71 protein-coding genes (2 of these 71 only partly in view) are annotated in these 55,105 nt (G+C 45.3%); 11 read left to right on the top strand and 60 right to left on the bottom strand.

Going from position 1 to position 55,105, the window contains the following annotated elements:
- Positions 1-59, top strand: partial view of a large conductance mechanosensitive channel protein MscL gene (gene mscL / locus CL55_RS00655; protein WP_046329428.1) — the 3' end only. Its footprint begins 364 nt before the window's first position; the window shows 59 of its 423 coding nt (coding positions 365-423); the start codon falls outside the window, past its left edge; its stop codon occupies positions 57-59.
- 70 nt (positions 60-129) lie between these two features.
- Here the strand turns inward: mscL and CL55_RS00650 are convergent, their stop codons facing one another.
- The 3 genes from CL55_RS00650 to CL55_RS00640 all read right to left on the bottom strand — a co-directional run bounded on the left by CL55_RS00650 (position 130) and on the right by CL55_RS00640 (position 5,196).
- On the bottom strand, positions 130-2,208 hold the full coding sequence (locus tag CL55_RS00650) for an O-linked N-acetylglucosamine transferase family protein (RefSeq protein WP_052728687.1): 2,079 nt from the start codon (positions 2,206-2,208) through the stop codon (positions 130-132).
- Positions 2,205-3,905 (bottom strand): tetratricopeptide repeat protein, encoded by a 1,701-nt coding sequence (locus CL55_RS00645; RefSeq protein WP_046329427.1) that lies wholly within the window; start codon positions 3,903-3,905, stop codon positions 2,205-2,207. Before CL55_RS00645 ends, CL55_RS00650 begins: the two co-directional genes overlap by 4 nt.
- A gap of 109 nt (positions 3,906-4,014) precedes the next feature.
- The gene (locus CL55_RS00640) at positions 4,015-5,196 is read right to left on the bottom strand and encodes a porin (protein WP_046329426.1); all 1,182 of its coding nucleotides are present in this window, start codon (positions 5,194-5,196) and stop codon (positions 4,015-4,017) included.
- 208 nt (positions 5,197-5,404) lie between these two features.
- Between CL55_RS00640 and CL55_RS00635 the strand changes: the two genes are divergently transcribed.
- Entirely contained in the window at positions 5,405-6,877 is a 1,473-nt protein-coding gene (locus tag CL55_RS00635) for a tetratricopeptide repeat protein (protein WP_046329425.1), read from the top strand.
- Here CL55_RS00635 and tatC read toward each other — a convergent pair.
- The 10 genes from tatC to hisB all read right to left on the bottom strand — a co-directional run bounded on the left by tatC (position 6,862) and on the right by hisB (position 12,580).
- Positions 6,862-7,659, bottom strand: a complete 798-nt coding sequence (gene tatC / locus CL55_RS00630; protein WP_046329424.1) for a twin-arginine translocase subunit TatC — start codon at positions 7,657-7,659, stop codon at positions 6,862-6,864. The genes CL55_RS00635 and tatC overlap by 16 nt on opposite strands.
- Positions 7,660-7,699: 40 nt before the next feature.
- The gene (tatB, locus tag CL55_RS00625; RefSeq protein WP_046329423.1) at positions 7,700-8,176 is read right to left on the bottom strand and encodes a Sec-independent protein translocase protein TatB; all 477 of its coding nucleotides are present in this window, start codon (positions 8,174-8,176) and stop codon (positions 7,700-7,702) included.
- Positions 8,177-8,204: 28 nt separating this feature from the next.
- Positions 8,205-8,447 carry a Sec-independent protein translocase subunit TatA gene (gene tatA / locus CL55_RS00620; protein WP_046329422.1) on the bottom strand — a complete coding sequence of 81 codons (243 nt, stop codon included), beginning with the start codon at positions 8,445-8,447 and terminating at the stop codon, positions 8,205-8,207.
- A gap of 16 nt (positions 8,448-8,463) precedes the next feature.
- Complete coding sequence (locus CL55_RS00615) at positions 8,464-8,820, bottom strand: histidine triad nucleotide-binding protein (RefSeq protein ID WP_046329421.1); 357 nt, start codon at positions 8,818-8,820, stop codon at positions 8,464-8,466.
- 3 nt (positions 8,821-8,823) lie between these two features.
- Positions 8,824-9,225 (bottom strand): phosphoribosyl-ATP diphosphatase, encoded by a 402-nt coding sequence (locus tag CL55_RS00610; RefSeq protein ID WP_046329420.1) that lies wholly within the window; start codon positions 9,223-9,225, stop codon positions 8,824-8,826.
- A 44-nt stretch (positions 9,226-9,269) separates the two neighbouring features.
- On the bottom strand, positions 9,270-9,680 hold the full coding sequence (hisI, locus tag CL55_RS00605; RefSeq protein WP_082091943.1) for a phosphoribosyl-AMP cyclohydrolase: 411 nt from the start codon (positions 9,678-9,680) through the stop codon (positions 9,270-9,272).
- Positions 9,681-9,715: 35 nt separating this feature from the next.
- Complete coding sequence (gene hisF / locus CL55_RS00600; protein ID WP_046329419.1) at positions 9,716-10,474, bottom strand: imidazole glycerol phosphate synthase subunit HisF; 759 nt, start codon at positions 10,472-10,474, stop codon at positions 9,716-9,718.
- Positions 10,475-10,485: 11 nt separating this feature from the next.
- Positions 10,486-11,247, bottom strand: a complete 762-nt coding sequence (gene hisA / locus CL55_RS00595; protein ID WP_046329418.1) for a 1-(5-phosphoribosyl)-5-[(5-phosphoribosylamino)methylideneamino]imidazole-4-carboxamide isomerase — start codon at positions 11,245-11,247, stop codon at positions 10,486-10,488.
- Positions 11,248-11,267: 20 nt separating this feature from the next.
- Complete coding sequence (gene hisH, locus CL55_RS00590) at positions 11,268-11,930, bottom strand: imidazole glycerol phosphate synthase subunit HisH (protein WP_046329417.1); 663 nt, start codon at positions 11,928-11,930, stop codon at positions 11,268-11,270.
- 62 nt (positions 11,931-11,992) lie between these two features.
- Positions 11,993-12,580, bottom strand: coding sequence for an imidazoleglycerol-phosphate dehydratase HisB (hisB, locus tag CL55_RS00585; RefSeq protein ID WP_046329416.1), 588 nt, complete (start codon positions 12,578-12,580; stop codon positions 11,993-11,995).
- A gap of 126 nt (positions 12,581-12,706) precedes the next feature.
- Between hisB and hisC the strand changes: the two genes are divergently transcribed.
- Positions 12,707-13,780 (top strand): histidinol-phosphate transaminase, encoded by a 1,074-nt coding sequence (gene hisC, locus CL55_RS00580; RefSeq protein WP_046329415.1) that lies wholly within the window; start codon positions 12,707-12,709, stop codon positions 13,778-13,780.
- A 2-nt stretch (positions 13,781-13,782) separates the two neighbouring features.
- Here hisC and hisD read toward each other — a convergent pair whose 3' ends face one another.
- The 16 genes from hisD to CL55_RS00500 all read right to left on the bottom strand — a co-directional run bounded on the left by hisD (position 13,783) and on the right by CL55_RS00500 (position 32,360).
- Positions 13,783-15,105: a histidinol dehydrogenase gene (gene hisD / locus CL55_RS00575; RefSeq protein WP_046329414.1), complete on the bottom strand. Its 1,323-nt coding sequence runs from the start codon at positions 15,103-15,105 to the stop codon at positions 13,783-13,785.
- Between the two features lie 13 nt (positions 15,106-15,118).
- Positions 15,119-15,745: an ATP phosphoribosyltransferase gene (gene hisG, locus CL55_RS00570; RefSeq protein ID WP_046329413.1), complete on the bottom strand. Its 627-nt coding sequence runs from the start codon at positions 15,743-15,745 to the stop codon at positions 15,119-15,121.
- 20 nt (positions 15,746-15,765) lie between these two features.
- The gene (murA, locus tag CL55_RS00565; RefSeq protein WP_046329412.1) at positions 15,766-17,040 is read right to left on the bottom strand and encodes a UDP-N-acetylglucosamine 1-carboxyvinyltransferase; all 1,275 of its coding nucleotides are present in this window, start codon (positions 17,038-17,040) and stop codon (positions 15,766-15,768) included.
- Between the two features lie 33 nt (positions 17,041-17,073).
- The gene (locus tag CL55_RS00560; RefSeq protein ID WP_046329411.1) at positions 17,074-17,322 is read right to left on the bottom strand and encodes a BolA family protein; all 249 of its coding nucleotides are present in this window, start codon (positions 17,320-17,322) and stop codon (positions 17,074-17,076) included.
- 66 nt (positions 17,323-17,388) lie between these two features.
- A complete protein-coding gene (locus CL55_RS00555) occupies positions 17,389-18,177 on the bottom strand; it encodes an ABC transporter permease (RefSeq protein WP_046329410.1) in 789 nt (262 codons plus the stop codon).
- Positions 18,174-18,926: an ABC transporter ATP-binding protein gene (locus tag CL55_RS00550; RefSeq protein ID WP_046329409.1), complete on the bottom strand. Its 753-nt coding sequence runs from the start codon at positions 18,924-18,926 to the stop codon at positions 18,174-18,176. Before CL55_RS00550 ends, CL55_RS00555 begins: the two co-directional genes overlap by 4 nt.
- A 1-nt stretch (position 18,927) precedes the next feature.
- Positions 18,928-19,188 carry an STAS domain-containing protein gene (locus CL55_RS00545; protein ID WP_046329408.1) on the bottom strand — a complete coding sequence of 87 codons (261 nt, stop codon included), beginning with the start codon at positions 19,186-19,188 and terminating at the stop codon, positions 18,928-18,930.
- A gap of 34 nt (positions 19,189-19,222) precedes the next feature.
- A complete protein-coding gene (locus CL55_RS00540) occupies positions 19,223-19,870 on the bottom strand; it encodes an MlaC/ttg2D family ABC transporter substrate-binding protein (protein WP_046329407.1) in 648 nt (215 codons plus the stop codon).
- A 73-nt stretch (positions 19,871-19,943) separates the two neighbouring features.
- Positions 19,944-20,690: an MlaA family lipoprotein gene (locus CL55_RS00535; protein WP_046329406.1), complete on the bottom strand. Its 747-nt coding sequence runs from the start codon at positions 20,688-20,690 to the stop codon at positions 19,944-19,946.
- Positions 20,690-21,172 (bottom strand): outer membrane lipid asymmetry maintenance protein MlaD, encoded by a 483-nt coding sequence (mlaD, locus tag CL55_RS00530; RefSeq protein ID WP_046329405.1) that lies wholly within the window; start codon positions 21,170-21,172, stop codon positions 20,690-20,692. Before mlaD ends, CL55_RS00535 begins: the two co-directional genes overlap by 1 nt.
- 21 nt (positions 21,173-21,193) lie before the next feature.
- Positions 21,194-21,985 (bottom strand): lipid asymmetry maintenance ABC transporter permease subunit MlaE, encoded by a 792-nt coding sequence (mlaE, locus tag CL55_RS00525; RefSeq protein ID WP_046329404.1) that lies wholly within the window; start codon positions 21,983-21,985, stop codon positions 21,194-21,196.
- A 2-nt stretch (positions 21,986-21,987) separates the two neighbouring features.
- Positions 21,988-22,854, bottom strand: coding sequence for an ABC transporter ATP-binding protein (locus tag CL55_RS00520; protein ID WP_237150510.1), 867 nt, complete (start codon positions 22,852-22,854; stop codon positions 21,988-21,990).
- Between the two features lie 10 nt (positions 22,855-22,864).
- Positions 22,865-24,328, bottom strand: a complete 1,464-nt coding sequence (locus tag CL55_RS00515; RefSeq protein ID WP_046329403.1) for a glutamate synthase subunit beta — start codon at positions 24,326-24,328, stop codon at positions 22,865-22,867.
- 38 nt (positions 24,329-24,366) lie between these two features.
- Entirely contained in the window at positions 24,367-29,112 is a 4,746-nt protein-coding gene (locus tag CL55_RS00510; RefSeq protein ID WP_046329402.1) for a glutamate synthase-related protein, read from the bottom strand.
- A gap of 194 nt (positions 29,113-29,306) precedes the next feature.
- On the bottom strand, positions 29,307-30,011 hold the full coding sequence (locus CL55_RS00505; RefSeq protein WP_046329401.1) for a transposase: 705 nt from the start codon (positions 30,009-30,011) through the stop codon (positions 29,307-29,309).
- A gap of 12 nt (positions 30,012-30,023) precedes the next feature.
- A complete protein-coding gene (locus tag CL55_RS00500; RefSeq protein WP_046329400.1) occupies positions 30,024-32,360 on the bottom strand; it encodes a penicillin-binding protein 1A in 2,337 nt (778 codons plus the stop codon).
- Between the two features lie 138 nt (positions 32,361-32,498).
- Between CL55_RS00500 and CL55_RS00495 the strand changes: the two genes are divergently transcribed.
- The 4 genes from CL55_RS00495 to aroB all read left to right on the top strand — a co-directional run bounded on the left by CL55_RS00495 (position 32,499) and on the right by aroB (position 35,925).
- The gene (locus CL55_RS00495; protein ID WP_046329399.1) at positions 32,499-33,179 is read left to right on the top strand and encodes a hypothetical protein; all 681 of its coding nucleotides are present in this window, start codon (positions 32,499-32,501) and stop codon (positions 33,177-33,179) included.
- Between the two features lie 182 nt (positions 33,180-33,361).
- A complete protein-coding gene (locus CL55_RS00490) occupies positions 33,362-34,297 on the top strand; it encodes a secretin and TonB N-terminal domain-containing protein (protein WP_237150509.1) in 936 nt (311 codons plus the stop codon).
- A gap of 12 nt (positions 34,298-34,309) precedes the next feature.
- Positions 34,310-34,834: a shikimate kinase gene (locus tag CL55_RS00485; protein WP_082091855.1), complete on the top strand. Its 525-nt coding sequence runs from the start codon at positions 34,310-34,312 to the stop codon at positions 34,832-34,834.
- Between the two features lie 8 nt (positions 34,835-34,842).
- Positions 34,843-35,925 (top strand): 3-dehydroquinate synthase, encoded by a 1,083-nt coding sequence (aroB, locus tag CL55_RS00480; RefSeq protein WP_046329398.1) that lies wholly within the window; start codon positions 34,843-34,845, stop codon positions 35,923-35,925.
- A gap of 13 nt (positions 35,926-35,938) precedes the next feature.
- Here the strand turns inward: aroB and cyaY are convergent, their stop codons facing one another.
- Positions 35,939-36,367: an iron donor protein CyaY gene (gene cyaY, locus CL55_RS00475; RefSeq protein WP_237150508.1), complete on the bottom strand. Its 429-nt coding sequence runs from the start codon at positions 36,365-36,367 to the stop codon at positions 35,939-35,941.
- A gap of 2 nt (positions 36,368-36,369) precedes the next feature.
- Between cyaY and lptM the strand changes: the two genes are divergently transcribed.
- Positions 36,370-36,561, top strand: a complete 192-nt coding sequence (lptM, locus tag CL55_RS10885; protein ID WP_046329397.1) for an LPS translocon maturation chaperone LptM — start codon at positions 36,370-36,372, stop codon at positions 36,559-36,561.
- Positions 36,558-37,856, top strand: a complete 1,299-nt coding sequence (gene lysA, locus CL55_RS00465; RefSeq protein WP_046329396.1) for a diaminopimelate decarboxylase — start codon at positions 36,558-36,560, stop codon at positions 37,854-37,856. Before lptM ends, lysA begins: the two co-directional genes overlap by 4 nt.
- Positions 37,857-37,937: 81 nt before the next feature.
- On the opposite strand, the gene CL55_RS00460 is transcribed toward lysA, so the two are convergent.
- Positions 37,938-38,663, bottom strand: coding sequence for a c-type cytochrome (locus CL55_RS00460; protein WP_046329395.1), 726 nt, complete (start codon positions 38,661-38,663; stop codon positions 37,938-37,940).
- Between the two features lie 114 nt (positions 38,664-38,777).
- Here CL55_RS00460 and yihA point away from each other — a divergent pair, with 114 nt between their 5' ends.
- A complete protein-coding gene (gene yihA, locus CL55_RS00455) occupies positions 38,778-39,443 on the top strand; it encodes a ribosome biogenesis GTP-binding protein YihA/YsxC (RefSeq protein ID WP_046329394.1) in 666 nt (221 codons plus the stop codon).
- Positions 39,444-39,450: 7 nt separating this feature from the next.
- Positions 39,451-40,446, top strand: coding sequence for a porphobilinogen synthase (gene hemB / locus CL55_RS00450; protein WP_046331023.1), 996 nt, complete (start codon positions 39,451-39,453; stop codon positions 40,444-40,446).
- A gap of 51 nt (positions 40,447-40,497) precedes the next feature.
- On the opposite strand, the gene dsbD is transcribed toward hemB, so the two are convergent.
- The 29 genes from dsbD to rplD all read right to left on the bottom strand — a co-directional run.
- Positions 40,498-42,171: a protein-disulfide reductase DsbD gene (gene dsbD / locus CL55_RS00445; protein WP_046329393.1), complete on the bottom strand. Its 1,674-nt coding sequence runs from the start codon at positions 42,169-42,171 to the stop codon at positions 40,498-40,500.
- A 4-nt stretch (positions 42,172-42,175) separates the two neighbouring features.
- Entirely contained in the window at positions 42,176-42,508 is a 333-nt protein-coding gene (cutA, locus tag CL55_RS00440; protein ID WP_046329392.1) for a divalent-cation tolerance protein CutA, read from the bottom strand.
- A gap of 68 nt (positions 42,509-42,576) precedes the next feature.
- Complete coding sequence (gene rplQ, locus CL55_RS00435; RefSeq protein ID WP_015420256.1) at positions 42,577-42,969, bottom strand: 50S ribosomal protein L17; 393 nt, start codon at positions 42,967-42,969, stop codon at positions 42,577-42,579.
- A gap of 16 nt (positions 42,970-42,985) precedes the next feature.
- Positions 42,986-43,966, bottom strand: coding sequence for a DNA-directed RNA polymerase subunit alpha (locus CL55_RS00430; RefSeq protein ID WP_046329391.1), 981 nt, complete (start codon positions 43,964-43,966; stop codon positions 42,986-42,988).
- Between the two features lie 23 nt (positions 43,967-43,989).
- Positions 43,990-44,613, bottom strand: coding sequence for a 30S ribosomal protein S4 (rpsD, locus tag CL55_RS00425; RefSeq protein WP_046329390.1), 624 nt, complete (start codon positions 44,611-44,613; stop codon positions 43,990-43,992).
- Between the two features lie 116 nt (positions 44,614-44,729).
- Entirely contained in the window at positions 44,730-45,137 is a 408-nt protein-coding gene (gene rpsK / locus CL55_RS00420; RefSeq protein WP_011901923.1) for a 30S ribosomal protein S11, read from the bottom strand.
- Between the two features lie 18 nt (positions 45,138-45,155).
- Complete coding sequence (rpsM, locus tag CL55_RS00415) at positions 45,156-45,521, bottom strand: 30S ribosomal protein S13 (RefSeq protein ID WP_015420253.1); 366 nt, start codon at positions 45,519-45,521, stop codon at positions 45,156-45,158.
- Between the two features lie 24 nt (positions 45,522-45,545).
- Positions 45,546-45,662 (bottom strand): 50S ribosomal protein L36, encoded by a 117-nt coding sequence (rpmJ, locus tag CL55_RS00410; protein ID WP_012357167.1) that lies wholly within the window; start codon positions 45,660-45,662, stop codon positions 45,546-45,548.
- Positions 45,663-45,697: 35 nt separating this feature from the next.
- A complete protein-coding gene (infA, locus tag CL55_RS00405; protein WP_015420252.1) occupies positions 45,698-45,916 on the bottom strand; it encodes a translation initiation factor IF-1 in 219 nt (72 codons plus the stop codon).
- A 4-nt stretch (positions 45,917-45,920) separates the two neighbouring features.
- The gene (secY, locus tag CL55_RS00400) at positions 45,921-47,258 is read right to left on the bottom strand and encodes a preprotein translocase subunit SecY (RefSeq protein WP_046329389.1); all 1,338 of its coding nucleotides are present in this window, start codon (positions 47,256-47,258) and stop codon (positions 45,921-45,923) included.
- A 15-nt stretch (positions 47,259-47,273) separates the two neighbouring features.
- Positions 47,274-47,714, bottom strand: a complete 441-nt coding sequence (rplO, locus tag CL55_RS00395) for a 50S ribosomal protein L15 (RefSeq protein WP_046329388.1) — start codon at positions 47,712-47,714, stop codon at positions 47,274-47,276.
- A gap of 27 nt (positions 47,715-47,741) precedes the next feature.
- Complete coding sequence (gene rpmD, locus CL55_RS00390; RefSeq protein ID WP_046329387.1) at positions 47,742-47,930, bottom strand: 50S ribosomal protein L30; 189 nt, start codon at positions 47,928-47,930, stop codon at positions 47,742-47,744.
- A gap of 24 nt (positions 47,931-47,954) precedes the next feature.
- Complete coding sequence (gene rpsE, locus CL55_RS00385) at positions 47,955-48,473, bottom strand: 30S ribosomal protein S5 (protein ID WP_015420248.1); 519 nt, start codon at positions 48,471-48,473, stop codon at positions 47,955-47,957.
- Positions 48,474-48,492: 19 nt separating this feature from the next.
- Positions 48,493-48,846: a 50S ribosomal protein L18 gene (gene rplR / locus CL55_RS00380; protein WP_046329386.1), complete on the bottom strand. Its 354-nt coding sequence runs from the start codon at positions 48,844-48,846 to the stop codon at positions 48,493-48,495.
- Positions 48,847-48,859: 13 nt separating this feature from the next.
- A complete protein-coding gene (gene rplF / locus CL55_RS00375) occupies positions 48,860-49,393 on the bottom strand; it encodes a 50S ribosomal protein L6 (protein WP_046329385.1) in 534 nt (177 codons plus the stop codon).
- A 10-nt stretch (positions 49,394-49,403) separates the two neighbouring features.
- The gene (gene rpsH / locus CL55_RS00370; protein WP_015420245.1) at positions 49,404-49,799 is read right to left on the bottom strand and encodes a 30S ribosomal protein S8; all 396 of its coding nucleotides are present in this window, start codon (positions 49,797-49,799) and stop codon (positions 49,404-49,406) included.
- A gap of 24 nt (positions 49,800-49,823) precedes the next feature.
- Positions 49,824-50,129: a 30S ribosomal protein S14 gene (rpsN, locus tag CL55_RS00365; protein ID WP_046329384.1), complete on the bottom strand. Its 306-nt coding sequence runs from the start codon at positions 50,127-50,129 to the stop codon at positions 49,824-49,826.
- Positions 50,130-50,138: 9 nt separating this feature from the next.
- Positions 50,139-50,681, bottom strand: a complete 543-nt coding sequence (gene rplE, locus CL55_RS00360; protein ID WP_046329383.1) for a 50S ribosomal protein L5 — start codon at positions 50,679-50,681, stop codon at positions 50,139-50,141.
- Between the two features lie 16 nt (positions 50,682-50,697).
- Positions 50,698-51,006, bottom strand: coding sequence for a 50S ribosomal protein L24 (rplX, locus tag CL55_RS00355; protein WP_046329382.1), 309 nt, complete (start codon positions 51,004-51,006; stop codon positions 50,698-50,700).
- Between the two features lie 9 nt (positions 51,007-51,015).
- Positions 51,016-51,384 carry a 50S ribosomal protein L14 gene (gene rplN, locus CL55_RS00350; RefSeq protein WP_015420241.1) on the bottom strand — a complete coding sequence of 123 codons (369 nt, stop codon included), beginning with the start codon at positions 51,382-51,384 and terminating at the stop codon, positions 51,016-51,018.
- A gap of 186 nt (positions 51,385-51,570) precedes the next feature.
- A complete protein-coding gene (gene rpsQ / locus CL55_RS00345; RefSeq protein ID WP_046329381.1) occupies positions 51,571-51,840 on the bottom strand; it encodes a 30S ribosomal protein S17 in 270 nt (89 codons plus the stop codon).
- A 12-nt stretch (positions 51,841-51,852) separates the two neighbouring features.
- Positions 51,853-52,047, bottom strand: coding sequence for a 50S ribosomal protein L29 (gene rpmC, locus CL55_RS00340; protein WP_015420239.1), 195 nt, complete (start codon positions 52,045-52,047; stop codon positions 51,853-51,855).
- A gap of 14 nt (positions 52,048-52,061) precedes the next feature.
- Positions 52,062-52,475, bottom strand: a complete 414-nt coding sequence (gene rplP, locus CL55_RS00335) for a 50S ribosomal protein L16 (RefSeq protein WP_015420238.1) — start codon at positions 52,473-52,475, stop codon at positions 52,062-52,064.
- A 2-nt stretch (positions 52,476-52,477) separates the two neighbouring features.
- The gene (gene rpsC / locus CL55_RS00330) at positions 52,478-53,299 is read right to left on the bottom strand and encodes a 30S ribosomal protein S3 (RefSeq protein WP_046329380.1); all 822 of its coding nucleotides are present in this window, start codon (positions 53,297-53,299) and stop codon (positions 52,478-52,480) included.
- A gap of 8 nt (positions 53,300-53,307) precedes the next feature.
- Positions 53,308-53,640, bottom strand: a complete 333-nt coding sequence (rplV, locus tag CL55_RS00325; protein ID WP_205621309.1) for a 50S ribosomal protein L22 — start codon at positions 53,638-53,640, stop codon at positions 53,308-53,310.
- A 7-nt stretch (positions 53,641-53,647) separates the two neighbouring features.
- Entirely contained in the window at positions 53,648-53,926 is a 279-nt protein-coding gene (gene rpsS / locus CL55_RS00320; protein ID WP_046329379.1) for a 30S ribosomal protein S19, read from the bottom strand.
- A gap of 19 nt (positions 53,927-53,945) precedes the next feature.
- The gene (gene rplB, locus CL55_RS00315; RefSeq protein ID WP_015420235.1) at positions 53,946-54,776 is read right to left on the bottom strand and encodes a 50S ribosomal protein L2; all 831 of its coding nucleotides are present in this window, start codon (positions 54,774-54,776) and stop codon (positions 53,946-53,948) included.
- A gap of 2 nt (positions 54,777-54,778) precedes the next feature.
- Entirely contained in the window at positions 54,779-55,093 is a 315-nt protein-coding gene (gene rplW, locus CL55_RS00310) for a 50S ribosomal protein L23 (RefSeq protein ID WP_046329378.1), read from the bottom strand.
- Positions 55,090-55,105, bottom strand: the 3' end of a protein-coding gene (gene rplD, locus CL55_RS00305) for a 50S ribosomal protein L4 (RefSeq protein WP_046329377.1). It continues 605 nt past the right edge of the window; the window shows 16 of its 621 coding nt (coding positions 606-621); the start codon falls outside the window, past its right edge; the stop codon is at positions 55,090-55,092. Before rplD ends, rplW begins: the two co-directional genes overlap by 4 nt.

The raw sequence follows: 55,105 nt of genomic DNA, 5'->3' as shown, positions 1-55,105 counted from the left end.
CATCAGAACCAGAAAACACAGTTCTTTTGCGGGAAATTCGCGATAGCCTCAAAAAATAATTGCCCCCACTCCTTTAGAGTAATGAGTAGAGGGTATTTGGACGCAGTATTGGGCTAAGCAATAGCATCTTCACTGAACCTTGAAATGTTCTGGTGGAAGATTGGCAACACACCGAGAATGCATAAATCTAAATGCACTCTCCAGTTTTTTGGTAAATTGCCCGGTATCAAATAGTGTGCAAGTAAATTTCTTGCTTTCTATTTTTTTTCTAATAGAGCGCAAGTCTAGTGGATTATTTGCAAAAGAAATTGCCATATCTCTGTACTCTTCTTGAGAATCGGCAATCAGCTCCCTGACCCCAAGCCCCGACAATAAGCTCGAGGTGACCCGACCAGGGAATGTGTTGCCAACATAAGTCAAAATTGGCAAGCCTGACCAAAGTGCATCACTTGCAGTCGTATGAGCGTTATATGGGAAAGTATCCAAGAAGAGATCAGCATGCTGATGGCGTGCTAAATGTTCTTCAGGCACACGTCTATCCGCAAAAAATATTCTATCCTTAGCTACTCCATGATGCTCCGCATGAGCCAAAAGATTCTTAGCTGCCAAATCGTTATCTTTTAGCAGCCATAACACTGTATTACTTGTATTGCTCAGTATATTCATCCAGATCTTAAATATCTGAGGTGTAATTTTATAATTGTTGTTAAAGCAGCAATACACAAATGCATTCTGTGGCAAACCAAAATCAGCGCGTGTAAAAATTTTTTGAGAAATCACCCTCTTGTCATCGTTAGCCTGGTAACAATTAGGTAAGCTTACAATTTTTTCATAATAGTATTGATAACTATCAGGCGGTATCACCCTGTCATCAGCGATTAGATAATCTATATATTTAGAGCCTAGAGTCCCCGGAAATCCTAAGTAATTGACCTGAATGGGGGCTGGTCTATAGGCAAAGATAGCCTGACGAGATTCTCCAAAATATCCGTTCAAATTAACTAAAATATCTATCTTTAAATTAGCGATCTTCTGAGCAACCTCCTGATCTGGCAACCCTCTGATGTCAATCATATGGTCAAAGGCGACCTCTATCCTTTTTCTCAAGAACGAGCCATCATCTAGTCCATTATCAAATGCATAAATTTCAAATTCATCCTTATTCTGTGACTCATAAACACCGGCCATCAATATCGAGGTAGCTTGATTTCTAAATTCACCGCAAACGTATCCTATTTTGATCTTATTATTTTGCCCAAGAATAGCCATTGAATCTTTTTGTTCAAAATAAAAATCGGCAAATAATTTTGCACAGGCCTTTAACTCTTCCTCAGACTCAGAGATTGCTTGGAACCCAAATGGTTCTGCAACATTTTTCCCCTGAGAAATTCCAAGCTGAATTTTTCCAATTAGCTCCTCATAACCAGACCAGTCACAAGCCAGCATTTTTTGATGCAAAATTTTTCCCAAAATAAATGGCATGTCAGGAAAAATCTTCTCCGCCTTTTCATAGCTTTCTAAAGCTAAATCGTGACGTTTTAATAGGTTAAAAATATCGCCTCTGTGCATCCAAACATCAAGTAGATCTGGATTGTGCTCAATGGCCCTATTAAGCGCTCGCAAAGCATCCTCATATTCGCCTAACTTAGCTAATGCAGCTCCATATCCACTCCATGCATAGGCAGATGATTGATCTATCGTTGACGCATTGAAGTAATACTGCTTAGCTTCCTCGACCCTCTGAAGAGTCATTGCCAAGTCGCCAAGATTCAAATAAATATCAAGGGAATGATTTTTATATGCAAGCGTTTTTTTATAGGCTATAAAAGCAGAACTTGCATCCCCCAAAGAAGCATAGGCTGCACCTAAATCATGAAGTGCTTCGAAATACTCTCCAGCGATTTGAATGGATTTCTGGAGACAAGTAATTGCTTTGTCATAGCAATGCTTTTCTAAATAAAATGAGGCCAAAAAGTACAAGCCCTGGGCGGATATTCCAACTGCATCAACAGCCTGCTTTAATAAAGTAAAGGCAGTCTCGTCATCACCTAAGTTAGCAGCGCAATATGCCATACCCTCTATTGCCCTAGCTTCATCTGGCATCTTCTGCGCAGCTTCGGAATATATATTTCTTGCAGCCCCATACTGGCCTGCCGCAAAATACTGATCTGCAAGTACAAATAAGGCCGCAATCTCAAGGCTACTCATAATTTTTCTTCGGCATCATATTTTGGATATGCTTCAAGAAAACTTCGTATTTCTGACTTTAGTTGCTCTAAAACAGGCATCCATTTTTGATCAACAGATTGTCTTAGTATTCGCATGCTTGAGTACCAAGCCGATTGCTCCTTATCTGGAGACCATCTCCAATCTTGGACATAAGAAAGCAGCAGCCACGTCCTCATTCCCAAGGCAGAACTGAGGTGAATCGTACTGGTATCGACCCCAATCACCAAATCAAGACAGTTTACTAATGCGGCAGTATCCTGAAAATCACTAATGTCAATTGAATAGTCTAAATACATTGGATTAGAAGCCAAGAGCATTCTCTCATCCTGGGTGGGTTCCTTTTGAAGACTCAGATATTGGTAGCCCTCGGGTAGAACAGACATTAGCTCTCTCAATGCAATGCTTCTATTCTTATCATTTGCGTGCGTTGCACTGCCCCGCCAAACAATCCCAATTCTTGGTATATCTGAACTACCCAGACGAGCCATCCACTTTGAAACCAATTCCTTACTTGCACTCAAATATTTATCTGGAAATGGAGGGCGACCTTGATCTTGCTGGAGCGCCAAGGGTAAAGACATCATTGGGCAATGGTAATCATGCGCGGGCATTACTTCACCTTTTTTAATCACATTGATTCCAAGATTCATACTTTCAATTGTTGAAATCAATGACTGCTCCACCTCAACAAAAATAGACTCTACTTTCCCTCTTAAAATTTGCAAGTACCTACAGAACTGAATTGTGTCTCCAAGCCCTTGCTCGCTATAGATTAAGATTGATTTGCCATCCAAAGACTCAGCACCCAGCCATAGCGGGCTCTTAAATGATCTTGGTGGACTTGTAAACTTTTCATAAGCCCACCGCCACTCATACTCTTTCCAGCCCTCTTGATATCTTTCCAAGGAAACCAATGTTAAGGCTTTATTAAAATGGGCGCCCGCGCAATTTTTATTTATTAAGATTGCCTGATCAAATGAAGATAGCGCCTCTTCAAATTTCTTCATTATGTGAAATGCTACGCCACGATTAACCAGCGCGTCGCTCAGAGATGAGTCGACCGCTAGTGCAGCATCGTAGTTACTAATGGCCTCTTCATAATGAGTTAAATCTACATTGACATCACCAAGATTAATGAGGGCTGATGTCATTTTTGGATCAATGCTTACTGCATCGTAATAGCATTTGACCGCCTCCTCAGCCATGCCTAAGTCATCATAAACTTTACCTAGGTTGTAAACCACTTCAGCAGATCCGGGATCTAATCGATATGCATTCTCAAAAGCTTCTCTTGCCTTTTGTAATGCCCCGGTTAAAGCGTAGGCAATTCCAAGATCATGCAAGCCCCCAATAAATGATCCATTGCGTGTTAAGGCGGCCTCTAAATAATTAATGGCACTTTCAAATTGACCAGCATAAAGATATTGACGACCCAATTCATGTAGCGCTGATGGCAATGCTCCCTCGAGCCCACAAGCTATCTTTAATTGTTCAAATGCTTTATTGCTTTCTCCACTTGCGCCGAGGAAATAAGCATATAACTCATTTGCTCTCGGATTTTTCGGATCTAATTTAAGGATTCGATCTAACAAGCGCCCTGCATCCTCCAACCTACCAGCTTCAAGCGCCCTCTCAATCATGAAGATTTCATTATTCAGTTTTTGCGTTGGAGTCATTAGACCAATTATATAAATATCTTTTTCATAAAAGAAAAACCCACCGTGTTTCCACGATGGGTCTTAACTTCTACCACCCAATTATCAACTAGCCTAAGCTAGCATCCAATTAGAAAGTGTGACGAACACCAACAGCATATTGGTTAGCGCCTTCTGAAGCAATAGTTGCAGAAGAAGACTGTTGGCTTGAGCCATAAATTGCATACAAATTAGTACGCTTGCTCAACCAATAGTTGCTACCCAACTGGTATGCAGTGAAGTTTGCACTTGCTGGGCTGGCAACTGGAGCAACGGTACCAATAGCTGTATTAGAACTAAAGCGGCCCTGACCAACAGAAGCCCATGCCTCGATTGTTGGAGTTACAAAGCTACGAACACCGATCTGCTGTGCAGTACGTGAAGCTGTCAAATCGTTTGTAGTTGTAATTTTACGATTAACGTAACCAGCATATGCCTTCAAAATACCGAAGTCATAGGTAGCTCCACCGTAGAACTGGTTATCGTTGGAGTTTAATGCAGTTGTGAATCCACCGTTTGTAGTTCTGTTCTGGAATGACTGGTAGTTAGCAGTAACTAAGAGTTTATTCCATGTGTAATCAGCAGCTAAACCCCAACCGTTACTGTTAACTGAACCACCGCCAGTGGTTGTTGCAACTGCGTTTGAAGCATTAGTTGAAGAATTTGACTGGCTTAAGTTGTACAAAGCTTTTGCAGAAAATCCAGCAAACTTGTCTGATTTAACTACCAATGCGTTAGCAGCACGAGTAGTATAAGCGCCAGTAGTCAAATCTGTACCGTTAACAGCAACTGGATAGATTGCGCTACCAACTACGTTGTTTTGCTGACCAGGATCAGTTGCGCCAATTGCTTCGTGAATTGGAGTGTATTGATTACCAACAGAGAACTGACCTAAGCCATTCTTTTTCAAACCAACAAAAGCTTGACGGCTTTGGAGACCTGAGATTGTGCTACCTGAACCACTTGTTGTGGCTCTGAAGCTAGTTTCTTGTGACAAGCTGTTGCCTGTTCCAAATAAGTTGAACTCAGCTGTGAAGAAAGCTGAAGTACCGCCACCCAAATCTTCAGTACCTCTGAAACCTAAACGGCTTGACTGCTCAGCAGAGTTACCAATTTGGTTTGTATTTGTTTTGATGTTAGCGCCAGACACGTTACGTGTGTTGGTACCGATGTAACCCATGTCCAAAATACCGTAAACGGTTACGCTGGACTGAGCTTGAGCTGCACCAGCAAATGCTGTTACGGCTGCAACTGCGAATAGCGATTTTTTCATTCTTTAAATCTCCATAAATTGAAAGTAATGCCCAAATAAATCTGGGACTCATGAATTTTGCTTGTTTTTACTTCCAAGACTGGGGGTAAGGGTATTTAGGAGTTATTTTTGCTTGTCAAAAGGTAGTTTTTTTGCTTTCTTCGTTGTATCAGGGCAACAAGGGCTTTGATTAGTTACTTTTTAGACTTTAGGATGCCAAAATTGTCATATGGCAAGCCGTGAATTCTTAAAAATCCTTCAATCTGCTCGATTGGGTGATGTATCTGCACAACAAAAATTAGCCTCTGCTTATTTAACTGGGGCATTGAAAACTCCAATTCAGCCTGCTAATGCTTTGATTTGGTTAGAGAAATCTTATTTATCTATTCAAAATCAAATAGATAGCAAATTTACCCCGGGCATTACTAACTCTCCAGCATTAAAGGAATACACCCCAGAGATGCAGAGTGTTTTGAAGCAAATTTCAGCAGTTCCCTTGGAACTCACCTTTAATTCGCCGGCCTTTTCTTTTGGCTGGGAAACCTTCTGGATGCTAGCCAAGACAAATATTGATGTCAGCCATGCCGCGCAATGGCAACTCGCTGAACTACTGCTTGATCCTAATAAAAAAGATCTTCATGAGGCGCTTTCTGAGTGGCTCATTAAACGGAATGCAAGTCTTGACTTCCCCACCCTACAAAAAACTGCAAAAGAATTTCTAGTCCACTTAGTAGAATCAGAAACCCCCTTCACCAATTCGGCTAAAGAACTTCTGATAAAGCTCCAACCTAAAGATGAAGCACTCTCCTCTCTGTGGAGCGCTTGGCTCTCAGAAAAGAATGAAAGTGTACTTATGCAGGCGGCAGAACTCGGCCTGACAATTGCCAAGCTCACCTTAGGTTTACGTCTTGCACAATTGAATGAGGTCGACTCTGATGTAAGAGATTTGGATGGGCCGAGCGGCAAATCGAATGCATCCCTTAAGAAAGCTGCTTACTGGTTAGGGCTTGCCGCAAAAGATGGGGATCGTGATGCCTGGTTTGCTTTGGGTGAAATCTATCGTCGTCCGCAATTCTCTGGATATAACGCCAGTGAAAGTGATCGGTGTTTTGATCGCGCAGCTGATTTGGGTCATCCTGTGGCTCAATTCAGAAGAGGTGCGAACCTTTGGCGCAAGCGTGAAAAAGTAGAAGAGAAGATTCGCGGACTTCAGGCTTCCTATTGGATTTGGCAAGCTCACCAGCAAGGTGTACCTGAAGCAAAAGAATTACTAAGCAAAGTTCTGGAGAATGTTTCTAGTCCCAAGAACAATGATTGGCATCACTTAGCATTGCATGCAGAAAAAGCCTTGAACCACCATGCAGAGCATCAATTGGATGAGGAGTGGATCTTGCTTTGTCACCGACTCATTGTGGCCAATCAATTTAACTTGAGCAAGGCAGAGTTATTGCTATGTGAAGTTGGTCAACTCCAACATGAGCACTGTGTTGTTGTCGATATTCGCCATGAGTTACCAAAAATACTACCTAGATTAATTCAGATTGATACCACTCAGCAGCGCCGCTCATTGCTTGCAGCAGGAAAAGTTTTTGCGAGCAGCAATACAGACTTGGAGGGGAATCTAAGACAAAGGCGTTATCGATTTGATCGGGTAACCGAATGGCTTACTAGCACCTTCGGACAAGATCAAGTCGTGGCTTGAGTATCTGGCTTTGAACTTGCGTCAACAGCATCGTCTGTCGGCTTTGGAACGTAAAAACGCGCAATCAATAGTCCTAACTCATAAAGCAGAGTCATAGGAATTGCTAATAGCAATTGTGATAGAACATCGGGTGGCGTAACCACGGCAGAGATCACAAATGCACCAACGATCACATAAGGACGAATCTCTCTGAGCTTTTCTAGGGGAACCATGCCCATGCGCACTAAAACTACAACCACAACGGGTACTTCAAAAGTAAGCCCAAAGGCTAGGAATGTGTTCATCGCAAAACTGAGGTACTTATCAATATCAGTCGACATTTCAGCGCCAAGTGGTGCGTTATAACTTGCCATAAACTCAAACACTGTAGGAAATACCAAGAGGTAGGCAAAAGCCATACCAAATATAAACAGGCTATAGCTACTCACCACCAAAGGCACAATCAGCTTTCGCTCATGTTGATATAAGCCAGGAGCAATAAATGCCCAAAGCTGATACATCACTACCGGCAACGCAATCAAGAAGGCTACCAACATCGTGACCTTCATCGGCACAAAGAATGATCCCGTGACATCCGTCACAATCATTTTTCCGCCTGAGGGCAATGAGTCCAATAGCGGCTGTGAAAATAAATGAAAAATATCCGGCGCCCAATACACCAAGCAGACGAATACCGCAATGATGGCTAGTGCAGACTTAATAATACGATCACGTAACTCAAATAAATGAGACAAAAAGGATTCTTGTAAACCGGAATCTTCTGTTGAATTTTTGTCAGTCATGCGCGGATATTTATATTCTTGTACTTTTATTATTTACTGCTTACTTATTGGCACTATGGTGAAAACGCTTCATACGAGCGGCACCAGATTGAACTCTTGTGCGCATTCCAGTGGAATGCTTAAACCAAACCGGTCTGGCTGCACGTCTCACACCCCAACTCTTTCGCCCCTGACGGATTGACTTGCTAAGCACTTCTTTTTCATCAAGAGGTGCTCTAGTGAAATTATTTTCAAAGATGTCGGCCTGATCACTTAGATTGGCACCCGCCTCTTGAACGGTAGATTGAAGTGAGCTCTCAACATCTTTGAAAGCAGAGACGCTTTCTTCACGGAGTTTCTTGAACTCCTCGACATCCATTTGTCGGCTAACCTCAGATTTGACATCCGCCATATAGCGTTGAGCACGTCCAAACAAATTACCCGCCATGCGGGCGATCTTAGGAAGACGCTCTGGGCCAACCACTATCAATGCAACTACTGCAATGAGTGCAAGCTTTGAAACTCCGAGATCAATCATTACAGCTGCGCATTATTTCTATCAACAATTATTTATTGATGTCTTTTGCCTGAACATCCACAGTTTTCTCTGGTGATGCGGCAGCGGTCTGAATTTGTTCCTTGGCTTTATCTTGCGACTCTTCAGCTCCCTCAGGCGTTTTCATGCCGTCTTTGAAACCTTTAACAGCGCCACCTAAGTCTGTACCGATATTTCGCAATTTTTTGGTACCAAATACCAACATCACGATTACCAGAACAATCAACCAATGCCAAATGCTAAATGAACCCATTTTTAATCTCCTCGGACTATTTTTTCCAGGGGCGCGGACCGCCCATCACATGCAAATGCAAGTGATAGACTTCTTGCCCACCATCTGCACCATTGTTCACCACTACTCTAAAGCCACCATCTTTTCCGGGACGGCAACCCTGCTCTTTGGCGAGACGCGGTGCTAATTCCATCATTCTACCTAGCAATGGCGCATCTGCCAGTTCTGCAGACTCCAACATTGGTATATGTTTTTTGGGAATTATTAAAAAATGGATGGGTGCGGCTGGGTTGATATCCTTAAAAGCATAGATTTCCCCATCTTCATAGAGCTTCTGAGATGGGATTAATCCTTGAGAAATCTTACAAAACAGGCAATTAGGGTCATGCGCCATCAATTACTCCTTATTAGCCGCTTTTCTGGCGGCTTTTTCTTCAATACCTGAAGTGCCCAAACGACGATTGAGCTCAGCCACAACATCCTCAGGACGCAAGCCGAACTGGGAGAGTGCAATTAAGCAATGGAACCAAAGGTCAGCCATCTCACCCACCAAGAGCTTTTGCTGTTCAGGGGCTAGATTGGAATTACGCGCATCCTTAGCCGCCATCACGGCTTCAGTGGCCTCTTCACCAATTTTTTTCAAAATCCCATCATCACCCTTCGAAAAGAGCAAAGCGGTATAAGAAGTCTTGGGATCTGCATCTCCAGCCTTGAATTCATCACGTCGCTGATCCACCACATCGGCCAAATGAGCCAAAGCGGAATCTAAATTAGAAGGGTTTTGTGCTGGACTAGTCATAAAGTGATTTTATGTCTTTTATTGCCGGAGAGACGCTGGGAGTATTATTTGTGACCTGTAGACTCATCCACCCAGGCAGACTTACCAGAATCCCAGCGCAGAAAGAAGCAGCTATGCTCGCCAGTATGGCAAGCAATACCGTCTTTTTGCTCAACCATGAGCAAAATGGTGTCGCCATCGCAATCGAGACGGATTTCTTTTACCTTTTGGGTGTGACCAGATTCTTCACCCTTGTGCCATAGCTTTTGCCTTGAGCGGGTCCAATATACTGCCTCGCCCAAGCGTAGTGTTGCTAATAGCGCATCTCGATTCATCCAGGCCATCATCAAGATATCTTTACTACCCACTTCCTGAGCGATTACTGGGACTAGGCCTTGCTCATTCCAAGTGACGGAATCAAGCCATGCTCCAGCCTCTAAAGACTGAATTGGAATGAAGGTATTTTTCATGGTCATCTTCGTCTGGTTTTCTCGGTTGATCTGTCTGCGCATTAAATGCGGACAGGAATCCCTTGGCTTGCCATATATTCTTTCGCTTGGCCGACAGTGTATTCACCGTAATGGAAAATACTGGCTGCAAGAACTGCATCAGCATGACCCTTGGTAATACCATCAACCAAGTGCTGCAAATTACCCACACCACCAGAAGCAATCACTGGAACAGTTACTGCATCGCTAACTGCTGCAGTTAACTCCAGATCAAAGCCATCTTTACTGCCGTCACGGTTCATGCTGGTGAGCAAAATTTCTCCAGCACCACGTTTAGCGACTTCAGAAGCCCATGCAACTACATCCATTCCGGTAGCGGTTCTACCGCCATGCGTAAAGACTTCCCAATTACCTGCTTCAGTTTTTTTAGCATCGATGGCAACCACGATGCACTGCGAACCATAATATGCCGCCGCATCAGAAACTAAATCTGGATTGGCTACTGCAGAAGAGTTCATACTGACCTTGTCAGCGCCCGCATTAAGTAAACGACGCACATCCGCTACTGCGCGCACGCCACCGCCCACAGTCAAAGGAATAAATACTTGGGAGGCAACATCTTCAATGATGTGCAATATCAGATCACGGCCATCAGAGGTAGCAGTAATGTCTAAAAAGGTAAGTTCATCAGCACCTTGAGTGTTGTAGCGCTTAGCAATCTCCACCGGATCACCCGCATCGCGCAGGCCCACGAAGTTCACACCCTTCACAACGCGCCCTGCCGTGACATCAAGACAGGGAATAATTCTTTTAGTTAGCACTGGTCGGCACTTTAGATAATTTTCTTGGCATACTTGAGCGTTAACTCATCAGCATATTTTTGCGCCGCGGTTAAGTCCAAATCACCAGCGTAAATTGAGCGTCCAGCAATCACACCCATAACGCCTTCAACTTCAGCTTCACACAAAGCTTCAATATCTTGGTTATTTGATAGGCCACCGCTAGCAATTACCGGAATCCGAATAGCTTGAGCCAATTTAATCGTGGCATCCATATTGATACCCTTCATCATGCCATCACGACCAATGTCGGTATAGATGATGGCTTCAACACCATAATCTTCAAATTTCTTAGCAAGGTCAATTACTTCATGACCCGTAATCTTGCTCCAGCCATCTGTAGCTACTTTGCCATCACGCGCATCTAAGCCCACCATAATGTGACCTGGGAAAGCGGTGCAAGCATCTTGCACAAAGCCGGGACTCTTCACGGCCGCAGTGCCAATAATCACCGTACTAATACCGTCATCCAATAAACGTTCAATAGTCTCTAAATCACGAATGCCGCCACCCAGTTGAACCGGAATCTCATCACCCACTGCTTTCAGAATGGATTTAATGGCCGATTCGTTTTTAAGTTTTCCGGCAAACGCACCATTCAAATCCACCAGATGTAAACGACGCGCTCCCTTGCTAATCCAATGCGCAGCCATTGCGCCAGGATCTTCAGAAAAAACAGTGGCTTTATCCATGTCACCTTGTTCAAGTCGAACACAATGGCCATCTTTTAAGTCAATCGCAGGAATAAGCAGCATAGCGGTAGATTAGATAAATATTAAGGTTGCCAAGAAACAAAATTTTTGTAGAGCTTTAATCCGTATTCTGCACTTTTTTCTGGATGAAATTGTGTTGCAAAAATATTATCCTTTGCAACAGCAGAAGTAAACCAATCGCCATATTCGGTTGAGCCGACAGTATCTTCCTTACGCTGCGGCACAACATAGTAACTATGCACAAAATAAAAGCTGGTTAAGTCCGGAATGCCAGTCCAAAGCGGATGCTGGCTATCCTGACGAACCTGATTCCAGCCCATATGGGGAACCTTATAGGCGGAACCATCTGGTTGTACTTTTCCAGTCAACTCAAAACGCCGCACTTCGCCCGGAATCAATCCCAAGCAAGGAGTCCAAGCTGAACTGGAATTCACTCTTACTTCAGCGCTTTGATCAAACAGCATCTGCTCACCCACGCAAACACCTAATAAAGGCTTATTTTTTGCGGCTTCAAATAATGCTTCTAATAAACCCGACTCTTCTAGGTGCTTCATGCAATCAGGCATAGCACCCTGCCCTGGAAGCACTACCCGCTCAGCGGTGAGGATTTCTTCGGGGGTGAGCGCAATCAGAACATTGGCATCTGGCGCCACATGATGAAAGGCCTGATAGACGGAACGTAGGTTACCCATTCCGTAGTCAACGATCGCAATGGTTTGCGCCACTTGTTAGCCTATGATTTGTGGTTTTTTGACAGTCTTCTACTCAACACTAGAAATTTTCTAGATTAGAGACTGCCCTTAGTGGAAGGAACAACACCGGATGCGCGTGGATCAATCTCTAAAGCCATACGCAATGCACGACCAAAGGCCTTGAACACAGTTTCAATTTGGTGGTGGGCATTAATGCCACGTAAGTTATCGATATGCAGAGTCACTCCGGCGTGGTTTACAAAACCACGGAAGAACTCGATGCTGAGATCCACGTCAAAGTCACCCACACGTGCACGGGTAAATGGCACGTTGAACTCCAACCCTGGACGACCAGAAAAGTCGATGACTACGCGAGAAAGGGTTTCATCTAAAGGAACGTAGGAGTGGCCGTAGCGGGTAATACCCGCCTTATCGCCAACTGCCTTAGCAAAGGCTTGGCCCAAGGTAATACCCACATCCTCAACAGTATGGTGATCATCAATATGGGTATCGCCATTTGCCACTACTTTGAGGTCAATCATGCCGTGACGGGCAATTTGATCCAACATATGGTCTAGGAAGGGTACGCCAGAGGCTAGCTCGGCTTTACCTGTGCCATCTAAATTGATAGCAATTTGAATTTTGGTTTCCGAAGTGTTTCGGGTAACGTCGGCTTGCCGCATGCTTCAGTGCGCCGCGAGGCGAAGTGTTGATTGAAGCCTCATAATATCATTCCTAATACAGATATAAATGCTGATTTTGATCGCTAGCGTTTATTCACTTTTGCTGATTTTTGACTAGAGTCCCTCATGAGCCGCTTTTGGAGCCCCGTTGTTCAGACCCTCACCCCCTACACCCCTGGGGAGCAGCCGCAAATGCAGCGACTGGTGAAGCTCAATACGAATGAGAGCCCTTATGGCCCATCCCCGCTGGCCCTAGCCGCTATAAATCAGCAAAACACAGATGATTTGAGGCTCTATCCGGACCCGGAAGGAGCAGCCCTTAAAAAAGCTATTGCTGATTTGCACGGTCTAGACCCAAAACAGGTGTTTTTAGGAAATGGTTCCGACGAGGTATTGGCCCACGTATTTTTAGGCCTTCTCAAGCAATCCAAACCCGTTCAGTTTCCAGATATCACCTATAGCTTCTACCCAGTCTATTGCAAGTTATTTGGCATTGACTATCAAACAGTGCTCCTAGATTCTAATTTTGAGATCCAAACCCAAAACCTCAAAACCCCCAATGGCGGAATTATTTTTCCCAATCCCAATGCCCCAACTGGTCGAGCTATCCCGCGTTCAGATATCGAAGCCCTGCTCAGGAGAAATACAGACTCCGTAGTGGTGATCGATGAGGCCTATGTGGATTACGGCACTGAGTCTTGCATTCCACTTCTACGCGGAAGTGCTTACCCAGAAAACCTCTTAGTCGTACACACTTTATCTAAGTCTCGCGCCCTGGCAGGACTTCGCGTTGGGTTTGCAGTGGGGCATCCAGCTCTCATTGAAGGTCTTGAGCGTGTAAAAAATAGTTTTAACTCTTACCCACTAGGCCGCTTGGCTCAAGCGGGAGCAATTGCTGCAATACAAGATCAAGCCCATTTGGAAGAGACGAGTAAAAAAGTGATTCAGACTCGCGAGCGCTTAGTTTCTGAATTAGCTTCACTGGGCTTTGATACTTTGCCATCAACAGCCAACTTTATTTTTACGCGTCATCCTAAACATGCTGGCGCAAAGTTATATCAGGCCTTACGCGATCGCGGAATTATTGTGCGTCACTTCAAGTCGCAACGGATAGAAGAATTTCTGCGCATCACCATCGGTACCGATGAGCAAACGAATGAGTTGATTACTGCTTTGAAAGAAATTCTGGCTAACGCCTAAGTTTATTTTTTAAGTCGCATCTCAGCAGCACGTGCATGAGCTGTTAAGCCCTCACCATGAGCGAGCGTACTAGCTATAGCCCCTAGCGTTTGAGCTCCAGCTTCACTAACCTCAATCATGCTCGAGCGCTTAATGAAGTCATAAACACCTAATGGGGATGAGAAACGCGCTGTGCGTGCTGTTGGTAAAACGTGATTTGGGCCTGCGCAATAATCACCTAAAGATTCACTGGTGTAGTTACCCATAAAGATGGCGCCAGCATGGCGAATTAACTCAGCCCACTTGCGCGGCTCAGTAGCGCAAATCTCTAAATGCTCAGCGGCAATGGCATTGGCAATCTCACAGGCCTCACCCATATTCTTTACCTGAATCAATAAGGCGCGATTGGTAAGTGATGTCTCAATCACTTTCTTTCTAGGCATCTCCGGCAATAACTTGTTAATGCTTGTTTGCACCTGTTCAATGAATTTCTCATCTGGACAAAGCAAAATAGATTGCGCCAACTCATCGTGCTCAGCTTGCGAAAACAAATCCATCGCAATCCAATCGGGGTTACTAGAGCCATCGCAGAGCACTAAAATTTCTGACGGGCCAGCAATCATATCGATACCAACGGCACCAAATACTCTGCGCTTAGCAGCTGCGACATACGCATTACCAGGGCCAACAATTTTGTCCACCGGAGGAATAGTCTGTGTGCCATACGCTATGGCACCAACAGCTTGTGCGCCACCAATCGTAAACACGCGATCAACGCCGGATAAATAAGCTGCAGCCAAGACTAAAGAATTGCGAGCGCCATCGGGAGTAGGTACCACCATGATGACATCTCTAACACCTGCAACCTTTGCAGGGATCGCATTCATCAGAACAGAAGATGGATATGCTGCTTTACCACCAGGCACATAAATTCCAACGCGATCTAAAGCGGTAACTTTTTGACCTAAGCGTGTACCGTCTGCCTCTTCGTATTCCCAAGAGTGACAACCCGCCTCAATCTTTTGCTTCTCGTGATACGCACGTACCCTCTGCGCAGCAACATCGAGAGCATTTTTTTGTTCAACAGCCAAACCTTCGTAAGCTTTTTTTAGTTCTTCTTGAGAGATCTCTAACTCATTAACACTGGATACATTTAAGCGATCAAACTGCTTTGTGAAATCTAATACCGCAGCATCACCCTTCGCTTTTACTTGTGCCAAGATTTTGACTACCGCAGCATCAATTGCCTCATCATCCGCCATCGGTAAAGAAAGGCTAGAGAGTAGAGTTTCTTTAAACCCGGCATCTTTACTATTAAGGCGTTTTACTTTGACGTCTGCTGACATATGAATTTTTTCTTTACTTCAGCAACTCAAAGAATGGCTGGAGCTGTGTACGCTTACGCTTATAAGAGGCTTGATTAACCACTAAGCGTGCGCTGATATCAGCTATGGGCTCAACCTCAACTAAGCCATTAGCGCGCAAGGTATTGCCAGTGGATACTAAATCCACAATCGCATCCGCCAGGCCAACCAATGGAGCTAGCTCCATCGAGCCATACAAATGAATCGTATCGATGTGCACACCTTTGTTAGCAAAGTGTTCGCGTGCGCAATTAACGTACTTTGTTGCGACTTTTAAACGAGAACCCTGCTTTACCGCAGTAGCGTAATCAAAGCCTTCTTTGACAGCAACTGACATGCGGCATTTTGCGATGTTTAAATCAAAAGGAACATATAAGCCATCGGTGCCGTTTTCCATTAAGACGTCTAGACCAGCAACTCCAAAATCAGCTCCGCCAAACTGAACGTAGGTCGGCACATCTGAAGCACGCACAATAATCAGGCGCACGTCAGGATTAGAGGTCTCAATAATGAGTTTGCGTGATTTTTCTGGATCCTCAAGCGGACGAATACCGATCTTGGATAAGATCTCAGCGGTTTCTTCGAAGATGCGCCCCTTCGAGAGGGCTAGGGTTAACTTCATGGACTAATTATCCATCAGGCTTACTTGATCCGCTGAATGTTGGCCCCCAAGAGGGTCAACTTTTGCTCCATACGGTCATATCCCCGATCTAAGTGATAAATCCGGTCTACCTGGGTTTCTCCTTGGGCCGCTAAGCCGGCAATCACTAGGCTGGCAGAAGCACGTAAATCGGTGGCCATCACGATAGCACCAGACAGTTTCTCCACGCCTTGGGCAATTGCCGTATTTCCCTCAATTGCGATATCAGCACCGAGACGGTTCATCTCTTGAACGTGCATGAAGCGATTTTCAAAGATGGTTTCAGTAATGGTGGCATTGCCCTGTGCAATCGCATTGACTGCCATGAGCTGCGCCTGCATGTCTGTCGGAAAGGCTGGATATTCTGAAGTGCGGAAACTAACTGCCTTGGGACGACCCTTCATGGAAGCCTTGATCCAGTCAGGACCGACTTCCATTTCTAAGCCAGCTTCTTTGAGCTTAACAATCACAGCATCTAATGTGTCTGGACGACAGTGCTTCACTAGCACCTCACCACCAGTGGCAGCAACTGCGCACAAGAATGTGCCGGCTTCAATTCGGTCTGCAATCACAGCATGTTCTGCACTGTGGAGCTTTTCAACCCCCTCAATCACCAAGCGATCGCTACCGATACCGGTAATCTTTGCGCCCATTTTGACGAGTAGCTCAGCTAAGTCACCGACTTCCGGTTCACGTGCCGCGTTCTCCAATATGGTTGTGCCTGATGCCAAAGTAGCAGCCATTAGTAAATTTTCTGTACCGGTTACGGTAATCATGTCGGTCAAAATAGAAGCGCCTTGAAGACGACCCGTAGCAGATTTAGTTTCTGCCTGAATATAGCCACTCTTAATCTTGATGGTGGCACCCATGGCTTTTAAGCCCTTGATGTGCTGATCGACTGGACGCGCCCCAATAGCGCAACCACCTGGCAGAGAAACCTTAGCGCTGTGCATTCTGGCAAGTAATGGACCCAAAACCAAAATAGAAGCACGCATGGTTTTGACCATCTCATAAGTTGCTTCAGAACTCTTAATATTGGCCGCGTTAAGCACTACGCAATTGCGATCATCCTCATCTGGAAAGGTGACAGTCACACCAATTTCCTGAAGGAGCTTGAGCATAGTCCGTACATCTTGTAAGTCAGGAACATTACTCAAAGTGATAGGCTGATCAGTAAGCAAGCAAGCGCACAAAATTGGCAGAGCCGCATTCTTGGCGCCAGCAATCAGCACTTCACCCTTCAGGGGGGTGCCGCCGACCATTCGTAATTTATCCATGAATCTATTCCAGTAAAAAGCTAATGCCGTATTTTAAGTTGGGGTATTTTGTGCAAACTCTTCAGGAGTAAATGCTTTAATTGATAAAGCGTGCACCTCCGCCTTCATACGGTCACCCATAGCGCCATATACCAATTGATGACGCTGAATCAAACGTTTACCTTCAAACTCCGGACTCACAATCGTCGCAAAAAAATGTTGGCCATCACCCTCAACTTTAATGTGGGTACACGAGAGGCCTTGCTGAATATAGCCTTCAATTTGTTCTGGGGTTGGCAACATCACAATCTCCTGATTTCTAATTTCTAAATATTCTTAAATACTAATTTTGAAGCAAGCTTTACGCACTTAGTTCCTAAGCTTGTAACCTTTTTGCAATAAACGCAAAGCAATCGCTGACACCACAACAAAGAAGCATGCAACAATCGCCAAACTATTCCAAGGAGATATATCTGACACTCCAAAGAAGCCGTAACGGAAACCATCGATCATGTAGAAAAATGGATTGAAGTGCGATACCACTTGCCATGCTGCTGGCAAAGAATGAATGGAGTAAAACACGCCTGACAGCATTGTTGCTGGCATGATGATGAAATTCTGAAAAGCTGCTAATTGATCGTATTTATCTGCCCAGATGCCAGCAATTAAACCCATGCTTCCTAAAATTGCAGCGCCCAGCAAAGCGAAAGCCATGATCCACAGGGGATATTCAAAAGATGGCATGGTAAACCAAGCGGTAATCAGCAATACGCCAGCGCCAACAACAATTCCACGAAATACTGCGGCCAAGACATAGGCAGCATAAAACTCTAGGTGACTAAAAGGGGCTAGCAAGACAAATACGAGATTACCAGTCACCTTTGACTGGATGAGCGATGAGGAAGTATTGGCGAATGCATTCTGCAACACGCTCATCATGACTAAGCCAGGAATCAAAAAGGCCGTGTAATTTAAGCGGCCGTAAACCTCTTTGCCTTCGAGCACATGTCCAAAGATCATTAAATACAGAACAGCAGTAAGAACTGGCGCAGCAACGGTCTGAAACGCTACCTTATAAAAACGTTTGATTTCTTTTCGCAAGAGCGTTGGGAAACCACTCCCATAGGAGATTGGTAGCTTATTTAAAATAGGCTTCAACGCGCACCTCCCGACATGATGTTGACAAACACATCTTCGAGATCTGTTTTACCATCACCATCTTTTTTCACTGAACCGTATTGGCTCAATAAATTGGCAGTGGTATCCAGGGCCACAATCTTTCCTTGCTTAAGCATGGCAATGCGCTGACACAATGCTTCAGCCTCTTCAAGGTAATGGGTGGTTAAAACAATAGTGTGACCATCTTGGTTGAGGCGACTAATAAATTGCCAAAGCGATTGACGCAACTCCACGTCAACTCCAGCTGTAGGCTCATCCAAAATAATGACTGGCGGTCTATGCACTAAGGCCTGCGCTACCAATACTCGGCGCTTCATACCACCAGATAAGGAACGCATATTGCTATCCGCTTTATTGGTGAGATCCAAATTGGCCATGATCTCGTCAATCCAAGCATCGTTATGACGAATTCCAAAATAGCCAGACTGAAATTGCAGCGTTTCTCTAACCGTAAAGAATGGGTCGAATACCAACTCCTGCGGCACAACACCTAGCATCCGGCGAGCATCACGGAATTGACTTTGAACATCCGCACCCATGATTGCAGCGTGTCCGCCATCTGTAGTAACTAAACCCGCCAATATGGATATGAGTGTTGTCTTGCCCGCACCATTCGGGCCCAGCAGGCCAAAGAATTCACCTGGCTCGATGGATAAAGAAATATTATCTAGCGCTTGAAGTGCGCCATAATTTTTAGATACGTTTTTAATTGATATTGCGGCGTGCATGCTATGACAAACCTAGCAACTGGGCAACACCATATACACCGGCTAATACGATTAATTTTTCAGGTGCATTTTGCACGGCAATCTGCTGTCCATCAGCTTGTAATTTCTTCTGCCATGCCAACAAGACTGTGAGCACGGTAGAGTCAAAATCCTTGAGATTGCGGCAATCTATTACTCTTAATGTCGCAAGATTTAGGAGGCCATCTTTTTCTAACTGCAAAACATTGTCTTGCGTCACTGAACTGGGTAATAAAAATGGCATCTAATATTTATCGTTTATTGATCTTGTACGGTCTTTAGTTTGCTGGCTTTGCAGCAGCAAGCTGTTTATTGCGATCCTGCAAGAACTTCACCAAACCTTCAACACCATTCTGGCTAATTTGATTAGCAAACTGATTGCGATAAGCTTCGACTAGCCAGACGCCCATGATGTTCATGTCGTAGACTCTCCAGCCATTGGCTGTTTTTTCAAGGCGGTAGTCAAGTGGCACCGGATCACCGCGACCAATGACTACAGTTTTTACAACCACTTCCTTGTCGTCGGGAGCTGCACGCAAAGGCTTAAATTGGATTGTTTGATCACGCAGTTGGCTTAGAGCACCAGAGTATGTACGAATCAGCAAATTCTTAAATTCAGAAACTAATTGAGCCTGTTGCTCTGGAGTCGCTTTTTTCCAGTTTGGGCCCATCGCCATTTCAGTAGTGCGCCGCATATCGGTATAGGGAACAATTTTCTTTTCCACTAAATCAACAATACGTGGGATATTCCCTTTTTGAATTTCCGGATCAGACTTTACAGAAGCCATCACATCAGAAACAACGGTCTTAATCAAAGCATCTGGCGTGGACTGATCCACTGCTTGGGCGCTCGCGCCACTAACAGCTAAAAAAAAGCTTGATATCAATACTGCACAGTATTGCTGAAGAGTGGTGTAGCTTTTCATGTGTCCTCGATCGGTGCTAGTCATTGAGGCTCATTTTAGCCCCATCAGGAAATCAAGGCAGGCTTAGGCGCCTTTATTCGTAGGGGTTCTGGTATGGAGGCATTAATACCTCCTCGTCTTCACGACCCTCATTAATTTGGTATTGCCGCCTCTGAATATAGGCATCCCGCACAAAACTGTATTTATCGATTGCAGCCCCATCCAATAAGTCACCTGCCTCGTAATAGGTATTACGTGCGTTAACCACACGTAAACCAGTCAAGCTGTTTCGCAAAGCAACATCTGGGAGCAATCTAAATAGGTAATCAGACTCTAAATCAGCTGCAGTACCAAAGGTATCTCGCACATTGCTTGGCCCAAAGAACGGTAGAACCACATAAGGGCCAGAAGGAATACCCCAAACACCAAAGGTCTGACCCCAATCTTCCTTATGCTTTGGAAGACCTCCAGGAGTTGCCATATCAATTAAGCCACCTAAACCAAAGGTGGTGTTGACTACAACCCTCATCAGATCGCTAAAGGCATAGTCGGGCTTACCCTGCAGAAGATTCTGCAATGCGGTGTAAATATCACTGTAGTTACTAAAGAAGTTGTAGATACCGTCGCGCACAAACTCTGGCAAGACAAAGCGGTAGCCAGCCACTACTGGCTTGAGTAGATAGGCGTCTAAGCCTTCATTGAACTCAAAAACGGAGCGGTTAAATGGCTCCCATGGATCATGCGGAGAGGGTGCAACCCCAGCTGGAATGGATGCACAACCTACCATGGTCCCAACCAAACCCAGTAACACTATGCGCTTGATATTTGCTAGCAAGGACATTATTTTGCTGAGCCCTTGTCTTGACCACTATCGGCAGCTTTGTTATACAAAAACTGACTAATCAAATTTTCCAGAACAATGGCCGACTGAGTCTGAGTAATCTTATCTCCAGCAGCCAACATATCATCAGAGCCGCCGGCCTCAAGACCAATGTATTGCTCACCCAATAAGCCTGAAGTCAAAATCTTGGCAGACGAATCTTTAGGGAACTTATACGTATCCTCAATGGTCATGGTGACAGTTGCTTGGTATGTTTTGTCATCAAAAGAGATATTCGCAATACGTCCAACAACTACACCCGCACTTTTGACCGGTGCGCGTGGCTTAAGTCCGCCAATGTTGTCAAAACGCGCAGAAATTTTGTAAGTTGGCGCAAAAGAAACGGCATTCATATTGCCAACCTTCAATGCCAGAAACAGAGCGGCCAACAAACCAATGGCTACAAAGATTCCGACCCAAACATCAATTGCACTTTTTCTCATAAGAGTCCCAGTTTATTCTTTCTAATTCGAGAACATCATTGCGGTGAGCAAGAAATCTAATGCTAAAACCGATAAGGAAGAGATCACCACAGTTCTAGTGGTTGCCTGTGATACCCCCTCTGGCGTAGGCTTCGCCTCATAACCCTGATATAGGGCAATAAAAGTTACTGCCACACCAAACACCAAGCTTTTAATTAGGCCATTGCCAATGTCGGAGAAGAGATCCACCCCACCCTGCATCTGCGACCAGAAGGCGCCAGAGTCGACCCCAATCAGGGGCACGCCGACAAAGTAGCCACCCATCACACCAACCGCCGTAAAGATCGTCGCCAAAATCGGCATGGCAATAATGCCTGCCCACAAGCGCGGTGCGATCACGCGACTTAATGGATCCACCGCCATCATTTCCATAGCACTGAGCTGTTCACCAGCTTTCATTAAGCCAATCTCAGCGGTAAGTGATGTACCGGCCCGACCAGCAAATAAGAGGGCAGTTATCACAGGGCCCAATTCCCGGGTGAGCGATAAAGCCACCAACAAACCCAAAGCCTGCTCCGAACCATAACGATTCAAGGTGTAATAACCCTGTAAACCCAAAACAAAACCAACAAACAAACCAGATACTGCAATGATCACAAATGAGTGATTGCCGACAAACAGAATCTGATCAGAAACTAAGCGAGGTCTTTTTAATAAAAAACCAGAGCGCCAAATAACCGCTACAAACATACGTGCAGCAAGGCCAAGGCTCGTTAAGTTGCGACGAATAAAGAATCCAAGGTCACCCAAGAGATCGATAATTTTACGAAGCATGCTCACTTAAGGCTCACCCCAAAGTCTTCCTCAAGACTTTGCCCTGGATAGTGGAATGGCACTGGCCCATCCGGGGAGGCATCTAAGAATTGACGCACAAAAGGATCTGTTGAGCGACTTAACTCTTCCGGAGTTCCCTCAGCACCAATGCGACCATTGGCAATGAAATATACGTAATCGGCAATTTCAAAAGTTTCTTCCACATCATGCGTAACCAAAAGACTGGTTGCACCCAGAGCTTGATTCAAATCCCGAATCAAGCGCGCCGTAATCCCCAATGAAATTGGATCTAAACCAGCGAAGGGCTCGTCAAACATGATCAAAGGAGGATCCAGTGCAATAGCTCTAGCCAAAGCAACACGGCGTGCCATACCACCAGAAATTTGCGCCGGCATTAAATCACGTGCGCCACGCAGGCCAACTGCATTGAGTTTCATGAGCACTAAAGAGCGCAATAGCTCTTCACTTAAATCGGTATGCTCACGTAAAGGAAAGGCGACGTTTTCAAAAACACTGAGGTCCGTAAAGAGTGCGCCAAACTGAAAGAGCATTCCCATCCGACGACGGGCTGCCATCAATTCAGTGCCGTTCATTTTTCCAATATCTCGGCCTTCGAATAAAACTTGACCCGACTGCGCAGTGAACTGACCGCCAATGAGTCTGAGAATAGTGGTCTTACCGCAACCAGAGCCACCCATCACCGCAACCACTTGGCCGCGACGGAACTCCATATTGAGTCCCGATAGAATTTGCCGCTCACCGGGGGCGTAAGAGAAGTTGACGTCCTTGATTGAAACGACAACTTCGCCATGGCCACCACTAGAGGTTTTTTGCTTCACTTCCACCGAATTGGCGTGGCCACTGTTCATATTCTCGATATTATCGCGGCAGAACAGATGACCCCATTAAATACTCGTCTACTGCATGGGCTGCTTGACGGCCTTCACGAATTGCCCAAACCACCAAAGACTGTCCACGGCGCATATCGCCAGCAGCAAATACCTTTGGAACATTGGTTTGGTAAGCATTTTGGCCATCAACAGTAGCTTTTGCATTCCCACGGGCATCTTTTTCAACACCGAAGGCATTGAGCACCTGCGCTGCCGGGGACACAAAGCCCATTGCCAAGAACACCAAATCTGCCTTGATTTCAAATTCAGAGTTTGGCATTTCTGTCATCTTGCCGTCTTTCCACTCCAAACGCACACAGATCAACTTCTCCAGTTTGCCGTCTTTGCCTTCAAAACGCTTAGTCGCAACAGACCAATCGCGCTCACAACCCTCTTCGTGCGAAGAAGATGTACGCAATTTAGTTGGCCAATATGGCCATACCAAAGGCTTGTTTTCAGTCTCTGGTGGCTGCGGCAATAATTCAAACTGAGTAATTTTGGCAGCACCGTGACGATTGGATGTTCCCACACAATCAGATCCAGTATCGCCACCGCCAATGACGATGACATGCTTACCAGCTGCAGAAATCTCATTTTTGAAATCGCCAGCGTTTTCTTTGTTCTGGGGAATCAAGAAATCCAAGGCATAGTGAACACCCTTCAACTCACGGCCAGGGACTGGTAAGTCACGCGGCTGCTCTGATCCACCACTAATGACTACCGCATCAAAATCTTTCATCAACTGATCCGGTGAAACAGTTTTTGTGGAGTAATTTTTTACTTCAGCACCAATTGCTTCTTTGCCTACAAATACACCAGTCTCAAACTTCACACCTTCAGCTTGCATTTGTTCCACACGACGATCGATCAACCATTTTTCCATTTTGAAATCAGGAATGCCGTAGCGCAATAACCCACCAACACGATCATTCTTTTCAAATACAGTGACGTCATGACCCACGCGCGCTAATTGCTGTGCAGTCGCCATACCAGCTGGTCCACCGCCAACAACGGCAACTTTTTTACCTGTTTTGGTTTTAGGCAGCTGCGGCTTAACCCAACCATTTTCCCAACCCTTATCAATAATGGCGTGTTCAATTGACTTAATACCAACTGCATCACTATTAATTCCTAAGGTACAGGCGGCCTCACAAGGTGCAGGACAGATACGGCCAGTGAACTCAGGGAAGTTATTGGTGGATTGCAAAACATCTAATGCATTCTTCCAGTCATCATGAAATACCAAATCATTAAAGTCAGGAATAATGTTATTGACTGGACAGCCGTTATTGCAAAATGGAATGCCGCAATCCATGCAACGTGCGCCTTGCACTTTAGCTTCGTCATCTGTCAGCGCCGCAACAAACTCTTTGTAATGATGGAGGCGTTTAACGGGAGCTTCGTAGGTTTCATCTACGCGCTCAAATTCCATAAATCCAGTGACCTTACCCATATCGATTCCTTAGTATCTTTTCTTAATTTCTTTTTTGATTAAGCTGCAACAGTTTTGTTTTGCGCTTTTTCCCACAACTCACCTAGGGCACGTTTGTACTCAGTAGGTAGCACCTTCACAAAACGACCGCGCGCATTTTCCCAATCGGCTAAGAGTGCTTTAGCACGCTCAGAACCAGTGTGACGGAAATGACGCTCGATCAAGCCCTTCAGAATTTGCTCATCAGTCATGCGCTCGCCACCATCCTTCACGTCAACAGGGGCATGCCACTGTGACTGAGGCATTTGGGCAATCTGCTCAGCGGAAGGCAATACTTTTTCCAAGGTCGCCATGCTGGTATTACAGCGCTTTTCAAAGAGACCATCTTCGTCATAAACATAAGCAATACCACCGCTCATACCTGCTGCAAAGTTACGGCCAGTTGCGCCTAACACCACCACAGTGCCACCAGTCATGTATTCACAACCGTGATCGCCAGTACCTTCAACCACCGTTGTAGCACCAGAGTTACGCACTGCAAAACGTTCACCAGCTACACCGTTAAAGAATGCTTCGCCACCGATTGCACCATAGAGAACGGTATTACCAACAATGATGTTCTTGGCTGTATCACCACGGAACTCATGTGGCGCACGCACAATGACGCGTCCGCCAGATAAACCTTTACCAACGTAGTCGTTACCGTCACCAACTAAATCTAGGGTAATGCCGCGCGCTAAGAAGGCGGCGAAACTTTGACCAGCAGTGCCATTCAATTGAATATGAATAGTGTCATCCGGCAAACCAGCATGGCCATAACGCTGAGCGATTTCTCCAGAGAGCATTGCGCCAACAGTACGGTTCACGTTCTTCACAGGAACAATGAAGGAGACTTTCTCACCACCTTGCAATGCAGGCTGACTCTTCTCAATCAGAATGTTATCCAACGCGCTATCCAAACCATGGTCTTGAGTCAGGATCTGATAACGTGGCACGTCTTTAGCCACCGCTGGCTCAGCAAAAATCTTACTGAAATCCAAGCCGTGAACTTTCCAGTTCTCAATACCTTTGCGTGTATCTAAGAGATCAACGCGCCCAATCAAATCATCAAACTTACGAATACCGAGTTGAGCCATGATCTCGCGCACTTCTTCAGCAATAAAGAAGAAGAAATTTACAACGTGCTCTGGCTTACCAGAGAACTTTTTACGCAATTCAGGATCTTGTGTAGCAACACCAACTGGGCAGGTATTCAAATGACACTTACGCATCATGATGCAACCTTCAACAACTAATGGAGCGGTTGCAAAACCAAACTCATCTGCACCCAATAATGCGCCGATCACCACGTCGCGACCAGTTTTCATTTGACCATCAGCTTGCACACGAATACGGCTACGCAAACCATTGAGCACTAATGTTTGCTGAGTTTCAGCTAAACCTAACTCCCATGGGGAACCAGCATGCTTAATAGAAGAGAGTGGTGATGCGCCAGTACCGCCATCATGTCCAGCGATCACTACGTGATCCGCTTTCGCTTTAGCAACACCTGCAGCAATCGTACCAACACCGACCTCAGAAACCAACTTCACAGAGACATCAGCAGCAGGGTTCACATTCTTGAGATCGTGAATCAACTGAGCGATATCTTCAATAGAGTAAATATCATGGTGTGGAGGAGGAGAGATTAAGCCAACTCCTGGCACGGAGAAGCGCAACTTACCGATGTAGTCAGAAACCTTACCGCCCGGCAATTGGCCGCCTTCACCAGGCTTAGCACCTTGAGCCATCTTGATCTGAATCTGATCAGCAGAGCGCAGATATTCAGTGGTAACTCCGAAACGACCGGAAGCAACCTGCTTAATTCTGGAGCGTAATGAATCACCATCGAGCAAAGGAATATTTGCCTCAACGACATTGTCACCCAAAATGCTGGCTAAGGTTTCACCCTTCTTAATTGGAATGCCTTTAAGTTCATTCACGTAGCGATTGGGGTCTTCACCGCCCTCACCAGTATTAGACTTACCGCCAATCCTGTTCATAGCAATTGCTAAAGTAGCGTGCGCTTCAGTAGAGATAGAACCTAAAGACATCGCGCCCGTTGCAAAACGCTTAACGATTTCTTTTGCAGGCTCGACTTCATCCAATGGAATTGCTTTAACTGGATCAATCTTGAACTCAAACAAACCGCGCAAGGTCATCTGACGCTTGGTTTGGTCATTAATCAGATTGGCATACTCTTTATAAGTTTGATAGCCCTTATCGATACCAGCACGGGTAGAGTGCTGCAACTTCGCAATCGTATCCGGAGTCCACATATGGTCTTCGCCACGAATACGGAAGGCATACTCACCACCAGCTTCGAGCATGTTGGTCAAAACAGGATCATTACCAAACGCAGATTGATGCATGCGTAAAGCTTCTTCAGCCACTTCAAATACACCGATACCACCTACATTGGATGGAGTGCCCTTAAAGTAGTGATCAATTACATCTCGGTTCAAACCAATTGCCTCAAAAATCTGTGAGCCGGTATAAGACATGTAAGTAGAGATACCCATTTTGGACATTACTTTTTGTAAGCCCTTACCAACCGCTTTTACAAAATTCTTGACTGCTTTTTCTGCTGACAAATCGCCCGATAAACCTTTAGCCATCTCAGCCAAAGTTTCCATTGCCAAGTACGGATGAACTGCTTCAGCACCATAACCAGCTAAGAGTGCGAAATGATGTGTCTCACGCGCGCTACCGGTTTCAACAACAAGTCCGACGCTAGTACGCAACCCTTTTTCAACCAAGTGCTGATGAATTGCTGAAGTTGCTAACAATGCCGGAATGGCCACATGCTGCTCGTCAACCTGACGATCGCTCACGATCAAGATGTTGTAACCAGAGCGTACGGCATCAGCAGCTTCAGCACACAAGGATGCCAAGCGAGCCTCAATACCATCCTTGCCCCAGGATGCTGGATAGCAAATATCCAACTCATACGAGCGGAACTTACCGTTGGTGTAGTGACCAATATGACGAATCTTGGTCATATCGTTGAAATCTAAAATCGGCTGGTTCACTTCCAAACGCATTGGCGGATTGATATTGTTGGTATCTAACAAATTCGGCTTAGGTCCAATGAAAGACACTAAAGACATCACCATGTTTTCACGGATAGAGTCAATCGGCGGATTGGTTACCTGCGCAAACAATTGCTTGAAATAGTTATAGAGTGGCTTGTTCTTATTAGAGAGAACGGCTAGTGGGCTATCGTTACCCATCGATCCAATTGCTTCTTCACCATTCATCGCCATTGGTGCCATGAGGTACTTAATATCCTCTTGGGTATAACCGAAAGCCTGTTGACGATCTAATAATTTTGCAGCGGGACGAATAGTATTTTTTTCATCTACTAAATCTGCCTTGCTGGCATCAACTTCATCGAGCTTCACCCGTACCGCATCGATCCAGCTCTTATATGGCTTTGCTTTAGAGACTGCATCCTTCAATTCCACATCATCAATAATGCGGCCCTGCTCCATATCAATCATAAACATCTTGCCTGGTTGCAAGCGCCACTTTTGAACGATCTTATTCTCTGGAATTGGCAGAACACCAGCCTCAGAGCCCATGATGACTAGGTCATCATCTGTTACGTAATAACGCGCTGGGCGCAAACCATTACGGTCTAAGGTAGCGCCAATCTGACGGCCATCCGTAAAAGCTATCGCTGCTGGTCCATCCCATGGCTCCATCATTGCAGCGTGGTACTCATAGAATGCGCGACGGTTTTCATCCATCAATGTGTGCTGTTCCCAGGCTTCCGGGATCATCATCATCATTGCTTGTGCCAATGGATAACCTGACATCACTAATAACTCTAAACAGTTATCAAAACAGGCTGTATCGGATTGACCTGGATAGATGAGTGGCCACAATTTTTTAAGGTCATCGCCAAGTACTGGTGAGCTGATTGCTCCCTCTCGCGCATTGACCCAATTGACATTCCCTTTAACAGTGTTGATCTCACCGTTGTGCGCAATCATGCGATATGGGTGAGCCAACTCCCAGGCCGGGAAAGTGTTTGTGGAGAAACGCTGATGCACTAATGCCAACGCAGAAACTGTACGTGAATCTTGTAAGTCTTTGTAGTACGCTCCTACCTGGTTCGCCAATAGCAAACCCTTATAAACAATGGTGCGAGCTGACATCGACGCTACAAAATATTCTTTGCCATGCTTTAAATGCAAGTCTTGAATTGCATGGCTTGCAGTTTTACGAATGACATACAACTTACGCTCAAGTGCGTCAGTTGTCATGATGTCGCGTCCGCGACCAATGAATATCTGACGAATAAATGGTTCTGTCATTTGCACTGTTGGTGACATTGGCAGCTTGACATCAACCGGAACATCCCTCCAACCCAAAACAACTTGGCCTTCAAGGCGAACTGTGCGCTCTAACTCTTGTTCGCAAGCTAAACGCGATGCTTGCTCTTTTGGCAGAAAAATCATACCAACGCCATATTCACCAAATGGAGGTAACTCAATACCTTGCTTTGCCATTTCTTCGCGGTACAAGGTATCCGGTACTTGGATCAAAATTCCAGCGCCGTCGCCCATCAGTGGATCAGCGCCGACAGCGCCCCGGTGGTCTAAGTTCTCAAGAATTTGCAATCCCTGAGCAACAATCTCATGTGACTTCTTGCCCTTGATGTGGGCGACGAATCCTACGCCACATGCGTCATGCTCATTTTGTGGATCATAGAGACCCTGCGCGATTGGACGAAGGTCTGTGTTTGTGTGTGTAGTCATAGTATTTCTGCGCACCCTTTGGGCTTGATTACTTTTGGAGGATCTAATATAGGGGAATACCCATATTGAAGCAATAGAAATAAAATAACTCTGTCCCATTTAAATTAGGACTGAGCTATAAAAGATCTTTATAAAAGGGACAGAGTCATAAGATGATGACTGCAGCGCTCGCTACTTAACGTCCTGAAGAAGCTCTAAGCTATTGAATTAGCTAATATTAATTTTTTGGGTCGTCCACGGCGTCTGATTAATGCCTGTTCAGGATTATCTTTAAACAGCTTTTTTGCATAAACATCGCTTATCCACGGCTTAGATCTCACCAGAGCCTCATTAATTTGGCGATCTTCCCAGTGAGGCGCCCCCTCTTTCACAAATGTTGCCCAGTTCATTTGCCTCTCAAAAGGAGTATTGCCCAGCCTCCAAAAGTGCTGATGGTCAACCAACCAAGGCTCTGCATTGCCGCCAATGTGGGAAGCAAAACTAGTCCAAGTGGAAGCCTGTGGGCTCAACTCAAAACCAGACCTCACGGGATTGAGTTCAATGAAGCGTTGGCAGCGTAAAAAATAATCTGGATCTATTAAGGAGGAGCGGTAGCGTCCCTCCCAAATCGTTCCCGAACGTTGCTGCTGTTGATTGAAATACTGGGCATATCGCCTACCTAGGGATTGCATTGTTTTTGCAAGCGAATCGTCATTGTGGGGGGTCATTAAAAGATGCACATGGTTTGGCATTAAGGCAAATGCATGTACCGCGCTACCAAATTGTTTGGCGGCCTCTCGTAACCAATCTAAGTAGATGCGGCGGTCCGCATCACCAAAAAAAAGTGTTTCTCGATTATTGCCACGAACCATCACATGCATTGCTTGACCAGGAATGATGGTACGCGCTTGCCTTGCCATTGCTTAAGCGAACTACTGCAGTTCGCGTACACCGCCGTTATTAGAAAACTCAGGAATAAACCAATCACCATCCACTTGGGTTACGCCCGCAGGCACTTCGCGTGATTGTTGTGGCTCATCCCTCAAGGCAGTACTCATATAAGAGATCCACATTGGTAAAGCGAGGCCTCCACCAGTTTCACGATCGCCCAAACTTGCGGGTTTATCAAAGCCTATCCAAGCAATTGCAACTACCTTCGGGTTATATCCCGCAAACCAAGCATCGTGAGACTCATTCGTAGTACCTGTTTTGCCGGCAATGTCATTCCGGCCTAATTTCGCTCTTGCACTGGCCGCAGTGCCGGTTTTCGTAACTTCTTGCAACATACTGTCCAACACAAAAGAAGTTCGCGCATCCAACACACGGGGGGCATCTTCACGCGCATGAGTAGGCTTGGCCTCAAACAGCACCGTGCCTTTTGAGTCCGTCATCTTATTAATTAAATAGGGGTCTACACGATATCCCCCATTAGCAAAAACGCTATAAGCGGATGCCATTTGCAAAGGTGTAACAGAACCTGCGCCCAAAGCCATTGTCAAATAAGGTGGGTGCTTCTCCGCCTCAAATCCAAAACGTTGAATATAGTCTTGAGCATAAGATGGTCCAATAGAGCGAATTAATCTCACTGAAACCAAGTTTTTTGATTTTGCTAAGGCAGTGCGTAAGCGCATTAAACCCTCATACTTGCCATCGTAGTTCTTTGGCTCCCAAGCTTGACTCCCTGTTTCCAGGCCACCAATCGATAGCGGGGCATCATTCACCATTGTGCTTGGAGAAAAACCTTTCTCGATCGCGGCGGCATAAATAAATGGCTTGAAAGAAGAACCCGGTTGGCGTTGAGCCTGGGTGACATGATTAAACTTATTTCGACGAAAATCAAAGCCGCCCACCAAAGAAAGGATCGCCCCCGTCTCGGTATTCATTGAAACAAAAGCAGCTTCAACTTGAGGTAACTGCGCCAACTTCCAAACGCCACCGTCTGAGAGTAGCCTAACGATCGCACCAGGACGCAAACGTTTTTTTGGTTGAGTGCTATCCGTTAAAGCAGCAGCAGCAAGCTTCATACTCTCACCTTTTATGGTGATCGTATCTCCAGTAGCAATCATGACCTGCATTTCTTTTGGCTTAATATCGAGCACTACGCCTGACTGCAAATCGTCCAATTGCGGATAAGCCAACAAAGCTTCATCAATTGCACGTTGGCGCTTCACTGTATCTTCTGGCAAATCAATGAATCCCTCGGGACCACGATATGCGTGACGTAAGTCGTACTCAAAAATGCCGCGACGCACTGCTTTATATGCGGCGTCTTGGTCTGCCTTCAAGATCGTGGTGTATACATCTATTCCCTGCGAATAGATTGCCTCGCCATATTGTGTAATCAGGAGTTGACGAACCATCTCAGCAGGAAAATCTGCGCGAGTACTAAATTCATTACCGAGTCCACGGATATGTAACTCTTCAGCCATTGCAATTTGATATTGCTCGGGAGTGATGTACGACAAATCACGCATGCGCTGCAAAATGTATTCCTGTCGAATTTTGGCGCGCCGAAAATTGCTTACAGGGTTATATGCCGATGGTGCTTTTGGTAAGCCAGCCAGCATTGCTGATTCAGCGATCGTAATGTCTTTTAGATCTTTACCAAAGTAGATTTGGGCTGCACTAGAAAATCCATAAGCTCTTTGCCCCAAAAAGATCTGATTCATATAAATCTCAAGAATCTTATCTTTACTTAATTGAGACTCAATTTCCCAAGCTAAGAGAACCTCATAAATCTTACGACTGAAAGTTTTCTCATTACTGAGGAAAAAGTTCCGCGCCACTTGCATTGTGATGGTTGAGGCACCCTGGGAAAGATTGCCCCGTAAATTCGTAAGCGTAGCCCTCAGGATACCCACGTAATCCACTCCACCATGAGAGTAAAAGCGATCATCCTCAATGGCTAAAACTGCATTACGCATACTCATTGGGATTTCATTTAAAGGTATTACCTTACGGCGCTCCTCCCCAAACTCACCTATGAGAACTTTATCAGCCGTATAGATACGCAATGGTGTTTTGGGGTTGTAATCAATCAAGGCTGAAATCTTTGGCAGATTCGGCTTTGCTACTAAGAAAGCATATCCCAGCAACAAGGTAACCACCACCGCAAAAACCATACTAATAATCAGAAGCGCTTTGATGAGCGGATTACTTCCAGATTTATTGGGCGAGAATGACCCTCCTCTTGGCTGACCGGGGCGTCTATCAGGTTGTCGGTTAAACCGCCCGTTTAATGGCGGCTTGTCTTTTGGGGGTAGAGCCATAGTTCAAATTATAGGGTGCTTACGTAATTCACCCTCCAGGCCTAAAACCTCTCATTTAAATGCCTATTTAGTATTTTTCTGACGCTCAATTCTGCCTTCCCTGATCGCCTTTCCCATCTCTGACAAGAACAATATGGCATGCCACCACGCCACATCTCCTCCCAGTCTTTTGATGACATTTTGAGTGAGCTGGGAGATGACCCCGCTATTCCAGATCCACATGGAATTCGTAAAACCTCCTCCCCACCCAGGATGGATCCATCGCCCCAAACTAAGACTTCAAAGCCCTCTGTTTTGAATAAATCTTTCGAGCTGAAAGGGCTTAATTTCAGCCCGGTTTGGATCTTTGCTTGCACCTTATTAATCTGCGGAGCTAGCCTCTTTTTTTTCTTTGAATCCAATCAGTCTCTGGCTGAAAATGAAATAAATACACTTCAAAGTCAATTATTAGCCCTTAAAGAAGAACTGGAATCCTCTCAAAACGAATGGCATTCTGAGCTAGAGGATCTATATGAGGTAATAGATGAAATAGAAGTGAGTATTCACTCAATTGAGACAAAACCACCAAAACAGGCGGCTCAAAGCAAGCCTACATCTATCCCGCATGAAGTAGAGCTTCGTCGCTGGAGGTATTTAGGCATCACTCGCATGGGGACTTTGGAGCAGGCTTTTTTTCATACCGGCCAATCTACGAGGATGGTAGGTAAGGGCGATCTGGCTTTAGGGGAATGGCGCCTGGCCCAAGCTCAAAAAGAATTGGCCATCTTGACCCACCCCAAAGGCAAATCCATTACCTTTAAATCTACGAACTCCGATTGACTCTATTGAAGATCTTACAGAAATCTCGCGCCACCTTACTCCCCTTGATACTGGTTTTTTTATTCAATTCAGCCGAAGGAAATCTCCCTGCAACCAGCCCTAAAAGCACCCTTACAGAGAGTCGTATTAGCCTTCAATTTAGCCAGATTGAAATAACTGAACTTTTGCAGGTCTTAGCCCAAATGGGAAATACCAATTTTCTCCTCAGTGAATCTATTCAGGGCAAAATCTCGATCGACCTGAAGGACACCCCTTGGCAAACTGCCCTCCATTCCATACTTGCTAGCAGAGGCTTGCGCCAAGTCAGAAATGGCGATATTTACTGGATTGGCCCTCATGCAGAAATTCAAAGTTTTCAGAAATATCGTCGGGAGGATGCTGCCCTACCTTTTGGGGGTGATCATATTAATAGCCCCCGCCAGATCCTGATAGAAGCCCGCATCGTCGAAGCTGATCAGCGCTTTGCCCGTGAACTCGGCGTGAAGTTGGGATATCAAGCCAATGGCATTGGTAGCAGCTCGGACCAAAACGCAAGCGCAAACCTTGATCTCTCAGGCACTGGCTTGGCTGGATTCAACCCAGCCACCTTGGCTGCCACCCTGGTATCTAAGAATGCGGCCCAACTCTTGCAAATGGAGCTCTCAGCACTCGAGTCTGATGGCCAGGGCAAAATTCTCTCGAACCCCCGCATCATGACCGGAGATCAGGTTAAAGCCACAATTGAGCAGGGAACTGAACTGCCGTATCAAGTGAGCTCTCAAAGCGGGAGTAAATTGCAATTTCGTAAAGCCAATTTACGTCTGGAGGTCTTGCCCAAAATTCATCCCGATGGAAAGATCTCCATGTTAGTAGGGATCAATAAAGACACCATTGGCATGAAAACTGAACAGGGCTATGCAATTGACACCAAAAATCTCAGCTCTGAAGTCACCGTTGAAAATGGAGGTACTGCCATCATTGGGGGTATCTTTCAGACTACCGAACGTGATGACGAGATCAAAGTTCCACTCCTAGGCGATATTCCATTGATAGGGCATTTATTTCGCCATAAATCCAAATTGGCAGATAAAACTGAACTATTAGTCTTCTTAACCCCCACCGTACTAGACAAACACTAATAAAATCATAGGGTGAAATCTTCATCCAACAATATCTTTCTCATTGGCCTCATGGGCGCTGGGAAGTCGACCGTTGGTAAATTGCTAGCTAAGAAATTAGGGCGTCGCTTTTTAGATGCTGACCATGTGATTGAAGATCGCTGTGGAGTCAAGATTCCTGTTATCTTCGAAATGGAAGGTGAAGATGGATTTCGCAAGCGTGAGGCTCAGGCTATTAATGACATCACAGCCGAACATGATGTCATTTTGGCAACCGGTGGCGGTGCCGTGCTTCTGCCTGAGAATCGACAATTTCTTAGTGAAAGAGGATTGGTAATTTATCTCCACGCCAATCCCATAGAGTTATGGCATCGCACTAAAGGTGGTGAAGGTCGGCCACTCCTGAAAAATGGTGATGCAAAAAAGATTTTAGAAAACCTATACGCTGTTCGTGACCCTTTATATCGCGAAATCGCTGACTATATTATTGAGACTGGAAAGCCCAGCGTCAATCAGCTAGTCAACACCCTCATAATGCAACTCGAACTCTCCGCATAAACTTATCCATGAAAACATTAGAAGTTGATCTAGGTGATCGTAGCTACCCCATTCATATTGGTACAGATTTAATAGATCAAGCACAATTATTTAGCGCCTGTGAAAAAGCAACATCAATTTATATTGTTAGCAATACGACTGTTGCCCCTTTGTATGCAGAGCGCCTCACCAAGACTTTAGAGAAACTAGGTAAACCAGTCAGGACGATTGTCTTGCCTGACGGAGAGTCTTATAAGGACTGGAAAAATCTTCAGTTGATTTTTGATGACCTCCTCAAATATGGAGCCGATCGTCAAACAATGTTGGTGGCTTTAGGTGGTGGCGTTATTGGAGATATGACCGGCTTTGCTGCTGCTAGCTTTATGCGCGGTATTCGCTTCATTCAAGTCCCAACAACCTTATTGTCTCAAGTGGACTCTTCTGTTGGTGGCAAGACCGGTATCAACCATCCGCTCGGAAAAAATATGATCGGAGCGTTTCATCAGCCAGTAGCGGTTATTGCTGACCTCAATACCTTGAAGACGTTGCCTGCTCGCGAACTCTCTGCAGGTCTAGCTGAAGTGGTTAAACATGGTGCGATTGCAGATGCTGAGTTCTTAAGTTGGATTGAAGTAAATGCAAAAGCTTTACTAGCTTGCGACACCGCCGCAATGGCGCATGCAGTCTTACGCTCTTGCGAAATTAAATCAGCTGTAGTATCAGCCGATGAGAGAGAAGGTGGCATTCGAGCCACATTGAATTTCGGGCATACCTTTGGTCATGCGATCGAAGCGGGCATGGGCTATGGCGAGTGGTTGCATGGTGAAGCTGTTGGCTGCGGCATGGTCATGGGTGCAGACCTCTCAAAACGCCTAAACTTCATCACTCAAGATGAAGTTAACCGCCTCACTCACATCATTCAATCCATGAATCTGCCGATAACACCGCCCAAGTTTGGCGCACAACGTTATATGGAATTAATGCAAGTAGATAAAAAGACTGAGGGCGGACAAATCCGCTACGTCGTTTTAGAGAAGATTGGCAAAGCCCAAATTAAGAGCGTTCCCGATGCTCAGGTCATAGAGACCTTAACAGCGACCGGGGCAGTTTAAGTTTCTAGCTTACTTATTTCTGAAGTAGGCCAATAGTGATCATCTGACCAGCTTGAGCACTGGCAAATTCGGATAGGTCGCCCAGCAGTTCGCGCCCAGTTTTAGTATCCAACCACATCGGAGAAGATAAAGTACCTGCCCAACGATAGTGATAGCCGCCCGATTTAGCCGCTACCCAAATCTCGTGTAGAGGGGGCTGGGTGTTGACCACAATCACACTGCGATCTCTAAACCGAATGTTGATTACGTTTCCACCTTGGCGCTCCACATCCAGATCGAGGTCTAGTGCATCGTCTGCGGCTTCTAGGGCTACCTCTATCGACTCCAATAAATTACTACCCAATTGATAAAATTGCTTATCGTCAATCGTTTCTACAGTTAAATTGCCTGGCGTCATATTAGAGTCCTGCATGCTATATTCAATCATTCGTTTTAGAGACATTCATGATAGCGATTCTTAAAAGAACTCTTGGTATTGGCCTTCTAATATCCCTTGTTGGATGTGGGGTTAGAGGTCCCTTATATTTGCCAAATGTGCCGCCAGCACCTAGTCCTCCTGCTGAGCCAGAGCCTAAAGGCAAGCTCTATCCACCCCAAAGCCCTACAGCTCCCAACTCTACATCGGCCAAGCAATGACAAGTAAAGCGATCCCACTCCCCGACTTAGCTGGATTTACAGAGCGAAATGGTACTTGGTATGCAGAGGAAATTCCTTTGTCAGATTTGGCAAAGGAATTTGGCACACCCCTGTATGTCTATAGTAAAAAAGTGTTGACTGAAGCTTATCGGGCCTACGACAAAGCTTGCGTAGATTCCTCTGGAAAAAGACGAGCTCGCGTTCACTATGCGATGAAGGCGAATAGCAACTTAGCAGTGATTGATTGCTTTAAAAAATTAGGCTCTGGCTTTGACTTAGTCAGCGGCGGTGAATTAGCGCGCGCTCTTGCTATTGGCGCAGATCCAAAAAGTTTAGTGTTTGCCGGTGTTGGTAAATCTGCTCACGAAATTGCGCAAGCATTAAAAGCTGGCGTTAAGTGTATCAATGTAGAGTCAATTGCAGAGCTCCACCAAATTAATCGGGTTGCTACTAATCTCAATTGTCGCGCCCCAATTTCCTTGCGCGTGAATCCCGATGTCGATGCACAAACGCATCCTTATATTTCTACTGGATTAAAGGGTAATAAGTTTGGTATCGCTTATCACGAGGTTTTAAAGACATATCGTGAAGCTGCATTGCTGTCGCAGATTGATGTAGTTGGTATTGATTGTCATATTGGTTCACAAATCACCAACACTGCACCCTATCTTGATGCGCTTGATAAAGTGCTCGAGTTAGTTACTCAATTGAAAAAAGAGGGTATTGAGATCCACCATCTGGATTTAGGTGGAGGTCTTGGCATTTCCTATGGCGATGACAACCCGCCTGATATTACTGAGTTCACCAATACCTTGCTCAATCGCGTTGCTGAACGTGGCTTTGGGCATCTCGATATTGTCTTAGAGCCTGGCAGATCCTTAGTGGGCAATGCTGGCGTACTTTTGACCCAAGTGGAATATCTTAAGCCTGGTGCTGAAAAAAACTTTTGTATTGTGGATGCAGCAATGACAGAGTTGATGCGCCCAGCGCTCTACGAGGCTTATCACGGGATCGTTCCAATTCAAACTAAGCAAATTACAAGCTCCACTTATGACGTCGTCGGACCCGTATGTGAATCTGGTGACTGGCTTGGAAGAGATCGTCAACTTGCGGTTGAAGAGGGTGATCTACTAGCTATTCTGTCTGCTGGTGCTTATGGCTTTGTGATGGCTTCCAATTACAACACCAGGCCAAAACCTGCAGAGATCATGGTTGATGGCAAGAATGCATATGTCATTCGTGCTCGTGAAAATATTGCTGATCTCTTTAGTAGCGAAACCACATTGCCAGATTAAATTAACTTCTCTTGGTAAATTCCAGGCAATAAAAAAACCCCGCTACATCAGCGGGGTTTTTGTTTTGTACTTAGATAACTATTAATGCAAGCCTGCCATGTAATCAGAAACAGCCTTCATCTCTTGATCAGAAAGCTTCGTAGCAATTGTTGTCATCTGAGTACTATTTTTGCGAGTACCTTCACGGAAACCTACTAACTGATTGTAGGAATACTCAGCCCACTGTCCACCTTGACGTGGGTATTGCGCAGGAATGCCTGCACCATTTGGGCTATGGCAACCAGCGCAGGCTGGAACACCCTTCGATGCAATACCGCCACCATAAATACTCTTACCCAAATCAAGAGCTTCTTTAGTTTGAGCCACACCTTGGGATGGAGCCTGCTGAGATAGGAAAGTACCAATATTGATCATATCTTGCTCAGTTAAAGGCATAGACATGCCCATCATGATGGCATTCGCTCTAGTGCCTTCCTTGAAATTCTTCAACTGTTTTGCTGTGTATGCAGCATGCTGGGCAGACAACTTGGGCCAAGTTGCTACAGCACTTTGGCCCTTAGGACCATGACATGTAATACAAGCTACAACACCGCGAGTGGCATCTCCAGAGTTATAGAGTGTCTCACCAGCAGCGACATCAACTTTTGGCTTAGTTGGAGCAGCAGCCTTTGCCTCTGCAGCTGGGGCCATGGGTGCTGGATCAGCGGCATAAGCTTGTGCCGCAAGGCCGCTTAGAGCAAAAATAGACAGAGCTGCAAAGCCAGCACGTAAGCTAGTTAATTTGGAGATTTGAGGGGTTTGACGCATTATGTTTACCTTGGCAAAAATTCTTAAAAATGTTTGGGCCCTTACTTCTACAACTTTCACCCAACATTATGAGATATTTATTGATTTTGCGTGATTTTACAATAGCTTCTGGACATGTCTAAACTCTTTCAAGCCCGATTTGCAACCACAGTCAATGACACCCATTGCCTGCCTGCCACTCCACTCCGAGAGGTAGCCTTTGCTGGGCGCTCAAATGCGGGTAAATCCAGCGCAATTAATGTGCTTTGCAACCAAAAACGTCTTGCTTTTGCTAGTAAAACGCCTGGGCGCACCCAGCACATTAACTATTTTGGCCTTTTTGCAAAAGATGATCTCTTAGCCTATTTAGTGGATTTGCCTGGATATGGCTATGCTGCCGTCAATCATGAGACCAAGTACCACTGGAATGCCCTTCTCAGCGATTATTTGCAGGAACGGGAGCAACTAGTAGGCATGGTGCTGATTGTGGACTCTAGGCGCGGTATTACCGAACTGGATGAGCAAATGATTCAGTGGTTTGTCCCAACCGGCAAGCCCATCCATATTTTGCTCAGCAAGTGCGACAAGCTCAATAAGAGTGAATGTAAGCATGCCTTAGAAGCCGTACGCAAACAGTTACAACAATACGATCCAGCGCTACCTGATGGCCATGGTGATTCCAAGAAACTTACGGCACAATTATTCTCCAGCACCAAGCGCATTGGTCTTGAAGAGGCCGACAATATTGTTATTAAATGGTTATTTGCAGCGGAGACTCAAGAAGATGAAATCAAAAGCTAACTCTATATTGAGCTTTCCGGCTCATCGTCCTCGTCGTATGCGGCGCGATGATTGGTCGCGTCGCCTGATACAAGAAAATCAACTCAGTACAAGCGATCTAATCTACCCAGTATTTTTACTTGAGGGAAGCAATCAATCTCAAGCCGTTAGTTCCATGCCTGGGGTTAATCGCGTATCACTCGATTTACTTTTTAACGTTGCCGAGGAATGTGTTGCATTGGGTATTCCCGTCTTAGCACTCTTTCCAGTGATTGATGCAACTCTCAAAACACCTGACGGTAAAGAAGCGTTTAATCCGAATGGTTTAGTTCCAAATGCAGTGCGTGAGCTCAAGAAACGCTTTCCTAATTTAGGCATCATGACCGATGTAGCACTTGATCCTTACACAAGCCATGGTCAAGATGGCGTCCTAGATGATGAAGGTCGCATCCTAAATGATGAGACAACAGTTATCTTGGTACAGCAAGCTGTTACTCAGGCAGAGGCTGGTGTTGATATTGTTGCGCCATCGGACATGATGGATGGTCGTATCGGAAAAATTCGCGAAGCCTTAGAGCAAAAAAATCTGATTCATACCCGCATCATGGCTTACTCGGCGAAATATGCGTCGGCTTTTTACGGCCCATTTCGTGATGCAGTAGGTTCAGCAAAAAATCTAGGCAAAGCCGATAAAAAAACCTACCAAATGGATTGCGCTAATACTGACGAGGCTTTGCGGGAGGTTGCACTTGATATTAACGAAGGTGCTGATATGGTGATGGTTAAACCTGGTATGCCCTACCTAGATATCGTTCGTAGAGTACGTGATGAATTTAACTACCCAACTTATGCCTATCAAGTGAGTGGTGAGTACGCCATGCTCAAAGCTGCCGCTCAAAATGGCTGGCTTGATCATGATGCTGTGATGATGGAATCATTGCTTGCATTTAAGCGTGCTGGTGCTGATGGTATCTTGACCTATTTTGCTCTTGAAGCTGCACGTCTTTTAAAAGCATCTAAGTAATTAGTAATCCAAAAAGTTAAATGGGTTGTACCCATTTAACTTTTCAGAAGATTAATTTCCGAAGGCTCTTTTCAAGCGCTCAAGAAAACGTTGTGGTGGCATATAGCCAATCACACGTTGATCTTTCAACTCTTGTGAGTTGAGATCAAAGATCAAAATTCCTGGTGGTCCGAATAATCCAAAACGTTTCAGTAAAGCCTGATGCTCAGGACTGTTCTTTGTCACATCTGCTTGTATCAAAATAAATTTCTGCAACTCTTGATTTACTTCGGGATTAGCAAACGTATTTACCTCCATCTCCTTGCAAGAGATGCACCAGTCTGCATAAAAATCCAAGAGCACTAGCTTCTTTTGTTCTTTTGCTTGGGCTAAGAATTGATCCAACTGCGCACTGGAGTCAATCACAGCAAAACTCGCTTTTCCAATCTGATGTTGGCGCTGACCATTAGCCGTTGTCTTGCCCACCTCATCACTACCATTTTGCAACAAGGGGGATGCGATCCAGGCTGCGGTTGCTACTAATAAAACGCCTAATGTTCTTTGTAGCCAGACCATCCAAATACCAGTGGATGGAATTAAGATACGAGCCTCAATGGCAATAAACAGGAGTGGCAATCCCATACCTAAAGCCATTACAAAAAGGAGCCCTGCACCCAGGCTCATAGAGCCTGTTTGAGCAATAAAAGCGAGCACTCCAGCTAAGGGCGCTGTAATACATGGGCTGGCAACTAATGTGGAAATTCCACCTAAGGCAAAGGCGCCCGCAAAGCTGCCACCTTGATGACGTCCTGCCAATCGATCCACCTTTTGCTGCCATGAGTGAGGCATTCTGAGCTCGTATAGACCGAATAGACTTCCTGACAAGGCCAGTAGCAGCAATGCAAACCCAATCAGCGCTATGGGGCTTTGTAGAGCTCTTTGAACGCTCCCGCCAAGCGCAGCCATCAAGACCCCCGCTAGTGCATAGACACAAGCCATTCCAAGTACATAGGCCGCCGCCAAGAGGCTTGCACGACCCTTACTAATGGACTGCTTACCTTGCGCTCCAAACACGATGCTCGATAGGATAGGCAGCATCGGAAGAACACAGGGGGTAAATGCCAAAGCCAAGCCCAGAATGAAGAAGGCTATGAAAAGATATCCCGTTGGCGTGTTGTCTAAGAAGCGGCTAATGGCATTGACGTCATCACGCTCACGCCAAACATCCATCAAGCTAAATTCTTTTTTGGTGGTGTTGCTCGCTCCTGCCTCATCCAATATTTCTGGTATTGGGCCGGCCTTTACACCTGGCCCCGCAAGCAAAAACTTCAGGGTCATAGGTGGATAACAGATTCCCGCCTCAGCACAGCCCTGTAACTCCATCTCCAGATAGAGTGGCTTACCAATTTCAGCCTTTTTATCTAGAGTTAATAGAAATACCTGCTTATAAACCTGCATTTTCTTTTGAAAAGTTTCATCAAACTTTTCAATCCCAGCAGGGAGCGAAACCTTTACAAGCTCTAATTTATTGGGCTCTGAGCCCATCTTGAAATGCAGAGACTCTTGATAGATGTAATAACCCTTAGCTGGAAAAATTTCTAACTCAACATCATTCGTATTTGTCACCCACGTTGCTTCAGCCTGAAATGCTTTCTCAGGCGGAAGGAATTCTGGCGCAGCAAATGCATTGCTGATCACTATAAGTAATACAGTTACTAGAGGAATAAATTTACTAAGGAATCTCATTGAACTACTTTACCTCGGACTCTACCCATTTGCCATAATGCGCTTCGTATTTTTCAGGAGCATATGCAATCACCTCGGGCAAATCATAGGGGTGATGACCTTTTATGAAATTAGAAATATCTATCCATTTATCTACAATTGTTTTTGCTGTCAGCAGAACTTCCTTTCCTTCGCAAATCTTGCCATCCCACCGATAGATTGAATGCACACCTTCTTGAATTTGTACGCAGGCAGCTAATCGACCCTCAATCAGTTGAAGCGCCATTTTCTTTGCATCCTCTAGTGATGCAAAAGTGGTGACAACAATTAATAACTCAGTAGATTTATCAGGGGTCATGACATATTTATAACTGTATAAATGAAAAAAGCCAGACCGAAGCCTGGCTTTTAATCTTGCTTAAGGGCTTAAGCCTCTTCAGCTACTGCTGTTTCTTCAACTTCCGGACGATCCACCAACTCAACCAAAGCCATAGGTGCATTATCACCATGGCGGAAGCCAAACTTCAAAATACGAAGGTAGCCACCTGGACGAGTTGCGTAACGTGGGCCGAGCTCTGTGAAGAGTTTAGTCACGATATCGCGATCGCGCGTGCGATTGAATGCTAAGCGACGGTTTGCTAAGTTATCTTTTTTACCTAAGGTAATCAAAGGCTCAACAACCATGCGCAATTCTTTAGCTTTTGGCAAAGTGGTTTTAATCACTTCGTGCTCCAGAAGAGAATTGGACATGTTGCGCAGCATCGCCAAGCGATGTGATGATGTTCTGTTTAGTTTGCGTAAGCCGTTTCCGTGACGCATGATGCTTCCTTTCTAATTATTTCTCGAGGTTAGCTGGAGGCCAGCTTTCGAGTTTCATGCCAAGACTTAAGCCACGAGCCGCCAATACATCTTTGATTTCGTTCAAAGACTTACGACCTAAATTAGGCGTCTTCAACAATTCATTCTCTGTACGTTGAATCAAGTCACCGATGTAGTAAATGTTCTCAGCCTTCAAGCAGTTTGCAGAGCGCACTGTGAGTTCGAGATCATCAACCGGACGCATCAACATTGGATCAACCATTGAAGAGCGGCTTGGGGCAAGATCACCAGAAACTTCGCTGCTTTCGAGGGCTGCGAAAACAACTAACTGATCAACCAAAATGGTAGCAGCTTGACGAATTGCCTCTTCAGGAGACAACACACCGTTTGTTTCGATTGTCATTACGAGACGATCAAGGTCGGTACGTTGTTCAACACGAGCAGATTCAACTGCATAGCTAACACGGCTTACTGGGCTAAATGAGGCATCCAATACGATGCGACCAATAATCTTGGTAGTTTCGTCATGGTATTGACGCATATTGCCTGGTACATAGCCACGGCCTTTTTCAACCTTGATCTGCATATCCAACTTGCCACCAGCTGACAAGTGAGCAATAACATGATCAGGATTAATGATTTCTACATCATGTGGCAAGTCGATATCTTTTGCTGTAACAACGCCTGGGCCTTCTTTACGCAAATTGATGGTCACTTCATCACGTGACTGCAATTTGAATACGATACCTTTGAGGTTCAACAAAAGGTTAACTACATCCTCTTGAACGCCATCTAATGTGGAGTATTCATGAACAACACCAGCGATTGCTACTTCAGTTGGTGCATAACCAACCATTGAGGACAACAAAACACGACGTAATGCATTACCGAGTGTGTGGCCATAACCACGCTCGAACGGCTCCATAACAACCTTAGCTTGGTTGGCAGTAAGCGCTTCAACAGAAATAATTTTTGGCTTGAGCAAATTTGTTTGCATATTTTTTCCTTGAGAGTGCCTAATTAGCGTGAATACAATTCGACGATCAAACTTTCATTAATTTCGCCGCTAATGTCTTCACGGTCAGGCACCTGCTTAAATGTTCCCTCCAGCTTCGCTGCGTCGACTGATACCCAGCCAACTGCCGCCATCTGCTGAACCAAATTGAGTGACTCTGTAATACGTGCTTGTTTCTTCGCTTTTTCACGAATAGCAATTACATCACCAGGTTTGACCTGAATAGATGGAATATTTACTGGGCTACCATTGAGCAAAATTGCACAATGGGAAACCAATTGACGCGCTTCAGCACGAGTAGAACCAAAGCCCATACGATAAACAACGTTATCAAGGCGTGATTCCAACAACTGAAGTAATGTTGAGCCAGTATTACCCTTACGACGCTCAGCTTCTGCGAAATAACGACGGAACTGACGCTCTAGAATTCCGTACATACGCTTAACCTTTTGCTTTTCACGCAATTGATTACCGTAATCAGAAGTTCTTGAGCCAGATGTACGGCCATGTTGACCAGGCTTAGTATCTAACTTGCACTTGTCTGACAGGGCGCGACGTGCGCTCTTTAAAAATAAGTCGGTTCCTTCCCGACGAGCTAATTTGGCCTTAGGCCCTAAGTAACGTGCCACGATGCTTTCCTTTCTTTGCCGCAGTCTTACGACTAACGGTGAGTTCACCCTTTAATTCAGATGAACAGTGGGCTTTAATAAAAAACTACTAAAACTTGTACTGCCAATTTCCTAGCTTAGATACGACGACGCTTTGGAGGACGGCAACCATTATGTGGAACTGGAGTTACGTCTTGAATCTCGGTGATCTTGATCCCCAAAGAATTCAACGCACGAACTGCTGATTCACGACCTGGGCCTGGACCCTTGATCTGAACTTCTAAATTCTTGATACCACATTCAACAGCAGCTTTGCCTGCCACTTCTGCCGCTACCTGAGCAGCAAAAGGGGTTGATTTACGTGAACCTTTGAAGCCCTGACCACCAGATGTTGCCCATGAAAGCGCATTACCTTGACGATCAGTGATTGTAATGATGGTGTTGTTAAAAGAAGCGTGAACGTGTGCAATACCGTCAGCAACGTTCTTTTTAACCTTCTTACGTGCGCGCTGTGAAGCTGCAGAAGCGGATTGTTGTTTTGCCATGTCAATAAACTTTCTTGATTATTTCTTGAGTTGCACGCCAGACTTACGTGGGCCCTTGCGGGTACGGGCGTTAGTCTTAGTACGTTGACCACGTACAGGCAAGCCCTTACGATGACGAACGCCGCGATAGCAGCCTAAGTCCATCAAACGCTTGATGCTCATCGTTACTTCACGACGAAGGTCGCCTTCAGTGATGAACTTACCTACCTCGTCACGTAACTTTTCCAGGTCACCGTCAGTAAGATCTTTAACTTTTTTGTCGATAGCAACACCTGTAGTTTCACAAATTTTGCGAGCACGCGTTGTGCCAATGCCAAAAATTGCTGTTAAACCGATAACAGTATGTTGATGATTTGGGATATTTACCCCAGCGATACGTGCCATGAGATTTCCTCTTAATTAACCAGATCAGCCTTGACGCTGCTTATGACGTGCGTCTGAAGAACAGATCACGCGAACAACGCGTTTGCGCTTAATGATCTTGCAATTTCTGCAAATACACTTAACGGATGCTAAAACTTTCATAACTCACCTCTAAAAAAATATGTACTACTTAATCTTTACTTCGCTCGGAAAATGATTCTGGCTCGTGTCAGGTCGTAAGGAGTCATCTCCACTGTTACCTTATCTCCTGGCAGAATGCGGATGTAATGCATCCTCATCTTTCCAGAAATGTGCCCTAAAACCACATGTCCGTTCTCTAGCTTCACGCGAAACATTGCGTTCGGCAAATTCTCAATAATTTCTCCCGCCATCTGAATTACATCGTCTTTAGACATTCAGTTAAGCGCCCATCTTAAAGTTAGCTTTTTTCATCAAAGAACCATACTGTTGTTGCATTGCGAATGACTGAACTTGAGCCATAAAATCCATTGCAACAACGACAATAATCAACAATGAAGTACCGCCGAAATAGAATGGTACGTTGTATTTCAAGACTAGAAATTCTGGTAACAAGCAAACCAAAACCATATAAATCGCACCAGCCAATGTCAAACGAACTAAGATCTTGTCGATGTAACGACCGGTTTGATCGCCAGGACGAATACCTGGAACAAAGGCACCGCTCTTCTTCAAGTTATCTGCAGTGTCACGGCTATTGAAAACCAAAGCTGTATAGAAAAAGCAGAAGAAGATAATCGCTGCAGCGTACATGATTGTGTAGACAGGCTGACCTGGGGCCAATGTTGCTGCCAAGTCTTTAATGACTTTGCTGAACATATTCGTTGTCTCGCCTGATGTGAACCAGCCAGCAATAGTTGCAGGGAACAAAATAATAGATGAAGCAAAAATTGGGGGGATAACACCAGCCATGTTTAACTTCAATGGGAAGTATGAAGACTGTCCGCCGTAAATCTTGTTGCCAACTTGACGCTTTGCATAGTTCACCAAAATACGACGCTGACCACGTTCTACAAACACAACAAAATAAGTTACTGCAACGCAAATCACCACGATCAGCAATGCAGACAAAATATTCATTGAGCCAGTGCGTACTAGTTCTAGCAAGCTACCAATTGCAGATGGCAATCCAGAAACAATACCGCCAAAAATAATAATCGAAATACCATTACCAAGACCGCGCTCAGTAATCTGCTCGCCGAGCCACATTAGAAACATCGTGCCAGTAACCAAAGTGACTACTGTGTTGAGTTCAAACATTAAGCCTGGATTAATAACTAACCCTGGTTGAGCTTGCAACGCAACTGAGATACCTAGAGCTTGGAATGTTGCCAAGAGCACAGTGCCGTAACGTGTGTATTGAGTGATCTTTCGTTGTCCTGCTTGCCCTTCTTTTTTCAAAGACTCCAATGTAGGCACAACAATCGTCATCAACTGCATGATGATGGATGCAGAGATGTACGGCATGATTCCTAAAGCAAACACTGTAAAGCGGGATAGGGCACCACCTGAGAACAGGTTAAACATACCCAAGATGCCATCTTTTTGACCTGCAAACAATTGTGCTAATTGGTCTGGATCAATACCTGGAACAGGAATATGCGCACCCAAGCGGAACACGAGCAATGCCAAGACAAGGAATATCAAGCGTTGGCGTAATTCGCCAAACTTGCTTCCTGATTGAGCAATATTTGCTGCGTTAGTAGGTGCGAGTGCCATCGTTTACTGAACTAATTAAACCAAGTCAACCAATTTGCCGCCAGCTGCTTCAATAGCCGCTTTTGCACCTGCAGTTGCTGTAATACCCTTGAGGGTTACTGCAATAGACAGTTCACCAGTCTTAATCACTTTTACTGAATTAATCTGCTCACCAGCAAAACCGTGGGCTCTCAAAACCAACAAGTCCACTTCTGGTAAGTTGATTTTTGCTAAGTCATTCAAAGTGATCTGACCAACGTGACGACGCGTCAATGACACGAAACCACGTTTTGGTAAACGACGATACATCGGCATCTGTCCACCTTCGAATCCAACTTTATGGAATCCGCCTGAACGCGACTTTTGACCTTTGTGACCGCGGCCTGCAGTTTTACCAAGACCTGAACCGATACCGCGACCTACGCGACGACGATTTTTATTGGAGCCCGCTGCGGGTTTGAGTGTATTGAGTTGCATATTCTTCGCCTATTTACTTGCTAGTTATTAGCCAACGACTTTAACTAGATAAGAAACTTTATTAATCATTCCGCGAACAGCTGGTGTGTCTTCCAATTCTGAAACTGAATTGATACGACGCAGGCCTAAGCCGCGAACAGTTGCACGATGGCTTTCGCGTGTGCCGATCAAGCTGCGTACTAGTTGCAGTTTGACTTTAGAGTTAGTTGTTGTCATTTATAGATTCCTAATCTTTTGGTCTTAGCCGAGAATCTCTTCAACTGACTTACCGCGCTTAGCAGCAATTTCAGAAGGAGTGCTCATCTTGCTCAAGCCATCAATCGTTGCACGAACCATGTTGTAAGGGTTTGTTGAGCCAAGTGACTTAGCAACAACGTTAGTTACGCCCATTACATCGAAAATTGCGCGCATTGGGCCACCGGCGATAACGCCAGTACCGTCTTTAGCTGGAGAAATCATCACGCGTGATGCGCCATGTTTACCAATCACAGTGTGTTGCAAAGTACCTTTACGTAAGGAAACTTTGATCATCTTGCGACGTGCTTCGTCCATTGCCTTTTGAACAGCAACTGGAACTTCTTTTGATTTGCCTTTGCCCATGCCGATACGACCATCGCCATCGCCAACTACAGTAAGTGCAGCGAAGCCGAGAATACGACCACCCTTAACTACTTTAGTTACGCGATTAACAGCAATCATCTTCTCGCGAAGACCATCATCACGCTCTTCGTTTTGCATCTTGGTTTGCATTTTTGCCATGTCTTTTTCCTAAACCTTTTTAGAACTTCAGGCCGGCTTCACGCGCAGCTTCGGCTAAGGCCTTAATACGGCCGTGGTAACGATGACCGGAACGATCAAAAGCAACATCAACGATGCCTGCCTTAACAGCACGCTCAGCAACTAACTTGCCGATTTGTTTAGCCGCTTCAGCGTTACCGCCGTTTTTGATCGCTTGGCGTAAATCTTTTTCCATTGTTGAAGCAGCTGCTACAACTTTGGTTCCACACGGGCTATAAACCTGTGCAGAAATATGTGTATTGCTACGGATAACTGTTAAGCGATTTGCCAATGCTTCGGCAATGCGAATACGAGTCTGCCTAGCGCGTCTTTGTCTGGATTCGTCTTTATTCATTTTTTAATCTCGCTTACTTCTTCTTAGTTTCTTTCAGGTGTACAACCTCATCCACGTAGCGAACGCCTTTACCTTTGTATGGCTCTGGTGAACGGTATGCGCGAACTTCAGCGGCAACCTGGCCAACTTGCTGCTTGTTGGAACCTTTGATGATGATTTCAGTTTGAGTTGGAGTCTCAGCTTTTACGCCCTTTGGTAGGTTGTAAATAATGTCGTGTGAGAAACCGAGCTGCAACTTTAATGAATCGCCCTGGGCGGCAGCACGGTAACCAACGCCTACCAAGCTGAGCTTGCGCTCAAAGCCAGCAGTTACGCCAACAACCATGTTGTTTACCAAAGCGCGGGCTGTACCTGACTGTGCACCAGCTTCTGGTGTGTCGTTATTTAAAACAACTGTCAATACGCCATCTTCTTGCTTCAAACCAACAGAAGGATGCAAGTTATGTGTCAAGGTACCCAATGGGCCTTTAACAGTAATGTTTGCACCATTGATGCTGATTTCAGCGCCCTTAGGAACTGGAATAGGTGATTTACCAACGCGGGACATATTTCTCTCCTTACGCGACGTAGCAAATAACTTCGCCACCAACGCCGTTCGCACGTGCTTTGCGGTCTGTCATTACGCCTTGTGGGGTTGAAATAATTGCAATGCCTAAGCCATTCATCACTTCAGGAATGTCGTGGCGGCCTTTGTAGATACGTAGACTTGGTGTAGAAACACGGTCAATACGCTCAATAACAGGGCGGCCTGCGTAGTATTTGAGTTCAATGTGTAGCACTGGCTTAGCTGCCTCACCTTTGATTTCAAAACTATCGATATAACCTTCATCCTGCAAGACTTTTGCAATAGCTACTTTAACTTTTGACGACGGCATCAAGACTACGGGTTTCTGCACTGCTTGCGCATTGCGGATCCTTGTCAACATGTCGGCGATTGGATCGCTGATACTCATGAGTTCTCCTAATTCTTTCGCAGCTTACCAGCTGGCCTTGGTTAAACCGGGGATTTCGCCACGAAAGGCGATTTCACGAATTTTGCTACGCGCTAAACCAAACTTGCTGAATACACCGCGCGGACGACCGGTTAATGAACAACGATTTCTTTGACGAATCGGGCTTGCGTTACGTGGAAGTGCCTGTAGCTTCAAGCGAGCCTCATAGCGCTCTTCATCGCTGCGTGATTGATCAGCAATGATTGCCTTGAGTTCAGCACGCTTTACAGCGTACTTCTCTACAGTTTTTGTGCGCTTATTCTCGCGCTCAATTAGGGATAGTTTTGCCACGTTAGCCTCTTAATTGCGGAAAGGGAATTTGAACGCTGCTAACAAAGCTTTTGCTTCTTCGTCAGTCTTAGCGGTCGTCGTAATACTGATATTGAGACCACGGAGGGCATCAATCTTGTCGTATTCGATTTCTGGGAAAATGATTTGCTCTTTAACGCCGATGTTGTAGTTACCACGGCCATCAAATGCCTTGCCTGAAATTCCGCGGAAGTCACGTACGCGTGGCAAAGCAACAGTCACGAAACGATCCAAAAATTCGTACATGCGTGCACCACGCAATGTCACCATGGCACCGATTGGGTAGCCTTGACGAATTTTGAATCCTGCAATCGCTTTTTTCGCTTTTGTTACAACTGGCTTTTGACCTGCTACTTTAGTCAAATCACCAACTGCATTTTCGATAATTTTCTTGTCGTTCACAGCATCGCCCAAGCCCATATTTAGGGTTACCTTGGTGATACGTGGAACTTCCATTACTGACTTGTAACCAAATTTGGCAATTAAATCAGCAACTACTTTAGCTTGATAGTGTTCTTGAAAACGTGTGCTCATAATTTCTCCGTGCCCCTTATGCGCTTAAAGTTGCGCCAGTGGTTTTGAGGAAACGCTGCTTTTTACCATCCACGAGTTTGATACCAACACGTGATGGTTTGCCGTTACCGTCAACCAAAGCCACATTAGAAATGTGAACAGGCATCGTCTTGTCAATCATGCCGCCAGTAACACCGGCTGCTGGATTTGGCTTAACGCTCTTTTTGTACATATTGACGCCTTCGATCACTAACTTGTTCTCGAGAACTGCAGTAACAGTTCCTTGCTTGCCCTTATCGCGGCCTGTCAACAGAACTACTGAATCACCTTTACGAATCTTTTTCATATCAGCCTCTTAAATAACTTCGGGGGCGAGAGAAACGATCTTCATGAACTTCTCAGTACGCAACTCACGCGTTACTGGTCCAAAGATACGTGTGCCAATTGGCTCTAACTTAGCGTTGAGCAATACCGCAGCGTTACCATCGAACTTAATCAATGAACCATCTGGACGGCGTACACCTTTAGCAGTTCTCACTACTACGGCGTTATAAATATCACCTTTTTTTACACGGCCACGTGGAGCAGCGGACTTTACAGTCACTTTAATGACATCACCGATACTGGCGTAACGACGCTTAGAGCCGCCCAATACCTTGATGCACAAAACTTCACTGGCGCCTGTGTTATCGGCGACCTGTAATCTACTTTCGGTCTGAATCATTTTTTAATCCCCAACTTGTGAGCCAAAGGCAAACAGTCTTGGTTCCGTCTATGGGCTCTAACGAAAGTTAAAACCCGGAATTAATGAAAAAACACTGCTTCTCCCAATAAAACCAGAGAAGCCAACTATCATACTACGTAAAACAGGGATATGGCAATGTATTTCGCCAAAATCCCCAATATTTCTTTAAATACCCTTTGATTCCTGAACTAAACGGGTTACAACCCAAGACTTAGTACGTGAAATTGGTCTAGATTCAGCAATTTCAACGGTATCACCCATCTTGTATTGACCAGCTTCGTCATGAGCGTGGTATTTTTTGGACTGTCCAACATATTTGCCATAAAGCGCATGTTTTACTTGGCGCTCAACTAGCACAGTCACAGTTTTTTGCATTTTATCGCTAACAACGCGGCCCACTAGGGTGCGGCGCAAGGGTTTAGATAATTCTGTCATATCCCTTTTTCCTTATTTCTGTGCAGTTTTTTGGGTAATAAAAGTCTTTACGCGAGCAATTTCACGCTTAGTCTTACCCAATTGGCTGGTATTGGTGAGTTGCTGAGTACCTTTTTGCATACGGAGCTTGAAGCTTGTCTTCAAGAGCTCTGTTAATTCTGCGTTCAAGGCAACCAGATCTTTAGATGCTAATTCTGTCTTTTTCATAATCTCTGTCCCGATCAACCTAAGTGGCGAATCACGAAAGTGGTTTGCAATGGCAACTTAGCAGCAGCAAGCTTGAAAGCCTCGCGTGCCAAACCTTCATCCACGCCATCCATCTCGTACAAAATCTTGCCTGGTTGAATTTCTGCTACGTAGTACTCTGGATTACCTTTACCGTTACCCATACGTACTTCAGCTGGCTTTTGTGAAATTGGCTTATCTGGGAAAATACGGATCCAGATACGACCACCACGCTTAATGTGACGTGTCATTGCGCGACGTGCAGATTCAATCTGACGTGCAGTCAAACGACCACGGCCAATAGCTTTCAATCCAAAGTCACCAAAGGCTACTGAACTACCCCGTGTTGCCACGCCAGTGTTACGTCCCTTTTGTTCTTTGCGATACTTACGACGCTTTGGTTGTAGCATGCTTACTCTCCTGACTTCTGCGCTTCAGCACTTGCGGCTTCAACGGCTTTCGGTACACGCTTTACAGTTGGCTTAGCAGCAACCAATGGCTTGCTGTCAGCTGCTGGTTTGCGTGTGGTTGTTTTAGCTGGTGCGCGACGTGGTTTTTTATCGTCAGCCGCTGGCTCTGCTGTGACAGCTGGAGCATCAGCACCGCGACCTAATGTATCGCCCTTGTATACCCAAACTTTTACACCGATGATGCCGTATGTTGTTTCCGCCTCTGATGTAGCGTAATCAATATCAGCCTTCAAGGTATGAAGTGGAACGCGGCCTTCACGGTACCATTCGCGACGTGCAATTTCTGCACCGTTCAAACGACCAGAGGACATGATCTTGATTCCTTGTGCACCAAGGCGCATTGCATTTTGCATTGCACGCTTCATTGCACGACGGAACATGATGCGCTTCTCAAGCTGCTGAGTAATAGAGTCAGCAATCAGTTGAGCATCCACTTCAGGCTTACGAATTTCTTCGATATTCACATGGACTGGAACGCCCATACGCTTCTGAAGTTCGCGGCGGAGAACTTCAATATCTTCGCCTTTTTTACCGATCACAACACCTGGACGTGAGCTATAAATAGTAATACGTGCATTCTTCGCAGGACGCTCGATGATTACCTTGCTAACAGATGCATTCTTTAATTTCTTTTTCAAATAGATGCGGACATCTACGTCCTCTTTAAGCATCTTTGCAAAGTCAGTATTGTTTGCATACCACTTTGATGTCCAGTTCTTCGTTACCGAGAGTCGGAATCCGGTTGGGTTTATCTTTTGTCCCATATCTTCCCTTAGTTACTCAAGGTCACGGTGATGTGACATGTTTGTTTTTCGATTTGATTACCACGACCCTTAGCGCGTGCTGTGAAGCGCTTCAAGGAAGTACCCTTATCAACAATAATTGTTGAAACCTTGAGCTCATCAATATCAGCACCCTTATTGTGTTCAGCGTTGGCCATTGCGGACTCAACAACTTTCTTCACAATGAAGGCAGCTTTCTTGGGGCTGAAATTCAAAATGTTCAATGCGCGTGCAATTGGCAAACCACGGATCTGGTCAGCGACCAAACGTGTCTTTTGCGCAGAAATGCGGGCGCCTTTGTGAATAGCTTTAACTTCCATCATCATCCCCTTACTTCTTCGTTACTTTCTTGTCAGCAGCGTGACCTTTGAAAGTACGGGTCAAGGCAAATTCGCCTAACTTATGACCCACCATGTTTTCTGATACATATACCGGAACGTGCTGACGACCGTTATGTACAGCAATCGTCAGACCAATAAAGTCTGGGAGGATTGTTGAACGGCGTGACCAAGTTTTGATCGGCTTTTTGTCTTTGTTGGCTTGTGCGACTTCAACTTTATTTACTAAGCTGGCTTCGCAAAATGGGCCTTTTTTAGCTGAACGTGTCATATCTATTTATCCTTATCGCTTAACGTTTTTGACGACGTTGAACGATCATCGAAGTTGTACGCTTATTGCGACGTGTACGATAACCTTTGGTTGGTGTGCCCCATGGGGAGACAGGTACACGGCCTTCGCCAGTTCTACCTTCACCACCACCGTGTGGATGATCTACTGGGTTCATTGCCACACCGCGAACGGTTGGACGAATACCACGCCAGCGATTTGCACCAGCTTTACCGATAACGCGCAAGCTGTGCTCTTCATTACCAACTTCACCAATAGTGGCCCGGCAATCGATCAAAATACGGCGTACTTCACCAGAGCGCAAGCGCACCTGAGCGTATACACCTTCACGAGCCAATAACACTGCAGAGCCACCAGCGGAACGTGCGATTTGAGCACCTTTACCTGGCAACATTTCTACGCAGTGAATTGTGCTACCAACTGGAATGTTACGAATTGGCAAGTTGTTACCAGACTTGATTGGGGCTTCTGAACCACTCATCAACGCCTGACCAACTGTCATACCTTTTGCAGCAAGAATATAACGACGCTCACCATCAGCAAACACGATCAATGCAATATTTGCACTGCGGTTTGGATCGTATTCCAAGCGTTCTACTTTTGCTGGAATACCATCTTTGTCATTGCGTTTGAAATCAACAACACGATAGTGATGCTTATGACCACCACCCTTGTGACGGGTAGTGATGTGACCATTGTTATTACGACCTGCTTTTTGGAACTGTGGCTCTACTAACGCTGCAAAAGGTTTACCTTTATGCAGGTCAGGATTGACCACCTTGACCATTGAGCGACGACCTGGTGAGGTCGGTTTTGTCTTCATCAAAGGCATGATTAATTCGCCTCCGCTTCAAAGTTGATTTCTTGACCTGGCTTCAAGCTAACGTAGGCCTTCTTAGTGTGGTCACGACGACCTTCAAAACGGCCATAGCGCTTTGGCTTACCTTTTTGATTCACGATTTGAACTGAGTCAACTTGCACTTTAAAGAGCAACTCAACTGCTTGTTTTACATCGCTCTTATTAGCGTCGCGTGTAACTTGGAATACCACTTGTTCGTTTTTCTCTGCAACCATAGTGGCTTTTTCAGAGATAACCGGTCCAAGCAGAACCTTCATCAAGTTGTGATCGTTTTTACGGACTTGGCTCATTTCAGCAACTCC

It is taken from the genome of Polynucleobacter duraquae, assembly GCF_000973625.1.
GTDB classification, from domain to species: Bacteria; Pseudomonadota; Gammaproteobacteria; order Burkholderiales; family Burkholderiaceae; genus Polynucleobacter; species Polynucleobacter duraquae.
The sequence above is the reverse complement of the archived record's forward strand: the minus strand, read 5'-3'. Positions and strand labels throughout refer to the sequence as shown.

What these genes read in the sequence shown, in the direction of transcription:
- CL55_RS00650 (WP_052728687.1), bottom strand. Translation starts at nt 2,208, where the DNA reads ATGAGTAGCCTTGAGATTGCGGCCTTATTTGTACTTGCAGATCAGTAT.
- CL55_RS00645 (WP_046329427.1), bottom strand. Translation starts at nt 3,905, where the DNA reads ATGACTCCAACGCAAAAACTGAATAATGAAATCTTCATGATTGAGAGG.
- CL55_RS00640 (WP_046329426.1), bottom strand. Translation starts at nt 5,196, where the DNA reads ATGAAAAAATCGCTATTCGCAGTTGCAGCCGTAACAGCATTTGCTGGT.
- CL55_RS00635 (WP_046329425.1), top strand. Translation starts at nt 5,405, where the DNA reads ATGGCAAGCCGTGAATTCTTAAAAATCCTTCAATCTGCTCGATTGGGT.
- tatC (WP_046329424.1), bottom strand. Translation starts at nt 7,659, where the DNA reads ATGACTGACAAAAATTCAACAGAAGATTCCGGTTTACAAGAATCCTTT.
- tatB (WP_046329423.1), bottom strand. Translation starts at nt 8,176, where the DNA reads ATGATTGATCTCGGAGTTTCAAAGCTTGCACTCATTGCAGTAGTTGCA.
- tatA (WP_046329422.1), bottom strand. Translation starts at nt 8,447, where the DNA reads ATGGGTTCATTTAGCATTTGGCATTGGTTGATTGTTCTGGTAATCGTG.
- CL55_RS00615 (WP_046329421.1), bottom strand. Translation starts at nt 8,820, where the DNA reads ATGGCGCATGACCCTAATTGCCTGTTTTGTAAGATTTCTCAAGGATTA.
- CL55_RS00610 (WP_046329420.1), bottom strand. Translation starts at nt 9,225, where the DNA reads ATGACTAGTCCAGCACAAAACCCTTCTAATTTAGATTCCGCTTTGGCT.
- hisI (WP_082091943.1), bottom strand. Translation starts at nt 9,680, where the DNA reads ATGACCATGAAAAATACCTTCATTCCAATTCAGTCTTTAGAGGCTGGA.
- hisA (WP_046329418.1), bottom strand. Translation starts at nt 11,247, where the DNA reads ATGCTGCTTATTCCTGCGATTGACTTAAAAGATGGCCATTGTGTTCGA.
- hisB (WP_046329416.1), bottom strand. Translation starts at nt 12,580, where the DNA reads ATGCGGCAAGCCGACGTTACCCGAAACACTTCGGAAACCAAAATTCAA.
- hisC (WP_046329415.1), top strand. Translation starts at nt 12,707, where the DNA reads ATGAGCCGCTTTTGGAGCCCCGTTGTTCAGACCCTCACCCCCTACACC.
- hisD (WP_046329414.1), bottom strand. Translation starts at nt 15,105, where the DNA reads ATGTCAGCAGACGTCAAAGTAAAACGCCTTAATAGTAAAGATGCCGGG.
- hisG (WP_046329413.1), bottom strand. Translation starts at nt 15,745, where the DNA reads ATGAAGTTAACCCTAGCCCTCTCGAAGGGGCGCATCTTCGAAGAAACC.
- murA (WP_046329412.1), bottom strand. Translation starts at nt 17,040, where the DNA reads ATGGATAAATTACGAATGGTCGGCGGCACCCCCCTGAAGGGTGAAGTG.
- CL55_RS00560 (WP_046329411.1), bottom strand. Translation starts at nt 17,322, where the DNA reads ATGTTGCCAACCCCAGAACAAATTGAAGGCTATATTCAGCAAGGCCTC.
- CL55_RS00550 (WP_046329409.1), bottom strand. Translation starts at nt 18,926, where the DNA reads ATGCACGCCGCAATATCAATTAAAAACGTATCTAAAAATTATGGCGCA.
- CL55_RS00545 (WP_046329408.1), bottom strand. Translation starts at nt 19,188, where the DNA reads ATGCCATTTTTATTACCCAGTTCAGTGACGCAAGACAATGTTTTGCAG.
- CL55_RS00540 (WP_046329407.1), bottom strand. Translation starts at nt 19,870, where the DNA reads ATGAAAAGCTACACCACTCTTCAGCAATACTGTGCAGTATTGATATCA.
- CL55_RS00535 (WP_046329406.1), bottom strand. Translation starts at nt 20,690, where the DNA reads ATGTCCTTGCTAGCAAATATCAAGCGCATAGTGTTACTGGGTTTGGTT.
- mlaD (WP_046329405.1), bottom strand. Translation starts at nt 21,172, where the DNA reads ATGAGAAAAAGTGCAATTGATGTTTGGGTCGGAATCTTTGTAGCCATT.
- mlaE (WP_046329404.1), bottom strand. Translation starts at nt 21,985, where the DNA reads ATGCTTCGTAAAATTATCGATCTCTTGGGTGACCTTGGATTCTTTATT.
- CL55_RS00520 (WP_237150510.1), bottom strand. Translation starts at nt 22,854, where the DNA reads ATGAACAGTGGCCACGCCAATTCGGTGGAAGTGAAGCAAAAAACCTCT.
- CL55_RS00515 (WP_046329403.1), bottom strand. Translation starts at nt 24,328, where the DNA reads ATGGGTAAGGTCACTGGATTTATGGAATTTGAGCGCGTAGATGAAACC.
- CL55_RS00510 (WP_046329402.1), bottom strand. Translation starts at nt 29,112, where the DNA reads ATGACTACACACACAAACACAGACCTTCGTCCAATCGCGCAGGGTCTC.
- CL55_RS00505 (WP_046329401.1), bottom strand. Translation starts at nt 30,011, where the DNA reads ATGGCAAGGCAAGCGCGTACCATCATTCCTGGTCAAGCAATGCATGTG.
- CL55_RS00500 (WP_046329400.1), bottom strand. Translation starts at nt 32,360, where the DNA reads ATGGCTCTACCCCCAAAAGACAAGCCGCCATTAAACGGGCGGTTTAAC.
- CL55_RS00495 (WP_046329399.1), top strand. Translation starts at nt 32,499, where the DNA reads ATGCCACCACGCCACATCTCCTCCCAGTCTTTTGATGACATTTTGAGT.
- CL55_RS00490 (WP_237150509.1), top strand. Translation starts at nt 33,362, where the DNA reads ATGGGAAATACCAATTTTCTCCTCAGTGAATCTATTCAGGGCAAAATC.
- aroB (WP_046329398.1), top strand. Translation starts at nt 34,843, where the DNA reads ATGAAAACATTAGAAGTTGATCTAGGTGATCGTAGCTACCCCATTCAT.
- cyaY (WP_237150508.1), bottom strand. Translation starts at nt 36,367, where the DNA reads ATGTCTCTAAAACGAATGATTGAATATAGCATGCAGGACTCTAATATG.
- lptM (WP_046329397.1), top strand. Translation starts at nt 36,370, where the DNA reads ATGATAGCGATTCTTAAAAGAACTCTTGGTATTGGCCTTCTAATATCC.
- lysA (WP_046329396.1), top strand. Translation starts at nt 36,558, where the DNA reads ATGACAAGTAAAGCGATCCCACTCCCCGACTTAGCTGGATTTACAGAG.
- CL55_RS00460 (WP_046329395.1), bottom strand. Translation starts at nt 38,663, where the DNA reads ATGCGTCAAACCCCTCAAATCTCCAAATTAACTAGCTTACGTGCTGGC.
- yihA (WP_046329394.1), top strand. Translation starts at nt 38,778, where the DNA reads ATGTCTAAACTCTTTCAAGCCCGATTTGCAACCACAGTCAATGACACC.
- dsbD (WP_046329393.1), bottom strand. Translation starts at nt 42,171, where the DNA reads ATGAGATTCCTTAGTAAATTTATTCCTCTAGTAACTGTATTACTTATA.
- cutA (WP_046329392.1), bottom strand. Translation starts at nt 42,508, where the DNA reads ATGACCCCTGATAAATCTACTGAGTTATTAATTGTTGTCACCACTTTT.
- rplQ (WP_015420256.1), bottom strand. Translation starts at nt 42,969, where the DNA reads ATGCGTCACGGAAACGGCTTACGCAAACTAAACAGAACATCATCACAT.
- CL55_RS00430 (WP_046329391.1), bottom strand. Translation starts at nt 43,966, where the DNA reads ATGCAAACAAATTTGCTCAAGCCAAAAATTATTTCTGTTGAAGCGCTT.
- rpsK (WP_011901923.1), bottom strand. Translation starts at nt 45,137, where the DNA reads ATGGCAAAACAACAATCCGCTTCTGCAGCTTCACAGCGCGCACGTAAG.
- rpsM (WP_015420253.1), bottom strand. Translation starts at nt 45,521, where the DNA reads ATGGCACGTATCGCTGGGGTAAATATCCCAAATCATCAACATACTGTT.
- rpmJ (WP_012357167.1), bottom strand. Translation starts at nt 45,662, where the DNA reads ATGAAAGTTTTAGCATCCGTTAAGTGTATTTGCAGAAATTGCAAGATC.
- infA (WP_015420252.1), bottom strand. Translation starts at nt 45,916, where the DNA reads ATGTCTAAAGACGATGTAATTCAGATGGCGGGAGAAATTATTGAGAAT.
- secY (WP_046329389.1), bottom strand. Translation starts at nt 47,258, where the DNA reads ATGGCACTCGCACCTACTAACGCAGCAAATATTGCTCAATCAGGAAGC.
- rplO (WP_046329388.1), bottom strand. Translation starts at nt 47,714, where the DNA reads ATGCAACTCAATACACTCAAACCCGCAGCGGGCTCCAATAAAAATCGT.
- rpmD (WP_046329387.1), bottom strand. Translation starts at nt 47,930, where the DNA reads ATGACAACAACTAACTCTAAAGTCAAACTGCAACTAGTACGCAGCTTG.
- rpsE (WP_015420248.1), bottom strand. Translation starts at nt 48,473, where the DNA reads ATGGCAAAAATGCAAACCAAGATGCAAAACGAAGAGCGTGATGATGGT.
- rplR (WP_046329386.1), bottom strand. Translation starts at nt 48,846, where the DNA reads ATGAATAAAGACGAATCCAGACAAAGACGCGCTAGGCAGACTCGTATT.
- rplF (WP_046329385.1), bottom strand. Translation starts at nt 49,393, where the DNA reads ATGTCCCGCGTTGGTAAATCACCTATTCCAGTTCCTAAGGGCGCTGAA.
- rpsH (WP_015420245.1), bottom strand. Translation starts at nt 49,799, where the DNA reads ATGAGTATCAGCGATCCAATCGCCGACATGTTGACAAGGATCCGCAAT.
- rplE (WP_046329383.1), bottom strand. Translation starts at nt 50,681, where the DNA reads ATGAGCACACGTTTTCAAGAACACTATCAAGCTAAAGTAGTTGCTGAT.
- rplX (WP_046329382.1), bottom strand. Translation starts at nt 51,006, where the DNA reads ATGAAAAAGATTCGTAAAGGTGATTCAGTAGTTCTGTTGACAGGCCGC.
- rplN (WP_015420241.1), bottom strand. Translation starts at nt 51,384, where the DNA reads ATGATTCAGACCGAAAGTAGATTACAGGTCGCCGATAACACAGGCGCC.
- rpsQ (WP_046329381.1), bottom strand. Translation starts at nt 51,840, where the DNA reads ATGACAGAATTATCTAAACCCTTGCGCCGCACCCTAGTGGGCCGCGTT.
- rpmC (WP_015420239.1), bottom strand. Translation starts at nt 52,047, where the DNA reads ATGAAAAAGACAGAATTAGCATCTAAAGATCTGGTTGCCTTGAACGCA.
- rplP (WP_015420238.1), bottom strand. Translation starts at nt 52,475, where the DNA reads ATGCTACAACCAAAGCGTCGTAAGTATCGCAAAGAACAAAAGGGACGT.
- rpsC (WP_046329380.1), bottom strand. Translation starts at nt 53,299, where the DNA reads ATGGGACAAAAGATAAACCCAACCGGATTCCGACTCTCGGTAACGAAG.
- rplV (WP_205621309.1), bottom strand. Translation starts at nt 53,640, where the DNA reads ATGATGGAAGTTAAAGCTATTCACAAAGGCGCCCGCATTTCTGCGCAA.
- rpsS (WP_046329379.1), bottom strand. Translation starts at nt 53,926, where the DNA reads ATGACACGTTCAGCTAAAAAAGGCCCATTTTGCGAAGCCAGCTTAGTA.
- rplB (WP_015420235.1), bottom strand. Translation starts at nt 54,776, where the DNA reads ATGCCTTTGATGAAGACAAAACCGACCTCACCAGGTCGTCGCTCAATG.
- rplW (WP_046329378.1), bottom strand. Translation starts at nt 55,093, where the DNA reads ATGAGCCAAGTCCGTAAAAACGATCACAACTTGATGAAGGTTCTGCTT.